General features: G+C 68.3%; 45 protein-coding genes, 1 tRNA gene and 1 pseudogene (1 of these 47 cut by a window edge). 19 read left to right on the forward strand and 28 right to left on the reverse strand.

The window, feature by feature from the left end:
- From ACWPXE_RS29770 to flgF, 11 genes and pseudogenes are all read right to left on the reverse strand, one after another.
- Positions 1-8617, reverse strand: a pseudogene (locus ACWPXE_RS29770) (nidogen-like domain-containing protein) (its annotated part extends 2603 nt beyond the left edge of the window); the annotation flags it as partial.
- 505 nt (positions 8618-9122) lie between these two features.
- A complete protein-coding gene (locus tag ACWPXE_RS29775; RefSeq protein WP_014200142.1) occupies positions 9123-9743 on the reverse strand; it encodes a NapC/NirT family cytochrome c in 621 nt (206 codons plus the stop codon).
- Positions 9740-10222: a nitrate reductase cytochrome c-type subunit gene (locus tag ACWPXE_RS29780; RefSeq protein ID WP_035682930.1), complete on the reverse strand. Its 483-nt coding sequence runs from the start codon at positions 10220-10222 to the stop codon at positions 9740-9742. The genes ACWPXE_RS29775 and ACWPXE_RS29780 overlap by 4 nt, the downstream gene beginning before the upstream one ends.
- An 11-nt stretch (positions 10223-10233) precedes the next feature.
- Positions 10234-12744, reverse strand: a complete 2511-nt coding sequence (gene napA, locus ACWPXE_RS29785; protein WP_454020715.1) for a nitrate reductase catalytic subunit NapA — start codon at positions 12742-12744, stop codon at positions 10234-10236.
- A 44-nt stretch (positions 12745-12788) separates the two neighbouring features.
- The gene (locus ACWPXE_RS29790) at positions 12789-13082 is read right to left on the reverse strand and encodes a chaperone NapD (protein WP_454020716.1); all 294 of its coding nucleotides are present in this window, start codon (positions 13080-13082) and stop codon (positions 12789-12791) included.
- Positions 13083-13089: 7 nt separating this feature from the next.
- Positions 13090-13266, reverse strand: coding sequence for a periplasmic nitrate reductase, NapE protein (locus ACWPXE_RS29795; protein WP_145703307.1), 177 nt, complete (start codon positions 13264-13266; stop codon positions 13090-13092).
- Positions 13267-13477: 211 nt separating this feature from the next.
- Positions 13478-13975 carry a hypothetical protein gene (locus tag ACWPXE_RS29800; protein WP_454020717.1) on the reverse strand — a complete coding sequence of 166 codons (498 nt, stop codon included), beginning with the start codon at positions 13973-13975 and terminating at the stop codon, positions 13478-13480.
- A 19-nt stretch (positions 13976-13994) separates the two neighbouring features.
- On the reverse strand, positions 13995-14738 hold the full coding sequence (flgH, locus tag ACWPXE_RS29805; RefSeq protein ID WP_454020718.1) for a flagellar basal body L-ring protein FlgH: 744 nt from the start codon (positions 14736-14738) through the stop codon (positions 13995-13997).
- A gap of 20 nt (positions 14739-14758) precedes the next feature.
- Positions 14759-15490 (reverse strand): flagellar basal body P-ring formation chaperone FlgA, encoded by a 732-nt coding sequence (flgA, locus tag ACWPXE_RS29810; RefSeq protein ID WP_454020719.1) that lies wholly within the window; start codon positions 15488-15490, stop codon positions 14759-14761.
- A 5-nt stretch (positions 15491-15495) separates the two neighbouring features.
- A complete protein-coding gene (gene flgG, locus ACWPXE_RS29815) occupies positions 15496-16281 on the reverse strand; it encodes a flagellar basal-body rod protein FlgG (RefSeq protein ID WP_094305780.1) in 786 nt (261 codons plus the stop codon).
- Positions 16282-16298: 17 nt separating this feature from the next.
- Positions 16299-17027, reverse strand: coding sequence for a flagellar basal-body rod protein FlgF (gene flgF / locus ACWPXE_RS29820; protein WP_454020720.1), 729 nt, complete (start codon positions 17025-17027; stop codon positions 16299-16301).
- A 143-nt stretch (positions 17028-17170) separates the two neighbouring features.
- On the opposite strand from flgF, the gene ACWPXE_RS29825 reads away from it, so the two are divergent.
- From ACWPXE_RS29825 to ACWPXE_RS29835, 3 genes are all read left to right on the forward strand, one after another.
- Positions 17171-19558: a hypothetical protein gene (locus ACWPXE_RS29825; protein WP_454020721.1), complete on the forward strand. Its 2388-nt coding sequence runs from the start codon at positions 17171-17173 to the stop codon at positions 19556-19558.
- Positions 19559-19628: 70 nt separating this feature from the next.
- Positions 19629-20516 carry a flagellar motor stator protein MotA gene (motA, locus tag ACWPXE_RS29830; protein WP_094305778.1) on the forward strand — a complete coding sequence of 296 codons (888 nt, stop codon included), beginning with the start codon at positions 19629-19631 and terminating at the stop codon, positions 20514-20516.
- 9 nt (positions 20517-20525) lie between these two features.
- On the forward strand, positions 20526-21476 hold the full coding sequence (locus ACWPXE_RS29835) for a flagellar motor protein MotB (protein ID WP_454020722.1): 951 nt from the start codon (positions 20526-20528) through the stop codon (positions 21474-21476).
- 6 nt (positions 21477-21482) lie between these two features.
- On the opposite strand, the gene ACWPXE_RS29840 is transcribed toward ACWPXE_RS29835, so the two are convergent.
- The 3 genes from ACWPXE_RS29840 to ACWPXE_RS29850 form a co-directional block, all read right to left on the reverse strand.
- Entirely contained in the window at positions 21483-22034 is a 552-nt protein-coding gene (locus ACWPXE_RS29840; RefSeq protein ID WP_454020978.1) for an MFS transporter, read from the reverse strand.
- A complete protein-coding gene (locus ACWPXE_RS29845; protein WP_454020723.1) occupies positions 21920-22690 on the reverse strand; it encodes an MFS transporter in 771 nt (256 codons plus the stop codon). Before ACWPXE_RS29845 ends, ACWPXE_RS29840 begins: the two co-directional genes overlap by 115 nt.
- A gap of 236 nt (positions 22691-22926) precedes the next feature.
- On the reverse strand, positions 22927-23559 hold the full coding sequence (locus tag ACWPXE_RS29850) for a DUF2239 family protein (RefSeq protein ID WP_014200156.1): 633 nt from the start codon (positions 23557-23559) through the stop codon (positions 22927-22929).
- Between the two features lie 171 nt (positions 23560-23730).
- On the opposite strand from ACWPXE_RS29850, the gene ACWPXE_RS29855 reads away from it, so the two are divergent.
- Positions 23731-24039: a GIY-YIG nuclease family protein gene (locus ACWPXE_RS29855; RefSeq protein ID WP_454020724.1), complete on the forward strand. Its 309-nt coding sequence runs from the start codon at positions 23731-23733 to the stop codon at positions 24037-24039.
- 114 nt (positions 24040-24153) lie between these two features.
- On the opposite strand, the gene ACWPXE_RS29860 is transcribed toward ACWPXE_RS29855, so the two are convergent.
- The gene (locus tag ACWPXE_RS29860) at positions 24154-24693 is read right to left on the reverse strand and encodes a YitT family protein (RefSeq protein ID WP_454020725.1); all 540 of its coding nucleotides are present in this window, start codon (positions 24691-24693) and stop codon (positions 24154-24156) included.
- Here ACWPXE_RS29860 and ACWPXE_RS29865 point away from each other — a divergent pair.
- The 11 genes from ACWPXE_RS29865 to ACWPXE_RS29915 all read left to right on the forward strand — a co-directional run bounded on the left by ACWPXE_RS29865 (position 24692) and on the right by ACWPXE_RS29915 (position 34947).
- Positions 24692-24883 carry a hypothetical protein gene (locus ACWPXE_RS29865; protein ID WP_454020726.1) on the forward strand — a complete coding sequence of 64 codons (192 nt, stop codon included), beginning with the start codon at positions 24692-24694 and terminating at the stop codon, positions 24881-24883. The genes ACWPXE_RS29860 and ACWPXE_RS29865 overlap by 2 nt on opposite strands.
- Positions 24884-25301: 418 nt before the next feature.
- Positions 25302-25592 carry a RebB family R body protein gene (locus ACWPXE_RS29870; RefSeq protein WP_014200159.1) on the forward strand — a complete coding sequence of 97 codons (291 nt, stop codon included), beginning with the start codon at positions 25302-25304 and terminating at the stop codon, positions 25590-25592.
- 100 nt (positions 25593-25692) lie between these two features.
- The gene (locus ACWPXE_RS29875; RefSeq protein WP_145626298.1) at positions 25693-25962 is read left to right on the forward strand and encodes a RebB family R body protein; all 270 of its coding nucleotides are present in this window, start codon (positions 25693-25695) and stop codon (positions 25960-25962) included.
- Between the two features lie 91 nt (positions 25963-26053).
- Positions 26054-26320, forward strand: a complete 267-nt coding sequence (locus ACWPXE_RS29880; protein WP_014200161.1) for a RebB family R body protein — start codon at positions 26054-26056, stop codon at positions 26318-26320.
- Between the two features lie 96 nt (positions 26321-26416).
- Positions 26417-26689 (forward strand): RebB family R body protein, encoded by a 273-nt coding sequence (locus ACWPXE_RS29885; RefSeq protein WP_014200162.1) that lies wholly within the window; start codon positions 26417-26419, stop codon positions 26687-26689.
- Positions 26690-26814: 125 nt separating this feature from the next.
- The gene (locus ACWPXE_RS29890) at positions 26815-27048 is read left to right on the forward strand and encodes a RebB family R body protein (protein WP_040138293.1); all 234 of its coding nucleotides are present in this window, start codon (positions 26815-26817) and stop codon (positions 27046-27048) included.
- Entirely contained in the window at positions 27045-27485 is a 441-nt protein-coding gene (locus tag ACWPXE_RS29895) for a RebB family R body protein (RefSeq protein WP_454020727.1), read from the forward strand. The genes ACWPXE_RS29890 and ACWPXE_RS29895 overlap by 4 nt, the downstream gene beginning before the upstream one ends.
- A 61-nt stretch (positions 27486-27546) precedes the next feature.
- The gene (locus tag ACWPXE_RS29900; RefSeq protein WP_014200165.1) at positions 27547-27897 is read left to right on the forward strand and encodes a hypothetical protein; all 351 of its coding nucleotides are present in this window, start codon (positions 27547-27549) and stop codon (positions 27895-27897) included.
- A gap of 22 nt (positions 27898-27919) precedes the next feature.
- Complete coding sequence (locus ACWPXE_RS29905; protein ID WP_454020728.1) at positions 27920-28999, forward strand: hypothetical protein; 1080 nt, start codon at positions 27920-27922, stop codon at positions 28997-28999.
- Between the two features lie 161 nt (positions 29000-29160).
- A complete protein-coding gene (locus tag ACWPXE_RS29910) occupies positions 29161-29700 on the forward strand; it encodes a hypothetical protein (protein ID WP_454020729.1) in 540 nt (179 codons plus the stop codon).
- 123 nt (positions 29701-29823) lie between these two features.
- Positions 29824-34947, forward strand: coding sequence for a hypothetical protein (locus tag ACWPXE_RS29915; protein WP_454020730.1), 5124 nt, complete (start codon positions 29824-29826; stop codon positions 34945-34947).
- Between the two features lie 157 nt (positions 34948-35104).
- On the opposite strand, the gene ACWPXE_RS29920 is transcribed toward ACWPXE_RS29915, so the two are convergent.
- A complete protein-coding gene (locus ACWPXE_RS29920; protein WP_454020731.1) occupies positions 35105-36766 on the reverse strand; it encodes a helix-turn-helix domain-containing protein in 1662 nt (553 codons plus the stop codon).
- Positions 36767-37058: 292 nt separating this feature from the next.
- Entirely contained in the window at positions 37059-39719 is a 2661-nt protein-coding gene (gene adhE, locus ACWPXE_RS29925) for a bifunctional acetaldehyde-CoA/alcohol dehydrogenase (RefSeq protein ID WP_454020732.1), read from the reverse strand.
- Between the two features lie 339 nt (positions 39720-40058).
- Here adhE and ACWPXE_RS29930 point away from each other — a divergent pair.
- Both ACWPXE_RS29930 and ACWPXE_RS29935 read left to right on the forward strand, forming a co-directional pair.
- Positions 40059-40134: transfer RNA gene (locus tag ACWPXE_RS29930), tRNA-Phe, on the forward strand.
- 591 nt (positions 40135-40725) lie between these two features.
- Positions 40726-41361, forward strand: coding sequence for a hypothetical protein (locus ACWPXE_RS29935; protein WP_454020733.1), 636 nt, complete (start codon positions 40726-40728; stop codon positions 41359-41361).
- Positions 41362-41527: 166 nt separating this feature from the next.
- Here ACWPXE_RS29935 and gcvA read toward each other — a convergent pair whose 3' ends face one another.
- Positions 41528-42442 (reverse strand): transcriptional regulator GcvA, encoded by a 915-nt coding sequence (gene gcvA, locus ACWPXE_RS29940; protein WP_454020734.1) that lies wholly within the window; start codon positions 42440-42442, stop codon positions 41528-41530.
- Positions 42443-42551: 109 nt separating this feature from the next.
- On the opposite strand from gcvA, the gene ACWPXE_RS29945 reads away from it, so the two are divergent.
- Positions 42552-44222 carry a thiamine pyrophosphate-binding protein gene (locus tag ACWPXE_RS29945; RefSeq protein ID WP_454020735.1) on the forward strand — a complete coding sequence of 557 codons (1671 nt, stop codon included), beginning with the start codon at positions 42552-42554 and terminating at the stop codon, positions 44220-44222.
- 199 nt (positions 44223-44421) lie between these two features.
- The gene (amaB, locus tag ACWPXE_RS29950) at positions 44422-45924 is read left to right on the forward strand and encodes an L-piperidine-6-carboxylate dehydrogenase (RefSeq protein ID WP_137142686.1); all 1503 of its coding nucleotides are present in this window, start codon (positions 44422-44424) and stop codon (positions 45922-45924) included.
- Positions 45925-46014: 90 nt separating this feature from the next.
- On the opposite strand, the gene ACWPXE_RS29955 is transcribed toward amaB, so the two are convergent.
- The 10 genes from ACWPXE_RS29955 to ACWPXE_RS30000 form a co-directional block, all read right to left on the reverse strand.
- On the reverse strand, positions 46015-46212 hold the full coding sequence (locus tag ACWPXE_RS29955; protein ID WP_454020736.1) for a hypothetical protein: 198 nt from the start codon (positions 46210-46212) through the stop codon (positions 46015-46017).
- 169 nt (positions 46213-46381) lie between these two features.
- Positions 46382-47296, reverse strand: a complete 915-nt coding sequence (locus ACWPXE_RS29960; protein ID WP_454020737.1) for a DMT family transporter — start codon at positions 47294-47296, stop codon at positions 46382-46384.
- A gap of 180 nt (positions 47297-47476) precedes the next feature.
- Positions 47477-47983 carry a copper chaperone PCu(A)C gene (locus ACWPXE_RS29965; protein ID WP_170295955.1) on the reverse strand — a complete coding sequence of 169 codons (507 nt, stop codon included), beginning with the start codon at positions 47981-47983 and terminating at the stop codon, positions 47477-47479.
- A gap of 37 nt (positions 47984-48020) precedes the next feature.
- On the reverse strand, positions 48021-48455 hold the full coding sequence (locus ACWPXE_RS29970; RefSeq protein WP_454020738.1) for a DUF2946 family protein: 435 nt from the start codon (positions 48453-48455) through the stop codon (positions 48021-48023).
- A 239-nt stretch (positions 48456-48694) separates the two neighbouring features.
- Entirely contained in the window at positions 48695-50365 is a 1671-nt protein-coding gene (locus ACWPXE_RS29975; RefSeq protein WP_454020739.1) for an ATP-binding protein, read from the reverse strand.
- 9 nt (positions 50366-50374) lie between these two features.
- Positions 50375-51868 carry an ATPase domain-containing protein gene (locus ACWPXE_RS29980; protein WP_454020740.1) on the reverse strand — a complete coding sequence of 498 codons (1494 nt, stop codon included), beginning with the start codon at positions 51866-51868 and terminating at the stop codon, positions 50375-50377.
- Positions 51869-52147: 279 nt separating this feature from the next.
- Positions 52148-52741 carry a hypothetical protein gene (locus ACWPXE_RS29985; protein WP_454020741.1) on the reverse strand — a complete coding sequence of 198 codons (594 nt, stop codon included), beginning with the start codon at positions 52739-52741 and terminating at the stop codon, positions 52148-52150.
- Positions 52742-52857: 116 nt separating this feature from the next.
- The gene (locus ACWPXE_RS29990) at positions 52858-55500 is read right to left on the reverse strand and encodes a PAS domain S-box protein (protein WP_454020742.1); all 2643 of its coding nucleotides are present in this window, start codon (positions 55498-55500) and stop codon (positions 52858-52860) included.
- 102 nt (positions 55501-55602) lie between these two features.
- Positions 55603-56523, reverse strand: coding sequence for a hypothetical protein (locus ACWPXE_RS29995; RefSeq protein WP_454020979.1), 921 nt, complete (start codon positions 56521-56523; stop codon positions 55603-55605).
- Positions 56417-57259 (reverse strand): hypothetical protein, encoded by an 843-nt coding sequence (locus tag ACWPXE_RS30000; RefSeq protein WP_454020743.1) that lies wholly within the window; start codon positions 57257-57259, stop codon positions 56417-56419. Before ACWPXE_RS30000 ends, ACWPXE_RS29995 begins: the two co-directional genes overlap by 107 nt.
- Between the last annotated feature and the right edge of the window lie 412 nt (positions 57260-57671).

The raw sequence follows: 57671 nt of genomic DNA on the forward strand, positions 1-57671 counted from the left end.
CGTCAAGCCGGTCGCGACCCGCTCCACCGGTCAGGCTGTCGTTGCCTTCCCAAGCAGTCAGCGTGTCGTCACCGGCCCCGCCGGTCAGGCTGTCAGGACCGTCGGTGCCCCCGATGCGCTGGCCGGTGGCACGGAACAGGATGCCAGACGCCTGCGGATCGACCTCGAGGACATGTTCCCCGGTGATCTCGATGCTGCGGTCGGTCTGCCCGTCGCCGTTCAGGTCGATCTCGAGCAGCGTGTTCCGGAAGCCCGGCTCGCCCACCGCCGACACACGGATCTGCGCGCTCCCCGTGCCGCTGAAGGCGGAGGTGCCGATGAAGGCGGCGTTCAACGCCGACAGGTCGATGCGGTCCCCGTCCGCGAAGTCGGTGATGCGGTCGCCCGCGATGTCGTCCGCGGCGAAGACGAAGGTGTCGTTGCCGGCCCCGCCGGTCAGGCGGTCGGTGCCCGCACCGCCGACCAGCGTATCGTCACCGGCATCGCCGGACAGCGTGTCGTTGCCGACACCGCCAGTCAGGCTGTCGTTGCCGCCGCCGCCGGACAGGCTGTCGCGCCCGGCGCCGCCCTCCATCGTCTCGCCCGCGTCGGTCCCGGTGAGGACGAGATCGTCCACGCGGACCAGGATGGCGGGGTCATTGGGCGTCGCGATCAGCGTGTGCGTGCCGGACAGTATGATCATCCGCTCGCCGATGCCATCGCCGTTCATGTCGAAGACGAGCCGGGTCTCGGCCAGCGGGCCGCTGCCGACGATCACGGCGTTGACCTGGGCCGGGCCGGGCTGAGCGACGCTGCCGGTGAAGGCGGCGGTGCCGATGAAGGTGACGTTCACGTCGCGCAGGTCGATGCGGTCGTTGGGTCCGAAATCGGTGATGCGGTCGCCGTCGATGTGGCCGGCCCGGTTGAAGCGGAAGCTGTCCCGCCCGGCTCCGCCGGTCATCAGGTCGCCGCCCGGGCCACCGTTCAGCGTGTCGTTGCCGTCGCCGCCCTCCAGCGTGTCGATGCCGTCGCCGCCGATCAGCGTGTCGTTGCCGGCCCCGCCGATGATCAGGTCGTTGCCGTAATCGCCGCTCAGCGTGTCGTTGCCGTCATCGCCGATCAGCGTGTCCGGACCGGAGGCGCCGGTCAGGCTGTCGTTGCCGGGCGTCCCCATCAGGGACTTGCCGTATTCGGTGATGAGGACGCCCGGCGCCCCCGCCATCTCGACCAGAGGGACCACGCCGTTGAGCCACATGCCGACGTCGGCCACGCCGTCGCCGTTGGAGTCGAGAACAACGGTCGTGGTGTCCGCGCTGTAGTAGACGCGCAGTTCGGCGCGGCCCGGATTGGACACGCTGCCGGTGAACGCCCCCTCCCCGAGGAAATGCGCGTTCAGCGCCGACAGGTCGAGGCGGTCGCCGGGGCCGAAATCGAGGATGCGGTCGTAATTCATCTCCGACGCCGAACCGAAGACGAAGCGGTCGTTGCCGGTGCCGCCTTCCAGTATGTCGGCCCCATCGCCACCGGTCAGCACGTCGTCGCCGGTGCCGCCTTCCAGCGTGTCGGCCCCATCGCCGCCGATCAGCGCGTCGTCGCCGGTGCCGCCCTGAAGCAGGTCGTTGCTGCCCAGGCCCTCCAGCGTGTCGTTGCCAGCACCACCCGACAGCGTGTCGCGGCTGGGACCGCCCGTCAGGCTGTCGTTGCCGTCGGTGCCGGTCACCGCCTGGGTCGGAATACGGACAAGCACGCCCGGCGCCTGCGGATCGACCTTGAGATCATGCTCGCCGGCGATCGTGAGGAAGGTGTTGAGCCAACCGAAGCCACTGCTGGACACCTCGATCCGGGTCACGCCGCCGGAAATGACCGAGCGCACCTGGACCGGACCGCCGCCGTTGGGATAGAGGGTGAAATCCGCCGAGCCGATGTAAACCGGATTCAGCGCCGACAGATCGATGCGGTCGCCATCCGCGAAATCGGCGATGCGGTCGCCGTAAATGTCGTTGGCGCTGGTGAAGCGGAAGGTGTCGTTGCCCTCGCCGCCGAAGAGCTGGTCGGACCCGGACCCGCCGTCCAGCGTGTCGTCGCCCGCTCCGCCGCGCAGCAGGTCCACCCCCGCCCCGCCGAGAAGCAGGTCGTTTCCGGTGCCCCCGTCCAGGCTGTCGGCACCGCCCAGGCCGGACAGCGTGTCGTCGCCGGCACCGCCGGACAGCGTGTCGCTGCCCGCTCCACCTTCCAACGTGTCGTTGCCGCCGGTCCCGGTCCGGACCGTTTCCGGCGCCCGGACCAGCACGCCCGGCGTGCCCGGATCGACGATCAGGGCGTGCGAGCCCGACAGGATGATCCGGCCGTCGACGGTACCGTCACCGGTCAGGTCGAAGTCGAGCTGCGTGTCGTCGCCCGACATGGTCAGGCGGACCTGCGGCGCTCCCTTCTGCTGGAAGGTGCCGGTGAAGGGCTGTTCGCCGATGTAGGTGACGTTCAGGGCGGACAGGTCGATGCGGTCGCCGGGGGAGAAGTCGGCGATGCGGTCACCGGCAAGCTGACTGGCCTCGGTGAAGCGGAAGGTGTCGTTGCCCTCGCCGCCGATCAGCAGATCGGCACCGTCGCCGCCGACCAGCGTATCGTCGCCGGCCCCGCCGTCCAGCACATCGCCACTGCCCAGGCCGTTCAGCAGGTCGTTGCCGCCGCCGCCCCACAGGCTGTCGAAGCCCGGACCGCCGGTCAGCGTGTCCGCCCCTTCGGTCCCGACGAGGGAGCGGTCGGCAACCCGCACCAGCACGCCCGGCGTGTTCGCAAGCTCCTCCAGCGCGTGGGCACCGGTCAGAATGATCCAGTGGTCGGCGACGCCGTCGCCGTTGCTGTCGAACTCCAGCGCCGTGCTGCCGACGTCCGTGCGGTAGCGCACCTGCGCCGGGCCATAGTTGGGATAGCTGCCGGTGAAGGCCCGTTCGCCGATGAACTGGACGTCCATCTCGGACAGGTCTATGCGGTCGCCCGGACCGAAGTCGGTGATGACGTCGCTGCCGACGTCGCCGATCCCATCGAACCGGAAGTCGTCGTTGCCTGCCCCGCCGGTCAGCATGTCACGCCCGGTACCACCGTCCAGCGTGTCGTCGCCGTCGCCGCCGTTCAGGCTGTCGGCGCCGCCCATGCCGCGCAGCAGGTCGTTGCCCGCCCCGCCGTTGATGGTGTCGAGCCCGGCGCCGCCGTTCAGTTCGTCATCGCCCGCCGTGCCGGTCTTCGTCTGGTCGGGCACGCGAACCAGGATGCCGGGCGCGTTCGCCAGTTCCTCCAGGGCATGGATGCCGGTCAGGGTGACGGTGCGGTCGGACAGGCCGTCGCCGTTGCTGTCGATCTCCAGCAGCGTGCCGTTGCTGAGATCCGTGCGGAGGCGGACCGCCGCGGTGCCGTTCCCCGGGAAGCCGTTCTCACCCACGAAGACAGCGTTCAGTGCCGACAGATCGATGCGGTCGCCCTGCGCGAAATCGCTGATGTAGGTGCCGGAATAGACGGAATAGCTGAAAGCGGTTCCGGCCGGTGCCGCGGCGATGCGGAAGGTGTCGTTGCCGGCGCCGCCGGACAGCGTGTCGAAGCCGATGCCGTCTTCCAGAAGGTCGTCGCCGGCGCCGCCGGACAGGCTGTCGTTGCCGGCGAAGCCACGCAGCGTGTCGTTGCCGCCCCCGCCGGACAGCGTATCGCGGCCCGCCGCACCGTCCAGGACGTCGTCGCCAACCGTGCCGGTCAGCGTCCGGTCGGGCACGCGAACCAGGATGCCAGGCGCGTTCGCCAGTTCCTCGAGCGCCGCCCCGTTGGGCAACTGGATGTTGCGGTCGACGCTGCCGTCGCCGTTGGCGTCGATCTCCAGCGTGGCGCTGCTGCTGTCCTGGCGCAGGCGCACCTGCGCCGGCCCTTTGTTGCTGTAACTGCCGGTGAAGGCGCCGTTGCCGATGTAGGTGGCGTTCAGACCGGTCAGATCGATGCGGTCGCCCACCGCGAAGTCGGTGATGACATCATAGCTGTAGGTGGTGAAGCCGTTGCTCACCGGCCCCGCGGCGAAGCGGAAGGTGTCTGTGCCGTTGCCGCCGGTCAGCGTGTCGTTGCCCTCGCCACCCTCCAGCGTGTCGTCGCCGTCGCCGCCGGACAGGCTGTCGTTGCCGGACAGACCCTGCAGCAGATCGTTGCCGGCGCCACCGCTGATGGTGTCCATGCCGGCACCGCCGTTCAGGATATCGGCATCCGCCGTGCCGGTCAGGGTCTGGTCGGGAACACGCTCCAGCACGCCGGGCGAACCGGCCACCTCCCGCAGCGCGTGCTGACCGGTCAGGGAAATGCTGCGGTCGGAATAACCGTCGCCGTTGCTGTCGATCTCCAGGACGGTGGTGCCGTAGTCCTGGCGGACCCGCACCTGCGCAGGTCCGTTGCCCATGCTGGTGCCGGTGAAGTTGCCTTCGCCGATGAAGACAGCATCCAACCCCATCAGGTCGATGCGGTCGCCGTTCGCGAAGTCGGTGATGATGTCCCCGCCGGCGTCGGTCGGGTTGGAGAAGCGGAAGATATCGTTGCCCGCCCCACCCGTCAGGCTGTCGCCGCCGGGCCCGCCGTCCAGCGTGTCGTCGCCGAAGCCGCCGGACAGGCTGTCGTTGCCGCCCAGGCCACGCAACAGGTCGTTGCCGTTGCCGCCGTTGATGGTGTCGCGCCCGATGCCTCCGGTCAGCGTGTCGGCCTCCTCCGTGCCGGTCAGCGTCTGGTCGGGAATGCGCTCGAAGACGCCGGGGGAACCGGCCACCGGCTGCAGTGCCGGCCCACCGCTCAGAGTGATGGTACGGTCGGAATAGCCGTCGCCGTTGCTGTCGATCTCCAGGACCGTCGCGGTGGCGTCGGCACGGACGCGGATCTGCGCCGGACCGTTGCTGGAATAGTTGCCGGTGAAGGGGGATTCGCCGATGAAGGTGGCGTTCAACCCGGTGATCTCCAACCGGTCGCCGAGGCCGAAGTCGGTGATGACGTCACCGTCGATGTCGGTGAGAGCGAACCGGTAAACGTCGTTGCCGAGCCCGCCGGTCAGCGTGTCGGCTCCGGCGCCGCCTTCGAGCGTGTCGTCGCCCTCGCCACCCGCCAGACTGTCGTTGCCGGACAGTCCCTGCAGCAGGTCGTTGCCGCCGCCGCCGTTGATGGTATCGCGCCCGGCGGCGCCCTCCAGCGTCTCGGCCTCAGCCGTTCCGGTCAGCGTCTGGTCGGGAATGCGCTCGAAGACGCCGGGCGAACCGGCCACCTGCTGCAGCGCAGGCGCGCCGTTCAGATAGATGTAGCGGTCGGCGTAGCCGTTGCCGTCGCTGTCGATTTCCAAAGACGTCTGCCCACCGTACATGCGGACGCGGATCTGCATCGGCCCGGCGTTCATCGGGGTGCCCGTGAAAGCCCCATCACCGATGAAGGTGGCGCCCAGGGCAGACAGGTCGAGACGGTCGCCCAGGGCGAAGTCTTCGATAACGTCGCCGTTGACGTCGCTCAGGCTGGCGAATCGGAAGGTGTCGTTGCCGACCCCGCCGGTCAGCGTGTCGCCGCCGGCCCCGCCTTCGAGCGTGTCGTCGCCCTCGCCACCGGACAGGTTGTCGTTGCCTCCCAGACCGCGCAGCAGGTCGTTGCCGCCGCCGCCGCTGATGGTGTCGCGACCTGCACCACCCTCCAGCGTCTCGGCTTCCGCCGTGCCGGCGAGCATCTGGTCGGGGATGCGCACCAGCACGCCCGAACCCGCTGTCTCCTCCTGCAGCGCTTGCCCGCCGGTCAGGTAAAGGTAGCGATCGGCCATACCGTCGCCGTTGCTGTCGATCTCCAGCACGGTGGAAGCGGAATCCGCGCGAACACGCATCTGCGGCGGCCCGTAGGAAGCGGTCGTCCCATCCCACTTGTAGGAGCCGGTGAAGGGTCCCTCGCCGATGAAGGCGGCGTTCAAGGCCGACAGGTCGATGCGGTCCCCTTGGCCGAAATCGGTGATCGTGTCTCCGTTGATCTCGGCCGCGCTGGCGAAGAGGAAAGTGTCGCTGCCGAGGCCGCCGGTCAGCGTGTCGCCGCCGGCTCCGCCATCCAGCGTGTCGTCGCCCGAACCGCCGATCAGGCTGTCGTTGCCTCCCAGACCGCGCAGCAGGTCGTTGCCGGCTCCGCCGTCGATGGTATCGCGCCCGACACCGCCCTCCAGCGTCTCGGCTTCCGCCGTGCCGGTCAGCGTCTGGTCGGGGATGCGCACCAGCACGCCCGAACCCGCCGTCTCTTCCTGCAGGGAAGGCGCGCCGGTCAGATAGATGTAGCGATCGGCCATGCCGTCGCCGTTGCTGTCAATCTCCAGCGCGGTGGAACCGTAATAGTTCTGGTTGAGACGGATCTCCGCCGCCCCTCCACCGACGATGGAGACTCCATTGAAGGACCTCTCGCCAATGAAGGCGGCGTTCAAGACCGACAGGTCGATACGGTCGCCCTGGGCGAAGTCGGTGATCGTGTCTCCGTTGATCTCGGCCGCGCTGGCGAAGAGGAAGGTGTCGCTGCCGAGGCCGCCGGTCAACGTATCGCCGCCGGCCCCGCCGTCCAGCGTGTCGTTGCCCGAACCGCCGGACAGGTTGTCGTTGCCTCCCAGACCCCGCAGCAGGTCGTTGCCGCCGCCGCCGCTGATGATGTCACGACCGCCGCCACCCTCCAGCGTCTCGGCTTCCGCCGTGCCGGTCAGCGTCTGGTCGGGGATGCGGACCAACACGCCCGAACCCGCCGTCTCCTCCTGCAGCATATGCGCGCCGGTCAGGTAAAGGTAGTTATTGGCCATGCCGTCGCCGTCGCTGTCGATCTCCAGCACGGTGGAAGTGGAATCCACGCGAACGCGCATCTGCGGCGGCCCGTAGGAAGCGGTCGTCCCATCCCACTTGTAGGAGCCGGTGAAGGGTCCCTCACCGATGAAGGCGGCGTTCCAGGCCGACAGGTCGATGCGGTCGCCCTGCGCGAAATCGATAATGCGCTTTTCGCTGTAACCCGTCGTGCTTGGCTTGGAGATCAGGAAGGTATCGTTGCCCGCCCCGCCGGCCAGCGTGTCGTTGCCGGAGCCGCCGGCCAGCGTGTCGTCGCCCGAACCGCCGATCAGGCTGTCGTTGCCGCCCAGGCCGCGCAGCAGATCGTTGCCGGCACCGCCGTCGATGGTGTCGCGCCCGGGGCCGCCCTCCAGCGTTTCGCCGTCCGCCGTGCCAGTGACCGCTTGGTCCGGCGCGCGCTCGAGCAGGCCGGACGAGCCGTCCACCGGCTGCAATCCGGGCGATCCGGCGATCCGGATGGAATAATCGTTCCAGCCGTCGCCGTTGCTGTCGATTTCCAGCGTGGTGTCGGACATGTCGGTGCGCACACGCACCTGCGCCGAACCACGGGCCGAATCTTTCCCGGTGAACGCCTCTTCGCCGATGAAAGTGGCGTTCCAGGCCGACAGGTCGATACGGTCGCCCTGGGCGAAGTCGGTGATGCGAGCTTCGCCGTAGCTCACGGTGGCCGGCTTGGAAATCACGAAGATGTCGTTGCCGGCCCCGCCGGTCAGCGTATCGTTGCCCGTGCCGCCCTCAAGCGTGTCGTCGCCGGCGCCGCCGGAGAGGCTGTCATGGCCGCCCAGACCGCGCAGCAGGTCGTTGCCGCCACCGCCGCTGATGGTGTCACGTCCTGCGCCGCCCTCCAGCGTCTCGCCCGCCGCGGTGCCGGTGATCGACTGGTCCCGGACCCGCTCGAACAGGCCGGGGGAACCGGCCACCGCCTGCAATTCGGGAGAACCGGCGATGTAGATGGAGCAATCGTTGTAGCCGTCACCGTTGCTGTCGATCTCCAACGTGGTGTTGGCCATGTCGGTGCGCACGCGCACCTGAGCCGGTCCATGGGCGGCGTTCGTCCCGGTAAAGGCCCCTCCGCCGATGAAGGTGGCGTTCCAGGCCGACAGATCGATGCGTTCCCCCGGCGCGAGGTCGGTGATCCGCACCTCGTTGTAGCCCATGGTGGCGGGCTTGGAGATCAGGAAGGTGTCGTTTCCCAGACCGCCGGTCAGCGTGTCATTTCCGGTGCCGCCGTCCAGCGTGTCGTCGCCGTCCCCACCGCTCAGGCTGTCGTTGCCGGCGAAACCGCGCAGCGTGTCGTTGCCGTCGCCGCCGCTGATGGTGTCCGGGCCGCCATCGCCTCCCAATATATCCGCCGCGCTCGTGCCGGTGAGCGACTGGCCGGGCGTGGCCTCCAGCACGCCGGGCACGCCGTCGACCTGCCGAAGGACGACAGAACCGCTGACGGTGATGAACCGATCGGGGAAACCGTCGCCGTCGCTGTCGATCTCCAAGATCGGGCCGGTGAAGTCGGTGCGCGTGCGGACCTGCGCCGGCCCTCTGTTCTGCGGGGCCCCTGTGAAAGCCCCGTCGCCGATGAAGGTCAGGTTGAACGCCGACAGGTCAATGCGGTCACCCGGCGCGAGATCGGTGATCCGGTCATAGCCGATGTCACTCAGGCTGGAGAAGCGGAAGGTATCGTTGCCCGCACCGCCGGTCAGGACGTCGTAGCCGCCGTATCCGTCCAGCGTGTCGTCGCCGTTACCGCCCGTCAGCGTGTCGCTTCCCGAAGTGCCAGTCAGCTCGGACATCGAATACCCCGTTGGAAAGAAATTTCTTCTACTTTTCTCCTACCTTTGTGCGAATGTCATATCAACTTCTAGTTTTTTCGATGATCCTTAAATCATCTTAAAATTAAAAATGTTTAATTCTGTGTATTTTTCAGATGTCATCTATGCTGCGAATTACGCGGCTAAGAAACATGGCATGCATCCGCCAAAATCGGGAACTGTGTTTAATCCCACTAAAACATCTTATGCGGCAACATGCCGCATGCAAATTCCCGTAAAAACAGGACCTTAGAGATAGCGTCACAATGCCATGAGAAAGGACCTCCCATGCCGATCATGGCACTTCTTCTTATGAGCAACCATCGACCAAGAAAAACAACTTTCAGAATACATTCTAACGCGGAGATTGCTCCCCAAGTCGAACATGAACTCAGAATATGTTATCAAAATAGATAATTTTCAAAACGCCTCCGGCCCCTCCGCCGCGAGACGGAGAGGCCGGAGCCAAAGATCAACCCTTAGTGGTTCACTTCGCCGATACGGTTCCGGTCCAGCCGGGCTCCACGCCCTTCATGTCGGGAAGCCGGTGGGCGATGCCCTTGTGGCAGTCGATGCAGGTCCGCTCGCCGGTGAACAGGTAGGTCTCGTGCATCTTGGCGGCCCGCGGGTTCTGGCGGGTGATGTCCATGGATTCCGCGCTGTGGCAGTTGCGGCATTCCAGGGAGTTGTTGGATTTCAGCCGGTCCCATTCGTGGGTGGCCAGCTCCAGCCGCTTGTCGAGAAACTTCTCGCGGGTGTCGATGGTGCCGAAGATCTTGCCCCAGACCTCCTTCGACGCCTGCATCTTGCGGCCGATCTTGTGCGTCCAGTCGTGCGGGACGTGGCAGTCCGGGCAGGTGGCGCGCACGCCGGAGCGGTTGGTGAAGTGGATGGTCTGCTTCAACTCCTCGTAGGGGTTGTTCTTCATCTCGTGGCAGGAGATGCAGAAGGCCTCCTTGTTGGTGACCTCCAGGGCGGTGTTGAATCCGCCCCAGAACATCACGCCGGCCAGGAAGCCGCCCAGGGTCAGGAAGCCCAGGCTGAAATGCACGCTGGGCCGCGAGAAGACACGCCAGAAGCGCCCGGCGAAGCTCAGAAGGCCCTTCATTTGGCGCCTTCCTTTCCACCGGCCAGAATGCTGTCGATGTCGCGGAAGCGGTTGCCGGTGATCGGCTGGGCGTCGGTTTGCGGCACGTGGCACTGGGTGCAGAAGTAGCGCCGCGGGCTGACCGCGCCCAGCGTCTGGCCGTCGCGGTCCTGGAAGTGAGTGACCGAGATCATCGGGGCCTGCGAGCCCTCGGTGTTCTTGCGGTCATGGCAGGTCATGCACTTGTTGATGTTCAGGTCGATCTGGTAGTCGCGGATCGCGTGCGGGATCAGCGGCGGCTGGTCGGCGTAGTTCCGCGCCCGCTTGTGATCGTCGGTGATCTCCTTCGCCATCGGGTCGGCGGGAATCTCCTGGGTGATCGGGTGCGGGCCGGAGGGAACCTTCGCGGGGGCGGCCCCGTCCGCGGCGAACACGCCGGACACCAGGAGCGGCATGGCCGCGGCCAGCGCGAGGGCGGCAAAGGTGATGCGGGTCTTCATGGACGGGCTCCTCACGCGACAGGAATGATCTTGACCGCGCATTTCTTGAAGTCGGTCTGCTTGCTCAGCGGGTCGGTGGCGTCCAGCGTCACCTTGTTGATGAGCACCGTGTGGTCGAAGAAGGGCACGAAGACGAGGCCCCGCGGCGGCTTGTTGCGGCCCCGCGTCTCGACCCGCACCCGCACCTCGCCGCGGCGGGAAGCGATGCGCACCTCCTGCCCGCGCCGCAGGTTCAGGTCCTTGGCGTCGTCGGGATGGATGAAGACGACGGCGTTGGGGAAGGCCTTGCGCAGCTCCGGAACGCGCAACGTCATGGAGCCGGAGTGCCAATGCTCGACCACGCGGCCGGTGCAGAGCCAGAACGGGTAGTCCTTGTCCGGCGATTCCGCCGCCGGCTCATAGGGCAGCGCGAAGATGTTCGCCTTGCCGTCCTTGTTGCCGTAGAAGCGCACGCCCTCGCCCGCCGGAACGTAGGGGTCGAAGCCCTCGCGGTAGCGCCACTTCGTCTCCTTGCCGTTCACCACCGGCCAGCGCAGGCCGCGCTCCTGGTGGTACATGTCGTAGGGGGCGAGGTCGTGGCCGTGGCCGCGCCCGAAGGTCGCGTATTCCTCGAACAGGCCCTTATGGACGTAGAAGCCGAAGGCCTGCGATTCGCGGTTCTCATAGGCCGGGTCGCAGTCCGACAGCGGGAAGGCGTTGACCTGACCGTTGCAGTACAGCACGTCGTACAGGGTCTTGCCGCGGACCTCCGGCTTCTTGGCGATCAGTTCCTCCGGCCACACCTCCTCGATCTTGAAGCGCTTGGAGAACTCGATGATCTGCCAGAGGTCGGAGCGCGCCTCGCCCGGCGCGCCGACGAGCTGGTGCCAGACCTGGGTGCGGCGTTCGGCGTTGCCGTAGCCGCCCTCCTTCTCCACCCACATGGCGGTCGGCAGGATCAGGTCGGCGGCCAGCGCCGTCACCGTCGGATAGGCGTCCGACACGACGATGAAGTTTTCCGGGTTGCGGTAGCCCTGGTAGGTCTCGTTCGCCGTGTTCGGCGCCGTCTGCATGTTGTTGTTGCACTGGACCCAGTAGGCGTTGAGCTTGCCGTCCTTCAGCATGCGGTCCTGCTGGACGGCGTGGTAGCCGACCTTGTCCGGGATCGTGCCTTCGGGCAGCTTCCAGATCTCCTCGGCGTGCTTGCGGTGTTCCGGGTTGGTGACCACCATGTCGGCGGGCAGCCGGTGCGAGAAGGTGCCGACCTCGCGCGCCGTGCCGCAGGCCGAGGGCTGGCCGGTCAGCGAGAAGGGGCCGCAGCCCGGCTGGCTGATCTTCCCGGTCAGCAGATGGATGTTGTAGACGAGGTTGTTGGCCCAGACGCCGCGGGTGTGCTGGTTGAAGCCCATGGTCCAGAAGGACATGACCTTCACCTTCGGGTCGGCGTACAGCTCGGCCAGCGCCTCCAGCCGGTTCTTCGGCACGCCCGACAGCTCGTGCGCCTTCTCCAGCGTGTAGGGCTCGACGAACTTCGCGAACTCCTCGAAGGAGATCGGGTCGGACTCGTTGGCCTTGGCGACGTTCTTCGCCTTCTGCTCCAGCGGATGCTCGGGCCGCAGGCCGTAGCCGATGTCGTCGCGGCCGCGCTTGAAGTTGACGTGCTTGGCGATGAACTCCTGGTTCACCCGGCCCGTCTTGATGATGTGGTTGGCGATGTAGTTGAGGATCGCCAGATCGGACTGCGGCGTGAAGACCAGGCCGATGTCGGCGAGGTCGAAGCTGCGGTGTTCATAGGTGGACAGGACGGCGACCTTGCAGCCCTCATGGGTCAGCCGGCGGTCGGTGACGCGGGTCCACAGGATGGGGTGCATCTCCGCCATGTTGGAGCCCCACAGCACGAAGGCGTCGGCCTGCTCCATGTCGTCGTAGCAGCCCATCGGCTCGTCCATGCCGAAGGTGCGCATGAAGCCGACCACCGCCGACGCCATGCAATGGCGGGCGTTGGGGTCCAGATTGTTGGAGCGCAGGCCCGCCTTCATGAACTTGGAGGCGGCGTAGCCTTCCATGATCGTCCACTGGCCGGAGCCGAACATGCCCACCGCGGTCGGACCCTTCTTCTTCAGGGTCTCCTTCCACTTGGTGGCCATGATGTCGAAGGCCTGATCCCAACTGATCGGGGTGAATTCGCCTTCCTTGTGGAACTGCCCGTCCTTCATGCGCAGCAGCGGCTGGGTCAGCCGGTCCTCGCCGTACATGATCTTGGACAGGAAATAGCCCTTCACGCAGTTCAGGCCGCGGTTGACCTCGGCCTTCACGTCGCCGTGGGTGGCGACGATGCGCCCCTCCTTCACACCGACCATGACACCGCAGCCGGTGCCGCAGAAGCGGCAGGGGGCCTTCGACCAGGTGAGCTTGGCGTCGGCGCCGGCCGTCAGGGTGCCGGCCTCGGCGGGCTGGATGACGGACGGCAGGCTCACACCGGCCGCCGCCGCCGCTGTCACGGCGGCTTGGACCTTCAGATAATCACGGCGGGTCAGGGACATAGGGGGGTGCCTCCTGGGGCGGGTCGTCTTTTCTTGGACGGACGTCAATGGGCGTGGGGGACGAGAGCGGTGTCGGCGGGCATCGGCTCCGCGCAGCGCTCGGCATCCTCGTAGTGGTGGTAGACCAGCGTGGTGGTGTGGACGCCCGCCATGGCGTTGATGTCGGCGATGCGGTCCAGGACCTCGGCTTCCGTCGCGGTTTCCAGCGTGACGATGGTCTTGCCGTTCTCCGACGCGTGCCAGTCGGCGCCGTCGAGCGCGCAGACGACCTCCTTCAAGGCGGCGGTGCGGTCGGGCGCGTGCTGGATGACGAGGCTGGAAATGTGCAGTTCGGGCATGGCCGCCTCACATCCCGCTGGAGAGGGACAGGATCTGGTACATCCAGACGGAGAAGCCGTAGGCCCCGACCAGCCCGATCGCCAGGAACGGCCAGATCAGGATGGAAAGAGCGAAGAAGACCAGCCCCTCGAAGCGGCGGGTCGGGGCGGCGGTATCGGCGGTGCGGGCGGGCGGCGCGTTCATGGCGATCCCATGGATTGATCGAACGGTATCGCCGCGGAGCTTCATCCTTTCGCATCATGAGTGGCTTGACCGAGGTCAAGTGCCGGCACCGACTCAATCCCTAAGTACCGGTACTTTCGTTGCTTTGGACGTTTTGCCGCACGTCAACGCAAAGTCCCTCCCCCGCTGGACGCGAGGGAGGGGCTGACGGAGCGAACCGGGATCGGGCGGGTTACAGCCGGGTGTTTTCCTGGCGCATCAGGCGGTCGATCAGCACGCCGCGCACCAGATCGGGACCGAGCTGTTCGGCGGCGGCCTGCTTCAGGGATTTGGCGACGGCGGCGGGATCGACCGACGGGCCGTCGAAGGCGCCCGCCCCCGCCATACCGAACAGGGCCTGCAGCAGGGCATTGCGCGCGTGGGGAAGATGGCGGCGCAGCAGGTTGGATTGCTCGACGCTGCCGGTCTGCAAAGTGATCTGGGTCAGGATGAAGGCGTTGGTGCGGCCCTCCACCAGCACCGGGACCATCAATTGCCCGACCTCCACGTAGAAGGGGCCGGGACCGTCGCTGGGCAGGTCCGGCCCCGCGCCGGCCTGCTGCTCCGCCGCGGCTTTCTCGTCGGCGCCGAGCGTCAGCTGCAGGCGTCCGATGCCGTAGCCGACCGCGGCCGCCAGCGCGGCGCAGAGCACGAAGACCGAGTATCGGCTGGGTCCGGTACGGTCCGCCATGGTCGCGTTTCCCCGCCGCTCAGAAGGGCATGATGATGTCGAAGACCTGCTGGCCGTAGCGCGGCTGCTGGACGTCGGTGATCTGGCCGCGCCCGCCGTAGGTGATCCGCGCCTCGGCGATCTTGTCGTAGTCGATGGTGTTCACGTTGGTGATGTCCTCGGGCCGGATGACCCCGGCGATGCGCATCTCGCGCAGCTCGTAGTTCACCCGCACCTCCTGCCGGCCGGCGATCACGAAGTTGCCGTTGGGCAGCACCTCGGTCACCACCGCCGCGGCGCGCATGGCGATGCGCTCGTTGCGCTGGATGGTCCCAGTGCCGGAGGAGGAGGAGGAGCTGTCCATGTCGACGAGGCTGGACGGGTTGACCGCGTCGGGCAGCACCGCCGGCAGCCGCGACTCCAGCCCGAAGAAGTTCGGCACGGCCGCCGATTCGGCGTTGGAGCGCTGGCGCTGCGTCTGGTTCTGCAACTGCGCCTGATCGGCGATGTTGATGATGACGGTCAGAAGGTCACCCACCTGCTTGGCCCGCGGGTCGCGGAAGAAGTCGCGGGACCCGGTGCGCCACAGTGAACTCGGCACCTGCTCGTTGGTGTTGGGGCGCGGCATCGGCATGGAGATGACGCGCGCCTCCGGCGCCATGGCGGGGTTTGAGATTTCCGACAGACGCGGTGCCTGCCCCACGTCGGCCAGCCGCCCACAGCCGGCGAGCGCCACCGTCAGGGCGAGGAACGGAACCAGGGTGCGGGGCGGCAGGGTGCGCATGGGCGTGTCCTTGATTGGACTCAGAATTTCGCGGAAGCCGCGTTGGGCGGCATGGCGTCCGGAGGCCCGGCGACGGTGACGGTCTGCGGGCCGGTGATGGTGCCGGTGACGACGATGTTGCTGGCGATGTTCATCACCCGCACCAGCTCCCCCACCCCGCCGTCCTGCAGGGCGCGGCCCCGCGCCATCAGCTGCAGCGGCCCGTCCTCGTAGACGAGGCTGACCGGCTTGTTGCGCTGGACCACCAGCGGGGCGCCGACCGCCGAGGTCTGGATCAGCCGCCCGGCGGAAAGCTGGCGGCGGCTGGCCAGCCCGGCGAGGCTGTCGCGGGAGGTGACGACGGCGCCGTTCAGCCGCTCAAGCGGCATCGGGATGGTGGTCAGGTCGCTGTCGGCGATCACCTCGCCGGGCAGGATGCGGCGCGTCGGCACCGGCACCTCCACCATGATGTCGGCCTTGGCCTTCACCTCGACGACGCGCCCGTTGCTGCTGACCAGCGCGCGGACCAACCCGCCGCGCGGGTCGTAGGACAGGTCGCGCACCGCCTCCACCGGGCCGGAGAAGGGCGCGGTCAGCACCAGCGAGACCCGCGCATCCGGCGGCACCGCCGGGCCGAGCGAGGCCGCCAGCTCCTGCGCCAGCAATGCCTCCACGGCTCCCTCGCCATCGGAGAGATAGGCCGCTTGGGCGGGCGCGCCGAGCAGTTGCAGGGCGACCGCGAGTCCGGCCAGATGACGAACGGAACGCCGCATGGCGGTCACCGCATGTTGGAGAGGGTGGAGGCCATCTGGTCGCCGGCCTCGACCACCTTCGCGTTCATCTCGTAGGCGCGCTGGGCGGAGATGAGTTCGGTGATCTCTTGGACGACGTTGACGTTGGAGGATTCCAGATACTTCTGCCGGATGGTGCCGAAGCCCGCCTGCCCGCCGGTGCCGTCCTGCGGCTCGCCCGAGGCGGGGGTGGCGCGGTAGAGGTTGTCGCCCATCGCCTCCAGCCCGGATTCGTTGACGAACACGGTCATCACCAGCTGGCCCAGCACGCGCGGGCGGGTCTGCCCGTCGACGAAGGCCTGCACCTCGCCCGACGCGTTCACGGCGATCTCGCGCGTGCCCTGCGGCACGGTGACCTCGGGCAGCACCGGGTGGCCGTCGCTGGTCACGATGGTGCCCTCCGGCGACAGCTTGAAGCCGCCGGCGCGGGTGTAGGCGGTCTCGCCTGCCGGCATGCGGATGTTGAAGTAGCCGCGCCCCTCGATGGCGAGGTCCAGCTCGTTCCCGGTCGAGGTCAGGTTGCCGGTCGTGTTGATGCGGTTGACCGCCCCCGGACGCACGCCGAGGCCGACCTCGATGCCGGTCGGGATGATGGTTCCGGCGTCGGTGGACTGGCTGCCCTGGCGCCGTTCCGACTGGTACATCAGGTCCTGGAACTCGGCGCGCCCGCGCTTGAAGGCGGTGGTGTTGATGTTGGCGATGTTGTTGGAGATGACCTCGACGTTCAACTGCTGGGCCATCATGCCGGTCGAAGCGATGCTGAGCACGCGCATGGACGCAATCTCCTGAATTAAGCGGATTTGCCGAGGCGGTTGATGGCGGAGCGCAGCAGGTCCTGCCCGTCGTCCATCATGCGGGTGACCGACTGGTAGTCGCGCGTCAGCTCCATCATCCGCGACATCTCGGCGATGGACTGGACGTTGGACTGCTCCAGCTTGCCCTGGACGAGGCGGGTGTCGGGGGCCGGCAGCGGCTGGGCGTCCACAGCGTCGAACAGCACATCGCCGGTCTGGGCCAGCGCCTGCGGGCTCTCGAAGCGGACGACGCGCAGCCGGGCGATCATCTCGTTGTCGGCGGAGACCAGCCCATCGGTGCCGATCTCCATCCGGCTGCGGTCGGCCGGGATGACGATGGGCTGCTGGTTGTCGTCCAGATAGGGGAAGCCGCCGGCGTTCACGAGCTGCCCGTCCACGTCGCGCCGCATCCGCCCGTCGCGGGTGTAGCGCGGGCCGTCCGGCGTCTGCACCTGGAGCCAGCCGTCGCCGTCCAGCGCCACGTCATAGGGGTTGTCGGTCGGCTTCAGGCTGCCGGCGGTGAAGTCGGTGTAGGTGGCGCGGTCGATGGTGAAGGCGATCTTGTCGGACGGCTTCATGCCGCCGCGCTCCATCGCCGCTTCGAACAGCATGCGCTCGCCGCGGAATCCCGCAGTGTTCATGTTGGCGATGTTGTTCGCCACGACATCGAGCTGCCGACGCAACGCCACTTGCCGCGACAATCCAATGTAAAGGGGATTCTCCATCGCCGGACACCTTCGGTTTGAACGCCGCCTTAACCTAGGTGATGCAGTTTAAAGCCGGGTTTCAACCTGGGACGCCGCGACGGGAACTGACCGGTGTCTTGGGGGATTTGATTCCGATTTAGATAAAATTTGGGGCAGTCGCGATGCATCCCTGCCGGACCCTGTCCATCTCCCTGGCCCTTCTGTCGGTCACCACCGCCCTGACGGCGCCTCCCGCCGCGGCGGAGGCATCGGCACCGATTACCGTGCAGACGGGCGACCACGCCGACTTCTCGCGTCTGGCGCTGGTCAACGCGCAGGGCGCCCCGGCGGTCGATGTGGGAAGCTGCGGCGGGCGCGTTGCCTTTTCGCAGCCGGTCCCCTGGCCGCTGGAGGCGCTGAACGGCACCTATTCGCGGCGGCTGACCGGCTTCCAGACGGCCGAGGACGGGCGCAGCCTGACCATGGACTGGCCCTGCGGCGCCCGCGTCACCGTGCGCCGGGAGCGGCGGATCACCTTCATCGACGTGGCCGACCCGCCGCGCCCGGCGCGCAAGCCCGGCGCCCCGGTCCCGGCGTCCGAAGGCGCCCTGCTGGCCGAGGCGCCCGGCGCGTCGGTCTTTCCGATGATCGCGCCGCCACCGGTTCCCGAACCGGCGCCTGCCCCAACAGCGCCCATCAGCCTCGCCGAGCGGCTGAGCCCGGTCGCCAGCGCCCAGGCGCAGCCAGTCGTACAAGCCCCGCCCGTGGCACAGGCGCCGCCACCGGTTCAACCGCAACCGGTCGCCAAGGCCCCGCCGCCGAAGCCGGAACCCGCCCGGACGGTGGCCGCCGTGCCGCCGTCAGCCATGCCGCCGGTCGTGGCCCCCACCCCCCCCGTTCAGACCGACCCGCCGATCCGCGCCTTCGGCCTGGACGCCTGGGCCGGCGACGACTACCCGGCGCGCAAGCAGCATCTGGAGCAGCGCATCGCCGAGAGCCAAGGCCGCACGCGGGTGGACGCGCTGCTCGCCATGGCCCGCTTCACGCTGGCCCGCGCCTTGCCGGAGGAGGGCCGCGCCGCGCTGGACGCCGCGGAGAGCCTGACGCCGGGGCCGGACCAGCGCTACGAGCTGCGCCTGCTGCGCGACGCCTTCCGCGCGCTGGACGGCACCGCCGATCCCGACGACAGCCAGTTCGTCCGCGCCCAGCCCACCCCCGCCGCCGCCGACCACCATGTCTGGCGCAGCGCCACCCTGGCCCCCAGCCGCTGGACCGCGGCGAAATCGAGCCTGCCCATCGCGTTGAAGCGGCTGCTGTCCTACCCCGTCGACCTGCGCGGCCGTCTGCTGACCCTGCTCGCCGAATCGGCGAGCGAGGCGGCGGACGGCCCGTCGCTGAACCTGATCGTGCTGGAGATGATCACGCTGGACGGCATCGGCTCCACCGACGGGCGGCTCGACTTCTTCCGCGGCCGTCTGGCGGAGCTGCATAACGAGACGGCGGAGGCGCTGGCCCATTACAAGCGCGCCGCCGCCCTGCCCAACCTCTATGGCCACCGCGCCCAGGTGCGCTCCATTGAGCTGCGGCTGGCCAGCGGCGCTTTGGACGATCCCGGCGCCATCGCGGAGCTGGAAAGCCTGCGCTACGCTTGGCGCGGCGGCGACGTCGAGACGGACGCGCTGGCCGCGCTGGGCGCCGCCTACACCCGCGCCGGGCGGATCGACGCGGCGCTCGACATCTTCGGCCTTCTGGGCCGCCGCTTCGGCGCGACGGCGCGCGGCCGCGCGGCGCTGACCACCGGGCGCGGGCTCCTCGACGCGGTGATCGGCCATCTGGAAACGACCCCAGGCAGCGCGCTCGACGCGTTGTCCCTCCAGGTGCGCTACGGCCGCACGGTGGCGCTGACCGACGACGATGCCGGAACGCAGCAGCGCCGGCTCGCCCGGCTGCTGGCCCGCGGCGGCTTCACGCTTGAGGCCGCGCGCCTGCTCCACACCGTCGCCGAGGCCACACGCGGCGCCGAACGCGCGGCGGTCGGTCTGGAGCTGGCCCGCGTGCTGCTGGACGCCGGGCGCGGGACGGAGGCGCTGGCCGTGCTGGACCACACCGCCAGCCCCGCGCCGGACGCCACCGCCGCCGAGCGCCGCGCCCTGCTGCGCGCCGAGGCCTTCGCCAGCGAGGGCGAGGCGATGCGCGCCTTCGACGCGCTGCGCGGCCTGACCGGACCCGAGGCGGCGCGCATCCGGGCGGACAGCCTGTTCCGCGCCGGCGAATGGCCGGCGGCCCGTGCCGCCTACGCCGAGCTGCTGGGCGGGCAGGACGCGCCTCTGCCGGACGACATCGCCTTCCACACGCTGGCCGCCTTCCGGGCGGGCGACGACGCGGCGGTGACCGCCGCCGCGGAGCGCCACGGCAAGGCGCTGGCCGGGACCCGCTGGGCCGGTCTGCTCGACGCCCTGGCCGTCCCGCCCGACCCGGCGGGTAAGCCGCTGTCCAGCGCCACCGTCGGCGGCCAGCTCGCCGCCGCCGACGCGCTGGCCGGCGTGCTGCGCCGGTGGAAAGCGCCCTGACGGCCCCTGCCCCATACGACGGCTCCCTGAGCCCGATCCCCTTTTTCGGCCGAGCCGGAGGACTCACATCATGCGTTTGCTGTTCGGAATCGTCGCGGTCTTCCTGAGCGTGCTCGGCGGCTTCGCCGCCATGGGCGGGCGGATGGGCGTGCTGTGGCAGCCCGTGGAAATCGTCATCATCGTCGGCGCCGGCATCGGCGGCTACGTCATCGCCAACTCGATGGCGGTGCTGCGCGCCACCGTGCGCACCATCGGGGCGGTGGCCCGCGGTCGGCACACCAGCAAGGACGAGTATCTGGACCTGATCTCGCTGCTCTACGCCCTGCTGCGGCAGGCGAAGTCCAAGGGCGTGTCGAACATCGAGAGCGACATCGACAAGCCGGACGACAGCCCGATCTTCGCCCAGTACCCCTCGGTCTTCCGCCAGCCGCGCTGCGTCACCTTCCTGTGCGACTACATGCGCCTGATCGCGCTGGGCCAGGACAACCCGCACGATCTGGAAGCCCTGATGAACGAGGAGATCGAGACCATCGGGCGCGAGCTGAACCAGGTGCCGAAGGCGCTGCAAAATCTGGCCGACGCGCTGCCGGCGCTGGGCATCGTCGCCGCCGTGCTGGGCGTCATCAACGCCATGAGCGCGATCAGCGAGCCGCCGGAGGTGCTGGGCCACATGATCGGCGGGGCGCTGACCGGCACCTTCCTCGGCGTGCTGCTGTCCTACGGCCTCGTCGGTCCGATCGCCGCCGCCGCCCGCCATCGCCGCGAGGCGGAGCTGACGCTGTTCATCTGCGTGCGCGCGGGGCTCGGCGCCTATCTGCGCGGCAGCCCCCCGCAGGTCTGCGCGGAATTCGCCCGCAAGGTGCTGTTCGCCGATACGCAGCCGAGTCTCGCCGAGGTCGAGGTCGCCACCACGCTCTCCTCGCAGGCGAAGGCCCGCGAGGCGAGCCAGCCCGCCTGAGGCCCCGCCATGCCCCGCAAGCGCATCGAGCCGACGATCATCATCAAGCGCCGCTACGGCGAGGAGGAGGAGGAGCACAACAGCGCCTGGAAGCTGGCCTACGCCGACTTCGTGACGGCGATGATGACCTTCTTCCTGATCATGTGGCTGATGAACATCACCACGGTGGAGCAGCGCAAGGGCATCGCCGACTATTTCAACCCGGTGGCCCTGTCCCAGTCCAATTCGGGCGCCGACGGCATGCTCGCCGGGCGGGCGGTGGACAAGACGGGGGCTTTGTCCACCCCCAACGCGCCGGGGGAGCACAGCGTGCCGGTGGCTGCCCCGCCCGTCGTCGCCTCGCTGGGCGAGAGCGACCGCGAGCCTGCCGGCCGCAAGGACCCCATGCCCAACCCGCCCGGCGGTCGGAGCCAGACGGACCGCGACGCGCGGGCGGAACTGGAGGCCCTGCTCGACCGCCAGACCGCGGCGCTGAGCGAACAGCAGGGGCTTGAGAAGGCCGAGCGCGACCTGCGCACGGCGCTGGAAACGATGCCGGAGCTGGGGGCGCTCGCCGGCAGCGTGGTCATCGAGCAGACGTCCGTCGGCCTTCGCGTGCAGCTCACCGATCAGGCGAAGGTGTCGATGTACAACGTCGGCTCCGCCCAGATGAACGAGCAGGGGCGGCGCCTGATGCGGCTGGTCGCCGGCGCCGTGGCGTCGTCGCCCAACCGCCTCAGCATCACCGGCCACACCGACGCGCTGGGCTATGCGGACGGGGCGAAGTACGGCAACTGGGAACTGTCCAGCGACCGCGCCAACGCCGCCCGCCGTGAGCTGATCGCCGCCGGCGTGCCGGCCCGGCGGATCGTCCGGGTGGAGGGCCGCGCCGACCTCGACCATCTCGACGCCGCCAACCCGCTGGCCCCGCAGAACCGGCGGATCAGCATCACCCTCCTGAAGGCCGCGGCGGGGGAATAGGCCCCCTCAGGTCGGGCTGGTCTTCACCACCGGCCGTGCGCGGAGGAGCTGGACGGTGGTCAGGAGGCCCAGCGCCGCGGCGGCGCTCCCCAGCAGGAAGACGCCGCCGTAGCCCACCCGGTCGGCGAGCAGCCCGGCCAGCGGCCCGGTCAGGCCGTAGGCGACGTCCTGGAACGCCGCGAAGGCGCCGAGCGCGGTGCCCCGAAGCTGCGGCTCGACGAGATGGACGACCTCCCGCCCCATGGCGGGAAAGACCAGCGAGCAGCCGAGCCCGGTCAGGAAGGCGCCGACCAGCGCCGTGACGGGGTCGCCCGCGGTCCACAGCAGCGCCTGCCCGACCGCCTCCACCGCCAGCGACCCCATCGCCACGCGCAGCCCGCCGAAGCGGTCGGGCAGATGGCCCAGCGCAAAGCGGACGAGCACGAAGCCGAGGCCGAAGGCGGTCAGGCCGAGCCCGGCGTGGGGCCAGCCCTCGCGGACGAAGTGCAGCGAGAAGAAGGCGCCGATGGCGGCGAAGCCGATGCCCTGGAGGCTGACGATGGCACCCTGCCGCCAGATCCGCCCCAGCACGCTGCGGAAGGGCGGGCGCGCGGCGTCGGGGTGGGCCGGGTCCCTTCCATGCGCCGGATCGCCAGAAGCCCGACGGCGGGCAGCAGCGCGCTGACCGCCATGACGCCAGAGAAGCCGAACCGCTCGAGCAGCGCCAGCCCCAACGGTCCGCCCGCCGCGAAGGCGCCGTAGAGCGCCGCCCCGATCAGCGCCAGCACCCGGCCCGATCGCTGCGGCCCGACGATGCCGATCCCCCAAGCGACCACCCCGACCCCGACGAGGCTTTCGCCGACGCCGATGAGCAGGCGGCCCGCCACCAGCACGGAAAAAGCCGCCCATGGCGGGAACGACAGGGGACCGGCGGCCATAGAGACCAGCCCGCCGGCCACATAGAAGGCCAGCCCCCACCCGACCGCGCGCTTGGCGCCGCGTCGGTCGGAGACGGTTCCGGCGAAGCCGCGGCTGAGGATGGTGGCGAGGAAGGCGCTCCCCACGCCCAGCCCGGCCCAGACATTGCCCATCCCGAGATCCCCGGCCACGAACAGCGGCACGACGGGAAGGGACAGGGCGACACAGAGATAGGAGACGAAGAGGACGGCGGTCAGGACGATCAGGCGGCCCTGCGCCGGATCGCGCGCCGACGCCGGCCTTTGGTGGGGACCCATGGTGTGCTCCACACTGGTCCCCGCCGATGGCCGTCCGTCCGAACACGCGAACGCACTCCGATCGGCGAGGATCGTTGAGTGCGTTGGTTGACGTTGAACGCTTACGGCCAGCGTGGCTGGCGATGCGGAACAGGGTACCAAGCCCGCGGAGAATTGCAACAGGCCGCGTCGGCCGAGACTGTCGCCTTTGACGTTCCCTCTTCCCCGAGGGGGGGGCCCTGTTCCGATGCGGAATGTCAGGTGCCGGAATCCCGCACATTCTCAACACTTGTCATAAAGGCCGGCGCCGCCAATCGGCGTGCATGGTTTCGCAGGTCCACAGGCCAGGATTCCGTCAGCTCCTGGAAGCGTTTCCCATCGCCGGCATAAAGTGACCGTGAGGCTTCCTCCCACCCCTGCTGATCGCCCAGCATGGACATCATGAAACGGTCCGCTGCAGCTTGGGCCTGACGCGCGCGCTCGACACCGCTTCTTTGGTTGCGGGCGGCATCGATCAACCGGCGGATCACCGCTGACGCGCCCTCCGGTTGCGCGGCGAGCCACTCCCAGTGGCGCGGGAGCAAGGTCACCTCCCGCGCGACGACTCCGAGCTTGGGCCGGCCGCGCGTCGGCGCACCCATGCTCTGCCTTTGCGGCGACACGTCGTCCTTCGTGGTGCGAAGACGTTCGGCGACCTCTTCCTCACTGCCGCTCAGATCGAAGTCGATTTGGCGCCCGGTCTGGTCGTCGAAGACAAGGATGACGGCATCGTTGCCGGACGTGGCGGCCCGCTTGATGGCAAGCGCCACATCCTTCGGTGTTCCGGCAGCAAACAGCCCGTCACCAATGAAGGCGGTGCAGGACGGTCCCTCGGTCGGGGCATCGTTCACGGTGGCTCTCCGATGACCTGTGTGTGGGCAAGCGTGAGCAATTTATACCCGGATAAAAAGCTTGAAGGCAATATTACCCGGGTGTAAATGACAAAGCCAGGATGTTGAGGTTCAGACCGCGCAACCGGAGTGAGCGGAGCAATGACAACTGGTCAGGACAGAAAGGCGGCCGTGACCGCCTACAAGGAGCGGAAGGTGTCCGCCGGTGTCTACGCGCTGCGGTGCGTGGCAGCCGGCAAGGTCTGGGTGGGTGCTGCGCCCGATCTGAGCACCATCCAGAACCGCTTGTGGTTTCAGCTCAAACAGAACTCCAGCCCCAACCGTGACCTCCAGGCCATCTGGAACGAGCATGGAGCGGACAGCCTGAGTTTCGAGATCCTCGAGCGTCTGGAGGAGGAAACGCTGGTTTATGTCCAGAGAGCGGCTTTGAAGAAGCGCGTTCAGCATTGGCGCGAAGCGCTGGATGCGGCCGTGCTTTGACCTTGGCTTTCCCTGACCGGGTGAAGCGCCAGGAGCGGCAAGTGCACCCGACAAAACGGTGATGAAGGTGCCGGGAGGTGCGGGGCCGCACCTCTCCTATCCGATGCACGGCCTTCAGCGGGCCACGTACCAGTCCGTCCGGTGGTTGAAGGCGACGAAGGCGTTCAGCACCGCCGCCCCCAGCATCGAGGCCAGCACCGCCTTCCCATCGATCACGAAGACCGCCATGGAGAAGATCACCACGTCGAACAGGGCCTGGAGCCAGCCGGCGCGGAAGCCCGTCTTCTCCTGGATGTAGAAGGCGAGAATGCCCACCCCACCGCCGCTGGAGCCGTGGCGGAACAGGCCGATCACCCCGATGCCGATGCAGAAGCCCGCCAGAACCGCCGCCACATAGGGGTGCAGCGCGTCGTAGCGGATCGCGTGGGGCGCCAGAGTGGTCAGCACCGAGATGCTGGTGACCGCCAGAAGCGACTTCGCGGTGAAGCGCCAGCCGATGCGCGCCAGCGCCAGCGCGTAGAAGGGCAGGTTCACCACGAAGAACACCGGGCCGAAATCCAGCCCCGTGGCATAGGCGATGACGAAGGACAGCCCCGCCGCCTGCCCGGTGATCAATCCGGCGGCATGCAGTATGGAAATCCCGAACGCGGTCATGATGATGCCGAACAGCTGCCCCTGCGCATTATCAAATGCGCTGTGCGCCGCCCGTTTGGTTTCATTTGTTGCAACGGCAGTGTTGGCGGCTACGGATACTGCACTTTTCTTGAGCACGCTCGGCACCTTCCAGACTTCATCCCATATCGACAGTATCATCAAAGACCAGACCAAGAATAGAGCGGCGTAAGGTCGTTCGTCGCCCCCGCAATCCGTGGCACGACGCCGCTTCGCGTTCCCGTCGCCCCTCCCCTCGCCGTCGATTCCTCCGGATGGCGCCGGTTTTCCGCGCGGAGGCGCGGGCGGGGGGACGCGGAATTGCACGGCCTTGCGTCCATCGTTGCGCCCACCGCGCAAGAATCGGTCGCGCCAACACCGCACGCTTTCCCCGCATCGCTCGCCAAAGCGCAACCCAAGCGCAACCCAAGCGCACAAAGATCCCGCGGTCCGCCGGATTCTTTCGCCGGATAGACCAATCGCGCGACAATGCACCTCGCTACAGTCGCATCGTCCGCTGTTCACGCACTCCATGGTCGCATGGGGCTGCGCGAATGATCGACGCCACCAGCGGCCGCCTTTGAAACCGGCCCCACCAGTGAGGAAAGACAATGGCATTTCCGACCGCCGTGAACGACCAGATCACCGATTCCGTCACCCAGGCCAACACCAAGGTCCTGGGCGACGCTCCGGCGATCGCCATGGGCAATCTGTTCCAGGCCACGGCTCAGGCGCTGGCCAACGCGGCCCACAACGCCACCAACGCCCAGCAGCAGTCCTACGTGACCGCGCAGGCCGCCACCACCCAGGGCGTGGCCACGCTCTACTCGATCGACACCGCCTCCACCGGCGTCGCCACGAAGAGCATCCTCAGCACCGGCGTCAAGGGCCTCGGCTCGTAAGCCGGACCCGCGCCGCCATCGACGTTTCAAACCACCTGCGCCACCCCGCCCTCCATGAGGGACGGCGGGCGGGCGGCAGGCAATCGAAGAGGACGAACAAATGGCTTTCCCGACCGCCGTGAACGACCAGATCACCGATTCCGTCACCCAGGCCAACACCAAGGTCCTGGGCGACGCTCCGGCGATCGCCATGGGCAACCTGTTCCAGGCCACGGCCCAGGCGCTGGCCAACGCGGCCCACAACGCCACCAACAACCAGCAGCAGTCCTACGTGACCATGCAGGCCGCCACGACCATGGGCGTCGCCACGCTCTACTCGATCGACACCGCCTCCACCGGCGTCGCCACGAAGAGCATCCTGGGCGCCTGATGAGCCGACCGGCCCGGACCGGGGGCCGGCAGGCGCCCGGAACAGGCCGCCGGCCGTCCAACCCGAACCATTCGCCAAGGAATAACGTCAGATGGCTTTCCCGACGGCAGTCAACAGCCAGATCACTGATTCCGTAGCCCAGAGCAACGTCCAGGTCGTTGGCAGCTCGCCGGCGATCGCCATGGGCAACCTGTACCAGGCCACCGCCCAGGCGCTGGCCAACGCGGCCCACAACGCGACCCTGGCGCAGCAGCAGATGTACGTCACGGCGCAGGCCGCCACGACGACGGGCGTCGCGATGCTCTACTCCATCGACACCGCGACCACCGGCGCCGCCACGTCGAAGCTCCTCGGCTGACCGGACGGCGGACGCGGCACCCGCCGCCGTCCGCCGGACCGCCGCCGGCGCTTTGGCCTCAAACCAACGCAACATCCGATGTAAGGAGCAAACACGATGGCTTTCCCGACCGCCCTGAACAACCAGATCACGGACTCGGTCTCCCAGGTCAACACCAAGGTCCTGGGCGACGCCCCGGCCGTCGCGATGGGCAACCTGTTCGTCGCCACCAGCCAGGCGCTGTCGAACGCGGCCCACAACGCCACGAACAACCAGCAGCAGTCCTACGTGGTGATGCAGGCGGCCACCACGCAGGGCCTGTCAACTCTGTATTCCGTCGACACGGCCTCGACCGGCGTCGTCACCACCCAGATCCTGGGCCTCTCCTAAGGAGAGCCGGAAGGCCGCCCTCGGAGCACCGGGGGCGGCCTCCGCCGCAGGTTGAAGCGCCCGGTCGCGCATAAGCCCGTGTCCGCAGAAGCCAGTGGCAGGAGCCTGAAGGCAGGAGTGCGTGAATGCCGGACGGAAGCTCCGCCAGCCTTGCCGGATCGGTCGCGGCGAACACGGCGATACCGCTTGGCCTGACCCCATCCCTGGCGATGGACATGACCTACGTCGCCATGGCCGACAGCCTCGGCCTGGCCATGCAGAACGCCGTCGCCAACCAGCAGCGCGCCCAGGTCATCACCGAGGCCGCGCTCGCCCAGGTCCTTACGCTGATCATCACCAAGGGAACCGCAAAATCATGAGCGACGAAGGCACCGTGAACACCCAGGTGATCGACGCGACGTCGGACATCGTCACGCTTCTGACGGGACAGTCCCCCGCGCAGTCGTTCGCCATGCTCGACGCCGTGATGGTCGAGACGCTCGGCATGGCGATGCACAACGCCGTGCACCGCCAGCAGAACGCCGGCATGGTCAACTCCGCCGCGGTCACCGCCGCCTGCGCCAAGATGCTGTCCGTGCCCTTCCCCACCACGCCCCCGCCGCCGCCCTCGGGCTCGTCCACCTCCGGGGGCAACGCGTCCCCCCTGCAGCCGCTGACTCCGCTGCTGACGACCTCGCTCACCACCCTGCCCTCCACGGTCGCCGGCGGCTCTGGAAACAGCACCGTCGCTGGTGGCACCGGGAACAGCACCGTCAGCGGTGGAACCGGAAACAGCACCGTCAGCGGCGGGTCGTGATTGACCCCGCGCCCATCCCCCAGCGGCCGGCCGTCCAGGCCACAACGAGCAAGGAGCCTTCATGTCGGAGCCCACGAAGGTCAATGCGCAGATCATTGACGTCATAAACCAGACGCAGACGGCGACCATGAGCCAGCAGGTCGTCACCACCAGCGGCGCGGGGAAAGCCTATCAGGCGGTCGCCCAGTCCACGGCCATGGCCGTGCAGGACGCGACGGACACTCTGCGCAACGTCTCGACCATCGCCACCACGGCGATCGGTGTCGCGATGGCGCAGCTCCTGGCGACGGGCGACCCGAAATACGTCACCGCCCTGACCCAGGCCCAGGGGATGATGACGAGCGCCGCCAACGACTTCACCAGCATCGGTACCGCGGCCTCCACGGTCCTGAATAGCTTCCCGTCGAGCTGACCCTTACGCAGGTGTCCCCACCATGACCGTCTCTGTCGCCAACAAGATGATCCAGAACCGCGCCGGGCTCACCGACCTGGGGCGGCTTGCGCTCGCCTTCATCGATGGCGGGTCGGAGTGGCTCGACTGGGCCATCAGCAACGCCGGTCCGCGCTACGATTTCCCGGACGAGAGCACGCTCGTGGAGCAGGTCCAGCAGGGTCTTCACGCGACGCGGCTGGCCCTGCTGCCCACCATGAAGCTGGTGGTCAGCCCGGTGAAGCTGATGACGCTGGGGGTGGACAGCCTGCGCACGCTGGCCGACGCCGAATCCGGCGACGCCAGCGCCACGGTGTCGGCCCAGGTCAAACGCATCCTCGCCGACCACAATCTCCTGACCCAGGACGACTTCGCCGCCAGCGCGTCCTTCCTCGCCGGGCTGGGGGTCTCCGGGGCTCCGGTCTTCCAGTTCATGGGCTTCGACGAGCAGCTGGCGGTGCAGGAGCTGCTCTACCGCAAGGAAAGCCAGGGGACGGCCAACCCCGAGCTTCAGAGGGAGGCGGCCGCCTTCGCGGTGGACCAGGCGCGCACCGTGCAGGAGTTCGCCGACTATTATCAATTCTATCTGATCTACGTGAACCGGCTGGGCTCCCTGACCGCGACGCCGGACGACCGGAAGAAGCGGGCCGGCGGCGCGCTGGAAACCATCCTTCCACAGTTGTTCGGCTTTCTGGAATGCCCGCAGGTCGCTCCGCTGGCCGCCCCGGCGGACGTGGCGCGGGCCGTCTCCAACTGGCAGAAGCGCGGCCGGCCGGTCGGCTTCGCCCGCCTGTCGGACGGTGCCCTGCAGATCGTCCGCGACACGGCCTTCCGGGACGAGACCGGCGACGCGGTGCGGGTGCTGGTGGCCGGCTATCTCGCCGGGGCGCAGACCCTGCTGTCGGCGACGCCGCCGCAACGCGGCATCATGGGCCAGGACGGCGCGTCCTGTCTCTTCCCCGTCTTCGGCAAGGGCGTTCAGGCGGAAATCCAGATGGGGGCCGCGGGGGTGATCTCGCTGCGCTGCTTTCGCCCCGATCCCCCCGCCACCACCACGGCCGTCACCACCGCCACCGCCGCCTGAGCCGCCCCTGCCGGCCGTGACCGGGGCGGCGCCTTCTGCACCGCCTTTCGCGCCAGCCTCTGCGCCATCCACGCCGACCGCATCAGCGGCGGAGACGCCGGCGCCGACGGAGACGCCGGCCAGCGCCCCGCAAAACCGAACCGGACGAAGGAGATCGAAGGATGGGCGTTTCCCAGCCCCCCAGCAGCCCGAACCCTGAACCGCCGGCCGCTCCGGCGCCGCCGGACACGCCGCCTCCCGCCGCTCCGCCATCGCCACCGTCGCCACCGTCATTGACGACACCGGCGACCGATGCGACGCCCGATGCGTCGCCCTTCGAAACCGGCGCCAAGACGCCCGCCGAAATCGCCAGCGCGCTGCTCGACCATGCGGTGAAGAGTGTGAACGCCGCCGCCGAGCAGGCCCTGTCCGCGGTCGAGCAGGCCATCCAGCTCGCCGGCCACGCCGTGGAGGCGATCCCCGGCCTGACCGCGCACCCCGGCGGCCATGCCGACGAGCAGGGCGCCATGTCGCAGGCGCAGGAGGCGATGTCTCAGGCCCTCCGGGCCAGCAGCGGCGCCGGCGGTCAGGCGATGCAGCAGGCCAGCGAGCAGCAGCAGAAGGCTGTCACCGCAGCCAACGAGGCGGCGCAGCAGGCCATGGCCGCGGCCAGCGCTCAGATCGCGCGGGCGATGAACAGCAAGGGCAACCCGGCCCTGTAAAGCCCGGACGATCCGCCGCCCCGGTGGGACCGCGACGCCGCGCGGCCCCACCGGGGCGCGCGGGGCGGGCGCGTTTCCGCCCATTCCCGAACACGCCCGCAACCGAGCCGAAGGACATCCCGCATGCCGTCCCGCACGCGCCGGAGATTGATCGTTGTCGCGTCCGAATCCCCGTACTCCACCCCGCCCTCCACCCCGGTGGAGGCGAGCATGGACGCGGTGGCCGCCGCCGCGACGGCGCTGGGCCTGCCGGTGACGGCGGCGTCCCAACGCGACGCCATGCGCGGCTGGACCGCCGCCGCCGTCCACCCGCTCCAACCATTGCAGACCGCCTGGCTGCGGATGGTCCGGGAGTCCTCCCTGGGGATCGAAGCACCCGGCGAGCGGGCCACCGCCCAGACCGTCGCCATGGACCGGCTGTTCGTGGCGGACGACGGAAACGCGGCACTGTTGGGCGTGGCGCCGGGAGCGATCTATGAAGGCGAGCGCTTTCCCCTTCCCGACGACCGGCTGAACGCCGCCCTCGATCTGTTGAAGCAGGCGTTGCGCGTCGTCGGAGAGGCGAAGGACGGCAAGCCCATCGGGGACGACGCCATTTCGCGCCGGCTGCGCGACGCACGCGACGTTCTGATGCCGCTGATCGACGCGTTCGCCGGACCGGAGGAGGCTGGCGGCACCGCCCCCTTTGCGGAGGAGCGGCGACAACTGCTCGGCCTCGACCAGGACATTGCGGCGGCGCAAAGCTGGGACGCGGTGACGGCCATCGTGGCGGGCCTTGCCCGGATCACCGACGCGCTGGGCGACGCGACGCAGGCCGCCGGGGGCGTTCATCTGTCCTACGCCGCCGAAGCGGCCTGCCGCCTGCGGCTCGCCATCCGGTTCAAGGTCCGGCATGACCTTCCACTGCCCGCGGACCGGCTGGCCGCCGCCGACCGCGCGATGACCCGTCTCCTCAACGGCGGCTATCCGCAACTGGCGGGGTGGCTGCGCAGCCGCTTGCGGACGTTGGCGCAGCGGATGGCGGAAACCGATCCGTCCGGGAACAGCCGGTTCATCGTCCTGGAGGACGGCAGCGAAGGCGCGAACGGCTGGACCGCCCAGCTGCTCGTCAACCCCAGCCTGTCGGCACCGTCCTGGTTCGCCCTGTTCCAGCGTCTGCACAACATCCTTGTCATGGCGCTGTTCTCGCTCAAGCTGGAGCTGTACGGGCTGCTGCACCGGCTCGCCGGCGCGACGCCCACGGAACTCCCAACGGACGACGCAGGCAGCGGGGTGACGGAGGACGGGGTGACGGGCATCGGAAGCCGGGGTGCCTCGGACTACGGGCGCAACGGCTGCGCCGCCGTGCTGGTCGATGTGACCATCCCGCGTCACGGCACGCTGGCCGTTCAGCAGCAGTGGCGGCGCTTCACCGGAGACGTGCGGCTTGAGGACGGCCTGCCCCGCCCTGGAGAGGCCTATCGGATCACCTCGGCCCTGCAGGCGATCAATGCGCTGTGCCAATCCTCGCTCCCGCCGGGGAACGCCGCTCCGGCGCTGATCACGCGGCTTCACGGCCTGCTGGCCAGCCAGGATCGGGCGACGGCGGACGGCATCGCGGCGATCCGCGCCCGCATCCGCGAGGGCATCGTCCCCCTGTCGCTGAAGGCCATCGACGGACTCGACGACGCCACGGTCCAGCGGCTGCTCGTCGTGATGCTGGAACAAGCCTGCCAGGGCTACGGTCTTGCCACGGACAAGGCGCTGGCGGCGGCCTTCGACGGCTGGTTCGCCGCCCGGCTTCCCGATTACGCGGAGCTGGCCACCCTGCCTGAGACGGTCTCGGAGGCGATCAGGGCGGCCAAGAGCGAAGGAGCCTGGAGCGACGGGGCCGCGGCCACAGCGAGCGCCGTGGGCTTCGGCCTGTGGGTGTCGACGGTCATGGAGGACCATATCGAGAAACGCGCGTCCTTCCTGCGCGCCCGCTTCGACGCCCCCGACACGCTGGCCACCCTGGCAGCGACGCTGAAAAGCCTGGGGGTCCAACCGGTGATCGAAGGTCCCTGGGCGGCGGTTCTGCATCTGGAGCATTCCGGGCCACGGCGGGAAAAAGCCGCGACGGCGGCCCCCCTCGCCATCCTGCTCCAGGACAGCGGGACCGGGCGCCAACCGGACGAACTGCTCACCGCCACCGCTCCGCTGATCGAGGATTGGCTGGTCACTCACGGTAGCAACCTCGCGCTGAAGCGCGACGGCGGGCGGCTGGTCATCGTCTGGAACGCCGAGGTGGATCTCGGCCCCTTCCGCTACGCCCCGGTTGGGGCCACACTCTCCGTGACGGCCGCCGCGGAAGGCGGGCCACCCCTCTCGCTGCTCGCCGGAGTGCCCGTCGCCGCTCTGTCCGACACGATCCGGTCAGTCTGCGAAAGCGTGGTGCTGACGGACGATGTCGCCGTGCACAACCGGCTGGCCGGCACGCTGAACGCCTTGATCGACGCAAGCCTGCGCACCGGAACGCCGGAAGGCGCCGACCCGTCGCTGGAGGCTCTGCGCCTGGGCCGTTGCCGCCATCTGATGCTGAGCAGCGCGGAGCTGGCGCAGGGCGCCGACGCCGATTACCCGCGGAGCTATTATCCCGACGACGCCGCAAGGATCACGCTGGGCGCCAATCCGGCGGAGGTCACGCTCCAGCTTTCCGACCTCGCCAAGGGGTCCGCCGGCCGGACCCTCAGGCTGCTGGTCGTCAACCAGGGAAGCGGCGGCGGCGACCGCCTGTCGCCGGGGCCGTGGACGACGGAGGAGATGGTCCGCAGCATCGTGAAGCCGCTGACGCAGTCGGGGCTGGATGTCCGGACGATCATTCTGGACTATCCGATTTCGGTGGCGGCGATGCCGGCCTTCGCACCGCTGTGCGCCCCGGCCGGCCGGATCATCGGCATCATCTACGGCGGCATCGAACCCGTCATGGACCGCGGCCTGTGGGAGTCGGTCCGCCCGGCGCTCGCCGACAACGACGCGAAGGCCGCCGACACGGTCATTGACGAGGCCATCGAGAGACGGATCGGGTGGCTGACCACGGGCATGACGGGCCAAGTCCATCTGAAGAGCTTCCTCACCGCCACGGACGCGGAGATCAACACCTATCTGACCGGTGATCCCGACGGGCGGGACGCGGTGTCGCTCCTGCGCTGTCTCAAGCCGCTCGGCGAGACGCTCGGCAATCCCGACGCGCCGCTCGACCGCATCGAGACCATGCTGCGGACCCTGCGGACCACGCCCCTTCCCTGGAACGACTTCGCCGACGCGGACAAGGCTGTTCTGAAGGATTTCCCGACGGAGGTCGGGGCGATGACGACGGATGCCCTGGAGCAACTGCGCACCCGGCTGCGCAGCCGGGTGGTGGAGGTTCTCATTGATCCCGTCTGGGGCATCGGCCTGGACCCGAAGGTTCTGGCCGACCTGCCCCTGTTCAGATCGAAAATGTCCGGATCGGAATCGGATGATCTGTGGAGCCGGCTCGACCTCCGCTGGGCCCATCTGCTGGCCCTTGACCCCGGCCTGTCGCGCTGCCCGTCCCGGATCGCGCTCTACGGCGCCCGGACCGGCGAGCTTTGCCTCGACGCCGCCTTCGAAACCTTCGACGGCAAGTTGGAAGGGATGCTCCGACGCGCGGCGCCGTCCGCCGACCGGCAAGCCACCGAAGCCCTGGCCGAACTGCGGCGCGGGCCGGGCAATGCGACGCTTCGGTGGGTCGAGAACCTCGCCCAGAGTCCCGGCTCGGGCCGGGCGTGGGAGGGGTTCATGCACAGCGCCACCCAGGCCCAGGAGGAATTCGGGTTCTCAAAGCTGGAGGCGAAACGCCGCCAAATGATCAAACCGGGCAGGTACCGCCCGCCGGCGCTGTTGCCGAACCGTCCGCCGACCAAAACGACCGAGGCGAAGGAAGCGGCGCAGGCCCTGAACGAGCGCCTCGCGCATGACCCATCCTACGAGGAAAATCTGGCGCTTCTGCGCTCCGACACGGGCATGACGTTCTACGTGATGGGTTTCAGCGCCATGGGTCAGGGCGATACCGCCTTCATCGTGCGCACGGTCGGTCTGCTCCAGGGACTCGGTTTGAAAGCGACGGGAGTGAAGGAGGAAAACAGCGCCTTCTCCCCCGGCACCTCCTTCAACGCTAGCCGGTTCATGACTTCGGAAGCCATGCTGGAGAATATCAAGCCTGGGGATTTCGTGATCGAGGGGCCGTTGTCCGATCCGGTCATGTTCAAAGACACATCACTGCCCACGCAGGTGGATGTGATGCGCAAAACCAATCTCAAGTTGGAAGAGGTCCGCAATCTGCGGCTCTATGAATACGGCACCCTCGATTACCGGGGAGGCCAATTGGTGCAATCGGAAAGGCAGAATGGGACAACTCCGGCTTCAAAGATGAACGTGGTCAACTTCGCCAACGATCCGCATCACGCCTTCATGGGCATGGGGCATGGTGAAATCGGCGCCTTCTACAATTCGAGAAGCCGGTCCGGTCCGGTCGATCTGCCCGCCGTGCTGAAGGCGTTTGCCGAGACCAGCCGGACCACCTCTGAAATTCTCCGGCTCATTGACGGCAACCCCGCCATCTACATCGGTTACGCCAACACGGTGCCCAGCGTTCAGGGCTGGGTCAACGCGGTCAGCGCGCATGTGGCCAGGACCGGCGGCCCGGCGCTGATCATCGGGCTCTATGGCGCGACCAAGATCGCCAAGCCGTTCCAGATGGACCGAAGCGACACGCTCTTCGTCAATGACCGCATTCCCAATTCCGAAGGGAAGACCGGTCAATTGACGACGTTGACGGCCAAAGTCAAATCCAGCTCCACGGTCATCATCTCGGACAGCGTGCCGGCCCCGGTCATGAACGCGCTGCAAAGGAAGGCCAGGCCGCTCACGCTGGCGACCGGCAATTACTCTCTGTCCGAGGCGATCGAGAACGGGCATTTCGCGATCTACGAACGTTTGATCTTCAATGCCGGGGTCGAGATCGCCTTCGAAGGCCAAGTCGACCATGCCCTGAAAGAGTTGAATTTGAAGGAAACGGACTTCGGAGGCGCGATCAAACAGCTCGTCGGCGTCCAACCGGAATCGCTGAACAGGTCCAAGGTCGACGCCATTGGCATTGTTCTGGACCACCCCGATGACCTGAGGATGCTCATGGCCGTGATCGAGGCCAACACGGACATCACGCCCGGTCTGGTGGCGCGCCTGGCCAATCTGATGCGGATCTGACGGCTGGCCGCCCGACAACGTGCCTGAAGCCTGTCGGCTCCTTCCGACGCCCGGCACACGATCCGCTCACCGCCGCGGTCCCGCCAACCGACGCATGAATGAAACAGGCCCGCCGGGCGAAAACCCGGCGGGCCTCTCTTTTCCACGATTCCCCCGATCAGCCGCGCACGGCGGTTCCCGGCAGGTTGCGCCGGTATTCCCGAGGGCTCTGCCCGACGATGCGGCGGAAGCTTTTCTCGAAATGGCTGAGGTCGCCGTAGCCGACGTTCATCGCCACTTCGGTGATGGGGAGGCGGCGATCCGCGGCCAGGATCTCCTGCGCCTTGTGGATGCGGATGCGGCCGAGCAGACCTTTGAAGGAGATCTGAAGCTCCGTCCGGAACAGGTAGCTGAGGTGGGACGGGCTGACATGGGCTTGCCGGGACAGCTCGTCCAGCGTGATCGGATCGGCGAAGCGCTCACCCAGGAACACCAGCGCCTTGCGCAAGCCGCCGTGCAGCCGGGCCAGCGCCGCCGGGTCCCGGGTCAGCGCGCAATGCACCCAGTGGTCGGCGGGCGCCGGGGCCGGCGGAGGAACCGGCGCGGTCTCCGATTGGCCAACCGATTGGTCAGCCGGTTGGATGGTGGACTCCGCGTAGGCCGGCATGGCGCCGCCGACCATCCAGGGGGCGTGGCGGCGCACGTCGCCATGGCGGATCGGCTTGCCTCCGGTCATCACCGCCAGCCGGGCGATCACCCGCTCCAGCTCGAACAGGTTCTCCGGCCAGTTGTGGGCCTTGCACAGGGCGATCAGTTCGTCAGTCCGCGTCTCGTCGGCGCGTCCGCCGTGGCGATCCAGGGCGGCGAGGACCAGCGGCTCGATGTCCGCCGGCCGGTCGCGCAGCGGCGGCACGGTGGCGCACAGGAAATCCAGCTCGGCCAGCAGCGGGCGGGAGAAGCGTCCCTCCTCCGCCAGCTTCCGCAGGTCGGCGGTCGTCGAAGCGATGACCCGCGGACTCCCCATTCCGTTGGCCATCCCGCTTGTCATCCCGTTGCCCGCCCCATTGCCGGAGTGCGTCCAGCCGCCCGGCGCGTCGAGCCATTGACCGAGCTGGGACGGCATGTGCTGGACGATCTGCCCCTGAAGGGCCGGCGTCATCTCGTCCACGCCGCTGAGGAACAGGGTGCCCCCGGCGGCCCGCGCGAACCAGTCGGCGGGAGTCCCCGCCGGGTCCGCCCCGTTGATCTGGACGAAGGGGCCGTCGCGCCGCGGTCCGCAGCCGTGGATCGCCGCAGCGAGCTGCGCCTTCTCCGTTCCGAACTCCCCGGTCAGCAGGACGGGCAGCGCGCTGTGGGCGGCCTGCTCCAGGAAAGCGTCCAGCTCGCGCAGCGCCTGGCTCATGCCGACCATCATCAGGGGCCGCCCGAACCGCCGCTCCGCCCAGCGCCGCACCTCGTAGCGCTTGGCCAGATAGCCGCACTGGCGGGCGACGTCCTGCAGGATGGGCGCTTCGGGCGCGGCGCCGTCCGGCGCATGGTCGAGAACCAGCCGCATCTCGCCGACCGGCGCGTCAGCGTAGGTGATGGGCACCACCACCGCCTCCGGGTCGGCCGCGGCGTCGTTGGGGTCGCCGCCCGCCGTCCAGCAGAGGCGCCCGCCCGCCCGGTCCTGGGCGAGCACCAGCGTGCCCATGTCCTGGAGCCACAGCGCTCCGCCGCGCAGCGGCGCGCGGCCGGCCAGCCGGTCCATCAGACCGCCGATCAGGTCCGGCAGGCTGCGAAAATCGGCCGAGGCCGGGTGCAGGATCTCGTCCAGCGTGCCACAGACCGACACAGTCATCGCACCGCCTCCTTGGTAAAGCCGTGCCGCATCTTCCGCGTGCGCCGGACCGTGAAGACGAATGCATGCATCGCGGAGCCGCGATGGCGGTAATCGGATTGATAAGATCGAATCATGACCGGAATCACCTGCCGCCGTTTCAGACAATGGGTTCACAGCCAATCGACGCTTCATGGCGTCAGGGCGTGAAGTCTTCGGCAAACCGGCTTTTTTCCGGACAAACAAATGGGCCGCCCGGCGTCCGGTGTCCCGGCGCCGGGCGGCCCGTCAGGCCTAAATCAACGTGAAGGCATCACCGCGAACGGACCAGCGCCACCGGCTTGCGCTCCGCCCCGGCGTCCGGCGCACGCTCCGCCCCCTCGGCGTAGGCGCGGCCGTAGTAGCTGTCGAGCAGGAGCTGCCGGATCTCCGCGACCAGCGGGAAGCGCGGGTTGGCGCCGGTGCACTGGTCGTCGAAGGCGGCCTCGGCGATGGCGTCCAACCGGGCCAGAAACTCCGCCTCCGGCACCCCGGCGGCCTGGATCGAGGCCGGGATGTCCAGCGTCCGCTTCAGCTCCTCCACCCAGTCGACCAGCTTTTCCACCCGCTCATGGTCACGGCTGCCGCCGAGGCCGAGGTGGCGGGCGATCTCGGCGTAGCGGGCCACGCCTTTGGGCCGGTCGTACTGGCTGAAGGCGGTCTGCTTGGTCGGAATGTCGGCGGCGTTGTAGCGGATGACGTTGGCGATCAGCAGCGCGTTGGCGACGCCGTGCGGCAGGTGGAACTCCGCCCCCAGCTTGTGCGCCATCGAATGGCAGACGCCGAGGAAGGCGTTGGCAAAGGCGATGCCGGCCAGCGTGGCGGCGCTGTGCACCTGCTCGCGCGCCTTGGGGTCCTTGGCGCCGTTGGCGTAGGCGGAGGGCAGATGCTCCTTCAGCAGCTTCAGCGCTTGGAGCGCCTGCCCGTCGGTGTACTCGTTTGCCAGGACGGAGACGTAGGCCTCCAGCGCGTGGGTGACCGCGTCGATGCCGCCGGCGGCGGTCAGACCCTTCGGCATGTCCATCACCAGATTGGCGTCGATGATCGCCATGGTCGGCGTCAGTTCATAATCGGCGATCGGGTACTTGATGCCGGTGCGCTCGTCGGTCACCACGGCGAAGGGCGTGACCTCCGACCCGGTGCCGGAGGTGGTCGGGACCGCGACGAACTGCGCCTTCACCCCCAGCTTGGGGAAGGTGTAGATGCGCTTGCGGATGTCCATGAAGCGCAGGGCCAGATCCTCGAAGGCGACGTCCGGGGCCTCGTACATCACCCACATGATCTTGGCCGCGTCCATCGGCGAGCCGCCGCCCAGCGCCAGGATAACGTCCGGATGGAAGGCGTTGGCGAGCGCCAGCCCACGCCGCACCACCGCCAGGGTGGGGTCGGCGGCGACTTCGAAGAAGGTCTCCACCGCGAGGCCCAGCCCCTTGAGGATGCGCACGGTCTCGTCGACGTGGCCGTTCTCGAACAGGAAGCGGTCGGTGACGATCAGGCAGCGCTTCTTCCCGCGCAGTTCCTCCAGAGCGAAGGGCAGGCAGCCGCGGCGGAAGTAGATGGATTTCGGCAGCTTGTGCCACAGCATGTTCTCGGCCCGCTTCGCCACGGTCTTGCGGTTGATGAGGTGCTGCGGCCCGACATTCTCGGAGATCGAGTTGCCGCCCCAGGAACCGCAGCCGAGCGTCAGCGACGGCGCCAGCCGGAAATTGTAGAGGTCGCCGATGCCGCCCTGCGACGATGGCGTGTTGATCAGGATGCGCGCCGTCTTCATCGCCTGCCCGAAATGGCGGATGCGCTCCGGCTGCTGGTCCTGGTCGGTGTAGAGGGCGGAGGTGTGGCCGATGCCACCCAGCGCGACCAGCGCCGCCGCCTTGTCGCAGGCGTCCATGAAGTCGCGGGCGCGGTAGAGCGCCAGGGTCGGCGACAGCTTCTCATGGGCGAAGGGCTCGTCCTCGGTCACCGCCTCGACCTCGGCGATCAGCACCTTGGTGTTTGCGGGAACGCTCACCCCGGCCATGGCGGCGATGGCGCCGGCCGACTGGCCGACGATGTCGGCGTTCAGCGCGCCGTTCTTCAGCAGCACCTTGCGCACCGCATCGGCGTCCGTCCCTGACAGGATGTGGCCGCCATGGTGGGCGAAGCGGTCGCGCACCGCGTCATAGACGGCGTCCACGACGATGGCCGACTGCTCGGACGCGCAGACCACGCCGTTGTCGAAGGTCTTGGACATCAGGATGGAGGCGACGGCCCGCTTGATGTCGGCGAATTCGTCGATCACCGCCGGGGTGTTGCCGGCGCCGACGCCGATGGCCGGCTTGCCCGAGGAATAGGCCGCCTTGACCATGCCCGGCCCGCCGGTCGCCAGGATCAGGTTGATGTCGGGGTGGTGCATCACCGCGTTCGACAGCTCCACCGAGGGCTCGTCGATCCAGCCGATGATATCCGGCGGCGCGCCGGCCTCCACCGCCGCCTGGAGCACGATCCGAGCGGCCTCGCAGGTCGCCTTGCGGGCGCGGGGGTGCGGCGAGAACACGATGCCGTTGCGCGTCTTCAGGCTGATCAGCGCCTTGAAGATGGCGGTCGAGGTCGGGTTGGTCGTCGGCACGATGGCGCAGATCAGGCCCACCGGCTCGGCGATCGTCATGATGCCGTATTCCGGGTCCTCCTCGAGGATGCCGCAGGTCTTCTCGTCCTTGTACTTGTTGTAGATGTATTCGGAGGCGAAGTGGTTCTTGACGACCTTGTCCTCCATCACGCCCATGCGCGTCTCGGCAACCGCCAGCTTCGCCAGCGGGATGCGCGCGTTGGCGGCGGCCAGGGCGGCGTTGCGGAAGATGCGGTCCACGGTCTCCTGCGGGAAGCCGGCGTAAACTTTCTGCGCCTCCCGGACGCGAAGGACGAGGTCGTTGAGGTCTGCAAGCGTGGTGACGGGCATATCGTGTCGCCTCTGCGGTTGGCGCGCCGCCGGCCCCTTCGGGCCGGACAGGGAAACCGGATGCGGGCGGGCTATGGCCCTTCAGGAACGGCATCCGGGGCACGCACGGAAAATCGGTCATGGCCGGGCGGCGCTTCTTTCCGGTCCGCGCGGCAGGGAAACTATCCCCCACCGCGGAGGGAAGGACCATGACTCAGGTCAAAACTGGTATGACCACTTTCGGGGTAGCGCCAACCCTGCCCCACCCGGCCGCCTTGGAAAATCTCTTTCGAACGGGTGACGAATTGCCCTGGACAAGCGCCCCGGTTCTTCTTATAAGACGCCCCCGCACGCAGCGGCGCCCAGGTAGCTCAGTTGGTAGAGCAGGGGACTGAAAATCCCCGTGTCGGCGGTTCGACTCCGTCCCTGGGCACCATTTTTCTTTTGCCGATCAAACCATCGGCGGCGGATCGGGTAAAGCCGACTCGCCCAGCCCAAACTTGGCCCAGTCGCGGAGGAAATCATTCCTCGCCTGCCAAGCCATTGAAATCTCTTTTTTTATGATGCCGATTTTTCGCTGTGCCAGCACAATCGTGGCACAGTCAAAGCGGCAGTGTGAGCCCCTGCGGGCGGCGCATCCCACGCGGCATCCTGCAATCCATTGCCGATGCACAGGACATCATTGCCCCCTCGTTCGCGCCCGCAACAAGGACGCCAAGCCTTTGGCGCGGCCCAAGCCCATCGACACCATCTTGCCAGAAATCGATCGATTGTCTGCGCTGTCTGAATAACCCGCTGCGAAGAAACAAACGGGGCTCCATTCACAAAAACGCGATTCAGGCGTCATTTTTGAAGGCAATGCTTAGGGCGCTCCCAGCAAAGCCGCGGACCCACCGCTAATGCAAGCTTTCGTTCGCTTCAGGCCGCCCGCTTTCCTGTGAGAATGAGGGACACCATTACGGACACCGCATCAAGCGCCTGGGTCCGGAGAAGCCCACGATGCGACTTCGGAAAGGAATGACGGATCATGAAGAGGTTCCTGTTTTTTATCATCCTGGCTTTGCTGCCCAACATCGCCGCAGCCGACACCATGACCGCCAGCGATATCATCAACACCTTGAAAAGAAACAACATGGATGTTCTCATCCCAATGTATGAAAAAGGCATTCTGATTCTCGATAGTAAGAACACCACCGTCAACGCCATGAAATTGGTTAGGAACTACGCAGCCTTCGCGGATGCTGAAGCCGAAAAAGCAAAATTCTGGTACCGCGGCATGCCGACCCAACAGGCAAATGACTTTATCAACAGCAATTACTCAAGACTTGGATTGCCGGAGAAATCCTTTGTTGGGATTGCCCCACGTTTTTCCTACGTGATGCAATATGTCACCAACTCGGATCCCGGTGTCGTTTTCGAATTTGGCACGGACAGCGAAGGATGGCTTTACAAGCAGTGGTCTGTTGACCATCCCTGTCAAATCAAAGCAGAAGGTGGCGGCACTTACGGCCTTGGCCCCAGCGGTACCTATGCTTCCTGCAACAACGGCCCCAACGCCTATAAGCCGAAGATCGACAACTTGGGCGGCATGTTCAATAAATGGCTGGCTGACAACACGATAACAGCCAAAGTCGCCTACGTCCTGGCCAACCGCAAATTGTAATATGTTCGCGAAGACAAGAGAGGGGCACTCCCCTGCGCCGCGATGGCCAAGAGTGAGGCCGGCACGCCAAAGCGCCCATTTTTCTCCCAACGATGCGAATCGGATCGGGGGAGCACCACCGAACGAACCCGCCCGGCGGACAAGCCGCCGATCCTGAAATGGGCCTTCAGCGGCCGCGACCGGCGGAAGCCGACGCGCAGGCCCCCAGCAACCACTCCCGGAACGCCATCAGTGGCGGGTGATGCGCCCGTGACGAGGGGTGGACGAGGTGATAGGCCCGGTCCGGGTTTCGGTAGGGCCGGTCCAGCGCCGGGACCAGCGCCCCGTCCCGCAACTCGGCCTGCACCAGCAGGGTTGGCAGCAGCGCCACCCCCAACCCGGTGATCGCCGCCTGAGCGGTGGTGGAGAACTGTTCGAAGAACATGCCGGCGCCCTCGTGCCGCTCGATGCCCTGGGCGGCGAACCAGTCCCGCCATGCCTCCGGACGGCTGGTGGTGTGCAGAAGCGGCAGCGCCACGAGGTCCGACGCCGTGCGGATCGGGTGGGCCGCCAGGAAGGACGGGGCGCAGAGCGGCAGGACCTCCTCCTCCATCAGCCGCTCGCACACCGCGCCGGGCCAGTCGGCGGCGCCGAAATGGATGGCGGCGTCCAGATCCTCCGACCGGAAGTCGAAGGGCTCCATCTTCGTCATGAAATGGATGATGATCTGCGGGTGCGCCGCCTGGAAGGCGGGCAGGCGCGGCACCAGCCAGCGCGTGCCGAAGGTCGGCAGAACGGCCAGCTTCAGCACGCCCCCCTGCGGCGCGGTCATGACCCGCAGCGTCGCCGCCCCCACGCGGTGCAGCGCCTCCCGCACCTCCGCCGCATAGGATTCGCCGGCCGGGGTCAGGGTCACGCGCTGGTCGCGGCGCACGAACAGCGGAACGCCGAGCTGGTCCTCCAGCGCCTTGATCTGGCGGCTGACGGCGCCCTGGGTCAGCGCCAGCTCCTGCGCCGCGGCGGTGAAGCTGCCGGTGCGCGCCGCCGCCTCGAAGGCGGAGAGCGCGCTCATGGACGGGAGAAGACGGCGTTGCAGACCCATGGGTCATGACTATAGCTCATGACCTGGGGAAAGAAAGTCGGTTGCGCGGGGCGGGGCCTGCCGCCAGATTGAGGAGGATTTGAACGCCCAGCCGAGGAACGAGCGCGCCATGCAGACCAATGGCAAGACCGGAGGCCAGTTGATCGTCGATGCGCTGGAAGCGCAGGGCGTCGAGCGCGTGTTCTGCGTGCCGGGCGAAAGCTACCTCGCCGTGCTGGACGCGCTGCACGATTCCCCGATCCGCACGATCAACGCCCGCCATGAGAGCGGCGCCGCCATGATGGCGGAGGCCGAGGGCAAGCTGACCGGGCGTCCGGGCATCTGTTTCGTCACCCGCGGCCCCGGCGCCACCAACGCCGCGCCGGGCGTCCATGTGGCGCAGCAGGACTCCACCCCGATGATCCTGTTCATCGGCCAGATCGAGCGCGGCATGCGCGGGCGCGACGCCTTCCAGGAGGTCGACTACACGCTCATGTTCGGCGGCATGGCCAAGTGGGTGGCCGAGATCGACAGCGCCGACCGCGTGCCGGAGATGGTCAGCCGCGCCTTCCACACCGCGCTCGCCGGTCGCCCCGGCCCAGTCGTGCTGGTGCTTCCGGAAGACATGCTGGTGGAGACGGCGGATGTCGCCGTCGCCCGCCTGGCCCAGCCGGTGGACAGCGCCCCCACCCCCGCCCAGGTCGCCGAGGTCGGGCGGCTGCTCGCCGGGGCGAAGCGCCCGCTGGTAATCGCCGGAGGGTCTCGCTGGACCGAGGACGCGGTGGCCTCGCTGCACGTCTTCGCCGAGACCTTCGCGCTGCCGGTGGCCGTCACCTTCCGCCGCCAGATGCTGTTCGACCACACGCATCCGAACTACGCGGGCGACATCGGGCTGGGCATCAACCCGAAGCTGACCGCCCTGGTGAAGGACGCCGACGTGATTCTGCTGCTCGGCGGCCGCTTCTCGGAGGTGCCGTCGCAGAGCTACGGGCTGCTCGGCATCCCAGAAACCGGCAAGACGCTGATCCACGTCCATCCGGGGGCGGAGGAGCTGGGCCGCGTCTACAGCCCCGACCTCGCCATCAACGCCACGCCGGGGGGCTTCCTCGACGCCGTGGCCGGGCTGGAGGCGCCGGCCTCCCCCGCCTGGGCCGGTCGGGCCGAGGCCGCGCACGCCGCCTACACCGCCTGGAGCGAGCCACCGGCCACCATCCCCGGCGACGTCCAGATGGGCGCCGTCATGTCCTGGCTGCGCGACACCCTGCCCGACGACGCCATCCTGACCAACGGCGCCGGCAATTACGCCACCTGGATCCACCGTTTCTGGCGCTTCCGCCGCTTCGGCACGCAGGCGGCGCCGGTCTGCGGCTCAATGGGCTACGGCCTGCCCGCCGCCGTCGCGGCCAAGCTGCTCCACCCGGAGCGGGACGTGGTCTGCTTCGCCGGCGACGGCTGCTTCCAGATGACCGGGCTGGAGTTCGGCACCGCCGTGCAGGAGGGCGCCAACCTCATCGTGCTGGTCATCGACAACGGCATGTACGGCACCATCCGCATGCATCAGGAGCGCGAGTATCCGGGCCGCGTGTCCGGCACCGCCCTGACCAACCCGGACTTCGCCGCGCTCGCCCGCGCCTATGGCGGCCATGGCGAGACGGTGGAGCGGACGGAGGAGTTCGCCCCGGCCTTCGAGCGCGCCCGCGCCTCCGGCCGGCCGGCCATTCTGCACGTCAGGCTCGACCCCGAAGCCCTGACGCCGAACCGCAGCCTGTCCGACATCCGCGCCACCGGGCGCCAGCGCTGACGACTTGAAGTCCCCTCTCCCCTCCGGGGAGAGGGTTAGGGTGAGGGGGTTGCGCTTTTGCCGGACATTCCGTTACGCACATTCCCCTCACCGGCCTGCGGGCCACCCTCTCCCCAGAGGGGAGAGGGTTATGATGACGAACCGCGACAGCACCGCGCGCCACCCCTCCACCGGTTGCCTTACACCGAGGACCTTTTCCATGCAGCACCGCGACCTTCTCTCCCGCCTCGGCCTTGAGCTTCCCGCCGACGGGGCCGGCCTGTCCGTCCGCTCGCCCATCGACGGCGCTGCGCTGGGCGTGGCGCCGGTCACCCCGGCGTCGGAGATTCCGGAGGTGGCCGCCCGCGCCCAGCGCGCTTTCGAGGCGTGGCGCTCCGTCCCGGCGCCGCGCCGCGGCGAGCTGGTCCGCCTGCTGGGCGAGGAACTGCGCGACGCCAAGGAGGATCTCGGCCGTCTCGTCACGCTGGAGATGGGCAAGATCTTCCAGGAGGGCCTGGGCGAGGTCCAGGAGATGATCGACATCTGCGACTTCGCAGTCGGCCTGTCCCGCCAGCTCTACGGCCTGACCATCGCGTCGGAGCGTCCAGGCCACGCGATGCGCGAGACCTGGCACCCGATGGGTCCCTGCGCGGTGATCTCCGCCTTCAACTTCCCGGTCGCGGTCTGGGCCTGGAACGCCGCCCTGGCGCTGGTCTGCGGCGATCCGGTGATCTGGAAGCCGTCGGAGAAGACCCCGCTGACCGCGCTCGCCTGCCAGCGCATCTTCGAGCGCGCGGTGGCCCGCTTCGGCGACGCCCCGGCGGACCTGCTGCAGGTCGTCAACGGCGGGCGCGACGTCGGCGAGGCTCTGGTCGCCAGCCCGCTGGTTCCCATCGTGTCGGCCACCGGTTCGACCCGCATGGGCCGCGAGGTCGCGCTGAAGGTGGCGGAGCGCTTCGCCCGCCCGATCCTGGAACTGGGCGGCAACAACGCCATGATCGTGGCACCGTCGGCCGACCTCGACATGGCGGTGCGCGCCATCGTCTTCTCGGCGGTTGGCACCTGCGGCCAGCGCTGCACCACGCTGCGCCGCCTGATCGTCCACAAGGACGTGCGCGACACGCTGCTGCCGCGCCTCAAGGCCGCCTACGCCTCCGTTCCCATCGGCAACCCGCTGGAGTCTGGCGTGCTGGTCGGCCCGCTGAACGACAAGGGCGCCTATGAGGGCATGCAGCGCGCGTTGGAGCAGGCCAAGGCCGACGGCGGCGTGGTGACCGGCGGCGGCCGTGCCCTGGCGGATCAGTATCCGGACGCCTGGTACGTGCAGCCGGCCATCGTCGAGATGCCGGGCCAGACCGACATCGTCCGCCACGAGACCTTCGCCCCGATCCTCTACGTCCTGACCTACGAGACGCTGGAGGAGGCCATCGCGCTTCAGAACGCGGTGCCGCAGGGACTCTCCTCCTGCATCTTCACCACCGACATCCGCGAGGCCGAAAGCTTCCTGTCGGCAGCGGGCAGCGACTGCGGCATCGCCAACGTCAACATCGGCCCGTCGGGCGCGGAAATCGGCGGCGCCTTCGGCGGCGAGAAGGAGACGGGCGGCGGGCGCGAGTCCGGCTCCGACGCCTGGAAGGGCTACATGCGCCGCCAGACGGCCACGGTGAACTACTCGCGCGCCCTGCCGCTGGCCCAGGGGATCAAGTTCGAGATCGCCGGCTGATCCGCAACCGGCTTGCAAGAAATCGCCCCGCAAGAAGAAGGCCGCCCGTTTCACCGGGCGGCCTTTTCTCATTGGAAGGTCGTTGAAAGGTCAGAAGGCTTCGCGCGGAAGCCGCCTTGCGGGTCGATCGGGGGGAGTGTTGCGGCGCAGGTGCTCGGCAATGGGGGTGAGCTGTGCCAGAACCTGCTCGTGGGTCAGGCGGTCCCGCCGCAACACGGCCTGGACCACGGGGTCGTTCAACAGTTCGGCAACGCGGCAGCGCCACGTCTGCTTGGGCAGTCCGTTCATTGCTGTTCTCGTTGCTTGTGGGTTGAAAAAACGCCGGCCCTCACCGGCAGGCGTACGGTACGCGGAGCATGTTACAGTTCGACGCGTACGGCCCGTGATATTTCGGGTACCTGAACGTCCTGTGTACGTGCCTCCGGCATAGGGAATCAGCGGGAGAATCGGGGGCCGTTCAGGCCCCGTTCGCCGCTTCCTTGGCCGCCTCGCGCGCCCGCACCTGCTCGCGGTGGAAGATGTAGATGCCGCTGGCGACGATCACCAGACCGCCGGCGAGGGTCGAGGCGCTGGGCGACTCCCCGAAGACCAGCAGGCCATAGAGCACCGCCCAGATCAGCGTCGTGTAGCCGAAGGGCGCCACCGTCGCCGCGTCCGCCACCGTGTAGGCGCGGATCAGGCAGTAATGGCTGCACGCCCCCAGCACGCCGAGCATGATCATCAGCGCCGCCCCCGTCAGGTCCGGCGTCACCCAGCCGAAGGGCAGCAGCAGCCCGCAGATCACCGTACCGGCCATGCTGGTGTAGAAGAAGGTCGTCAGGGTAGAATCGCCGCCGCGCAGCAGCCGGGTGACGATCTGGTAGAGCGCGTTGCACAGCGCGGCGGCCAACGGCAGCAGGATCGCCCATTGGAAGACGATGCTGGCCGGGCCGATGATGATCATCGCCCCGATGAAGCAGCCCAGCACCCCCAGACCGCGCCGCCAGCCCACTTTCTCCTTGAGCAGCGGAACGGAGAGGACGGTGACCAGGACCGGCGCCACGTTGGCGATGGCCGCCACGTCCACGAAGGGCAGCGTCTTGTAGGACACCGCCACCAGCAGCGTCAGCACCGCCAGCAGGGCGGAGCGAAGGATCTGGATCCCCGGACGCTTGGCGATCAAATGGCTGGGGGAGCGCACCGCAACCACGGCGAAGGCGATGGCCAGATGCACCGCGAAGCGCGCCCAGGCGACCTCGGCAAACGGATAGGTCTGCACCAGAACGCGCAGGGTCGCGTCCTGCGTCACGAACAGAAGCGTGGTCAGCAGCATCCAGGCGATGCCGGCCCGCCCGGAGGAAGAGGAGGACAGGGCCTTTTCGGTGGTGGTCATCGGGCGGCGCTCATGGGCGGGGCGGTCCTTCCTGTGGCGCGCCGGTCCTTATGCCGGACCGGCGCGCCACACCCTGCGCCCCTGGGGCCGGACGGTCAAATGCGATGCTGGTATATCAGTACGGACCTGCAGTTGCGGCCACGCCGGCCATTGGAAAGGGGCCGGCGTGGCGCATGCCCGTCAGTGCTTGTGCTGCGTGCCGCCGGCCTGCGGCCCGCCGGCACCGCCATGGGACGGGGCGGCGGACCCGGCGCTCTGCACGTCCACCTGGACGGTCACCGGCCCGGCCTTCTCGAAGGTCAGGGTCAGCGGGAACGCCTTCCCCGGAGCGAGCGGCTGCTTCAGGCCGAACAGCATGACGTGCAGGCCGCCGGGCTGCAGCGCGGTCGGCGAGCCGGGCGACACCTCGATGGCGTCGACCTGGCGCATCTTCATGACGCCGTTGTCCATCAGGTGGGTGTGCAGTTCCGCCTTGTCGGCGACGGGCGTGCTGGCCGACAGCAGGCGGTCGCTGTCCGGGCCGTGGGTGCTCAGCACCATGTAGGCCGAGCCGTTCGGGGCCGAGGGTGCGGTCGCGCGCGCCCAGGGATGTTCGATGTCAACCGGTCCGGCCTTGAAACCATGGGCCAGGGCGGTGCCGGCGGTCAGGGCGATCAGCGCGGCGAGCGCCAGGGCGTGCTTCTTCATGATGACGGAGTCCTGCAAGAAAGGATGTGTCGGAGGATCAGTTGGTCGGGGCAGGACACTTCATCGGCGGAGCACGGGCGTTCGGACGGAAAATGCTCCGGCGGCGGAGCTTGCAGGTTCGGAGGTGAAGCGCGCGCAGCGCCCCGAACAGTCGGGGCGGCGGAACGGTGACGTCCGCCGGGGTCAGCATCGCCGGATGCGCGCAGCCGAGCTGGCAGCCCAGGCAATGCTCCAGATCGTGCTTGGGCTGATCGGGCGCGGCGGGCATCCGGTCCGACGCCCCGTCCGGTCCGCACATCGACGCCGCCCAGAAGGACTGCGCCAGACCGGCGGAGAGCATGGCGACCGCTTGCCCCGGCACCTGGGCCAGCATCAGCAGAAGAACGGCGGCCAGCGCCGCGGCCAGCCCGGATCGCCCGCGGAGCGCAAGCGCCGCAAGCGCGGCGCCGCCCTTCTCGCGATGCCCGCTCACCCCGCCCCGCTCCCCAGAACGGAGAGGGGAGGCCGATGGCCGTGCTGACGTTGCACCGTTCAAACCGGTTTCCATTCCACCCACAGGACGGATGACCGGTTGTAGGCGATGTGCGTGGAGCTTGTCGAGTTGCCGCCGTCCACCCGCCAGAGCAATCGCGTTTTGCCTTCATAGCCCTCTCCTCTCCGGGGAGAGGGAATGTCAGATGCAATCGCCCTGGTTTGCCTGCCTCCGCAACGTCAGGCCTCATCCCCATCCAGCAAGGCGCGGACGGTGATCTGCAAGGTGTCCACGCCGACCGGCTTGCTGAGCATCCGCGTGCCCGCTCCCAAGCTGTCCGCTTCGAGAGCGGCGTAATGCGCGTAGCCGGTCACGAACAGCACTCTCAACCCGGGGCGAAGCTCCCGCGCGACATCGGCCAGATCCCGCCCGGTCATTCCAGGCAGCCCGACGTCGGTGATCAGAAGGTCGATCGCCGTGTCCGACTCCAGGACCCGGATCGCCGCCTCGGGTTCGGCGGCCTGCACGACGTGGTATCCCTGCCCTTCCAGCGCCTCGACCCACAGCATCAGGACCAGGGCCTCGTCCTCGACCACCAGGATGGTTTCATCGTTGCGGGACGGGTCCGGCGACGGCGCGTCCGCTACGGGGACCGAGCTGTCGGCGCCGTCCACACCGTCATGCTGCGGCAGATACAGGCTGACGGTGGTGCCCTGGCCGGGCTGCGACCGCATCGCCGCGTGCCCGCCAGATTGACGCGCGAAGCCATAGAGCTGGCTCAGCCCGAGGCCGGTGCCCTGGCCGATCGGCTTCGTCGTGAAGAAGGGTTCGAACGCCCGCTCCAGCACGTCCGGCGGCATGCCGCTTCCGGTATCGGTGATGCGGAGCAGGACGTAGCGGCCGGGAAGGATATCCCCCTGCGCGTCCGAGATGGTCTCGTCCAGAACGGTGTTGCTCGTCTCGACGCGCAGGAGCCCGCCGTCCGGCATGGCGTCGCGGGCGTTGATGGCGAGGTTGAGCAGGGCGCTTTCGACTTGGTTGGCATCCGCCCAGGTCCGCCAAAGCCCGTCGGCCACCACCGTTTCCACCCGGATCGACTCGCCAACGGATTGCTGGATCAGGCCGCTCATGGCGGCGACAAGGGCGTTCAAATCCAGGCTGCGCGGCGTCAGCGGCTGGCGCCGGGCAAAGGCCAGAAGATGCCGGGTGAGCGCCGCGGCTCGGTCGCCCGCCGTGACGGCCATGGCGACGTGCCGCAGCAGCGGATCGTCGGCACGCAGCGTGCTCTGCAACATGTGCAGGTTGCCGAGCATGACCTGAAGCAGGTTGTTGAAGTCGTGGGCGATCCCGCCGGTGAGCTGGCCGACCGCCTCCATCTTCTGGGCCTGCTGCAACGCCTCCTCGGCCTTGCGGCGCTCCTGCATCTCCGTCTGCAGGGACCGGGTGCGCTCCGCCACCCGGTCTTCCAACTCCTCATTGACCCGCTCGATGTCGGCCAGAAGCGTCCGCATGCGGTATTGGCGCAGGCGGGTCCGCGCCGCGGACTGCGCAGCACTTTGCAGCGCTTCGGCGTGCAGGGGCGGATCCAGCAGCGTGACATTGCCGAGCCGCTGGAACTGTGCCCAGCGCGCCTTGCTGGCCGACCGGTTGCCGCGCGCGGTCAGCACCAGAACCGGCAAGTCCGACCAGGGCGGCTGGGCCTCCAAGCAGGCGACCAGCGGCTCCATCGCCGCCCCCAGCAACGCGCCTTCGGAGAGGATCAGGGCCGTGACGTCGTCCCTCGTCAGGCCATCGCACAGGGCCGGCAGATCGGCGCAGAGCCGCGTGGTCATGCCGACCTCGTCCAGCACGAGGCGGATGACCTCCGCGTCCCGGCCATGAGGGGCGAGCACGAGGATCGGGGCGTCCATGCGCCGCGGTCAGCCCGTCTCGCTCCGCCCGCGCAACAACGGGTCCGCCGACCCGTCGTAGCTGGGCACGCCAGTGAGCACCCCCTGGAACTCCAGGAGCTGCGGGCCGACCTGCATGCCGTCGGGAAACAGACGGAACTCGCGGATCGCCAGCTCATGGACGCCGGTGCGCTTCTTGACCACCGAGATCGCCTTGCGCACCTGCCCCGCCGCCTCGAAGAAGCGCAGCAGGACCACGGTGTCGCTCATGAAGGACAGGTCCACGGGATTCTGGATGTCCCCGACGATGCCCTGCTGGGCCAGGATCAGAATGGTCACGACACCCTGGTTGTTCAGATAGGTCAGCAGCTCGTGCATCTGCAGGATGAGCGCCTTTTCCTCCGGCATGGTGCTGAGGTACGAATTGAGGCTGTCGATCACCACGACGCGCGCCTTCTGGTCCTCCACCTGGCGGCGGACCTGCCAGACGAACTGGCCCGGCGACAGGCGCGACGGGTTCGCGCGCTGCCAGCCCAGTTCGCCCTTGCGCACCGCCTCCTCGATGTCGATGCCGAGCGCGGTGCTGCGCAGCGACAGCGTTTCGAAGGATTCGTCGAAGGAGAAATAGGCGGCGTGCTCACCACGGCGCACCGCCGCCGCGACATATTGCAGGGCGATGGACGACTTGCCGACGCCCGACGGGCCGACGAGCATGGTCGTCGTGCCGCGCGTCAACCCGCCGCCCATCAGCTCGTCCAGTCCGCTCAGGCTGCTCGACACGGCGGTCGGCTCGAACTCCGCCTTGTGCTCGTCGGCGATCAGGCTCGGGAAGATCAGCACGTTGCCCGGCGTGATGGCGAAATCGTGCCAGCCGCTCTGGTATTCGGAGCCGCGCATCTTGGCGATCCGCAGGCGCCGCCGCGCCGCGCCGTAGGAACGCTCGATCTGCTCCAGGCTGACCACGCCGTGCATCAGACTGTGCAGTTCCATGGAGCCGGTCTGGCTGGTCAGGTCGTCCAGCGCCAGCGTGGTGCACTGGCGCCCTTGCAGGAACTGCTTCAACGCCAGGATCTGCCGCCGGTAGCGGAGCTGGTCCTGGGCGAGCAGGCGCAGCTCCGACAGGGAATCGATCACCACGAGGTCCGGCTTGTCGGCCTCGATCCGCTCGGTGATCAGGCGCATGGTTTCGCCCAGCTCCACCTCGGACGGATAGAGCACGCTCTGCTGGCGGTTGAGCTGCGCCTCCAGCGGGACGAGTTCGAAGATGCCGATGCCGTCCAGCGACCAGCCGTGGCTTTTGGCCGAGGCGCGCAACTCCGTCTCGGTTTCCGACAGGGTCACGTACAGGCCCCGCTTGCCGTCGCGCAGGCCCTTCAGCAGGAATTGAAGCGCGATGGTCGTCTTGCCGGTTCCCGGAGCGCCCTCCAGAAGATGCAGCCGCGCGCGCGGCAGGCCCCCCCTCAGGACCAGATCGAATTCTGGAATTCCGGTCAGGATCTTGTCCGTCTTGGTCGGCTTCGACACCCAGGTCTCCTCTTGGTCTGGCCCGCTGGCAGCGCCTTGCGCCACACGCCGCCGTGATGTGGTGAACGGCCCGAACGCCTGGACGGACGGACAAACGCACAGCCTCGGAGAACATCCACGCCCCGCGGGCGCGGCTCCGCCACCATCAACCCAATGCCGGGGTTCCTGTTCCTTTGTGCCTTCGGGATGCCGACCGTCGGGGATGCTTGGACGTCACCGCGGGTTACCGCGATGTTGGGCGGCGGTGCGAACGACGCCTGGGTTCGACTGGCGCGACCTTTACCGGCCCGACCCCAGCACGCGGCGGCGCTTGGGATCCGGTCCCAGCGAGCGGATAAAGGGCGGCAATCCGCCGGCCGACCGCGTGTTGAAGACCGCCTTCGGCGCATCCTCCTCCGCTTTCTCCGGCACCGCCGCCTCTTCCATGGCCGCCTCCGGGGCAGCGTTCGCCCTGCCGAAGCCGCGGGCGATCCACAGGACGAGCGCGCCGGACAGCAAAAGCAGCAGCGGCGGCACGGCGGCGCGCAGGCCCCAGGGCCACAGAACCTCCGCCCGGCGCGTCCAGCGCTCCGCCCAGAAACGCTCGGCGATCTGCCGCACGCGCTCCTCGCCGAGGCCCGGCGGGGCGGCAAGGCTGGTGCCGTCGGGGAAGTCCGTCCGTGCCACGACGCCCCGCCTCACCCCATCCTCCACCACCGCCTCGTCGGCGGCGTAGTGCTGCGGCAGAAAGGCGTCCCTTGCGTCCGAATAGGCGTAGAGACCGGCGAAAGGATGGCGCCCCTGCAGATCGGCGGCGGCGAAGGCGGCGACCACCGCCCCCCACAGCAGGGCGGCGGCCAGCCAGCCCCGCCACAGGCCCTTGCTCCAATTCATGTCCCGTCTCCCTCTTGCCCAAGGAGGCTCTTCCCCAAGGAGGCGGAAAAACTAAAGACCCGGCCGGCGGGCAGCCAGGGTCAAAAACCGGCCTTTCGCAACCGGACATTTCAAAATCAGGCTGCGGGCTTCAGCAATTCGCGCAGGATGTGCGGGGTGATCGGCTTGTGGACGAGGCGGAAGCCGGCGCCGCGGATTTCGGTGATGCGTTCGGGCGCGGTGTCGCCGGTCAGCACGACGGCGGGGATGCGCACGCCGCAGACGCCGTGGATGTCGCGGATCGCCTCCACGCCCGTCCGCCCCTCGCGCAGGCGGTAATCGGCGATGATGAGGTCTGGCAGCCGGCCCAGCCCGTGCAGGACGTCAACCGCCTCCTCCGCCGACACGGCGGCCACCACCTCGTAGCCCCACTGTTCCAGCAGGGTGCGCAGGCTGAGCAGCACGATGGCCTCGTCGTCGATGACCACCACCAGTCCCTGCCCGTCGTCGTTGGCCCGGTCCGGCCCGTTGCGGCGCAGGATGGCGCGGGCGCGCACGGAGGGAAGCTCCACCGAGAAGACGCTGCCCCGTCCGGGCCGCGAGCGCAGGGCGATCGTGTGGCCGAGCAGCCCGGCCAGCCGTTTCACGATGGCGAGGCCGAGACCCAGCCCCTTGGCGCGGTCGCGCTCCTGGTTGCCGATCTGGAAGAACTCTTCGAAGACGACCTGCTGCAACTCCTCCGGCACGCCGACGCCGCTGTCGGCCACCTCGATGCGCAATGCACCGTTGCCGCGCCGGCAGCCAACCACGACGCCGCCCCGCTCGGTGTAGCGCAGCGCGTTCTCGATCAGGTTGCGCAGGATGCGTTCCAGCAGCATCGGGTCGGTGCGCGCCCACAGCGAGGTCGGCACGATCCGCAGCCGCAGCCCCTGCCCCTCCGCCTGCGGTCCGTATTCCGCGGCCAGCCGGTCGAGCAGCGGCCCGACCGCGCATTCGGTGACGCTGGGCTCCACCGCCCCGGCGTCGAGCCGCGACACGTCGAGAAGTCCGTCGAGCAGGAGTTTCAGCGCGTCCAGCGAATGGCCCATGCTGGCCACCAGCTCGTGACCGGGCTGGCCGTGCAGCTTGTCGCCCAGCACCTGCGCGAAGAAGTAGAGCGACTGCACGGGCTGGCGCAGGTCGTGGCTGGCCGCCGCCAGGAACTGGGTCTTCGCCCGTTCCGCCTTCTCGGCGCGGTTCTTCTCCCGCCGGGCCTCGTCCGCCGCGGTCAGGGCGCGCTCCATCGCCTGCTCCGCCGCCTCCTTGGCGGCGAACAACGCCTCCTCCGCCGTCTTGCGGGCGGTGATGTCGCGCACGATGCCCGTAAAACGCACCTCGCCGTCGGCCTTCCATTCGGCGACCGACAGCTCCAGAGGGAACACCGACCCGTCCTTGCGCTGGCCCGTCACCTCGCGCCCGATGCCGATGATCTGGCGCTCCCCCGTGCGGTGATAGCGCTTCAAATAGCCGTCGTGCGCGCTGCGGTCGGGATCGGGCATCAGCATGCTGACGTTGCGGCCCATCACCTCCTCCGCGGCGTAGCCGAAGATACGTTCGGCGGCGCGGTTGAAGCTGTGCAGGACGCCGGCCCGGTCGATGACCACGATGGCGTCAACCGCCGTGTCGACGATGGCGCGGTAGCGCGCCTCCGCATGGGCGGCGGATTCACTGGCGCCGACCAGCGCGGCGCTGGCCTCGGCCAGGACGCGGTGCAACTCGTCGATCTCGCGCACCGGAACGCCGCCGTCATAGCGGATAGCCCGCCCCTCCATCAGGCTGCCGCCATGGGCGGCCAGTTCGCGGACGGGGTGGGCGAGCCGACGCGCGAAGACCGCCGCCGACGCCAGAGACACGGCCAGCAGGACCAGTCCGAGCCCCAACGCCAGCACCACCGTGCGGTTCAGCGGGTTGAGTACGGCCTCCGTCGGCGTCGCGGCCGCGAGGGTCCAGTCGGCGCGCTGCGTGCGGTGGAAGGCGCCGATGATCTCCACCCCGTCCAGCGTGGCGCCGCGGTAGTTGCCGGTGTCGGCCGTGCCGCGCGCCGCCAGAAACCAGTCGGGCACCGCTCGTCCCAGATACTCCGCATGTTCGCGCGAGCGGGCGGCGATCCGGTCCTGGCCGTCGATGATCACGGCGATCAGGCCGGACCGGGTCTCGAAACCCTCCAGCAGATTGCTCCAGGTCTGCGGATCGACCACCGCCGACAGGATATAGCGCAGGCTGCCGTCGCGCAGCACCGGCACCATGACGGCGATCGTCGGGCGCTCCGCCGCCGTCGCAGTGACCAGATCGGACACCGCCGGCTGGCGGGTCGCGGTCAGCCGTTGCAGCGCGTCGCGCTGGGGCACATCCGGCAGCGGAGCGCCGAGCCGGACCGCCGTGTTGACGATCTGTCGCCCCGACGGGTCGATCAGCGCGATGTTGGTCCAGGAGGGGTGCTGAGTCAGCGCCAGCGTCGCCCGCTCGTAGAAACCGGCGGGATCGTCGGCCGCCAGAGCGTCCGTGCGGGACAGCGCCCGCAGCGCCTCGATGGTCGCTTCCAACTCCCGGTCGACGATCAGGGCCAGCGCCTCCGCCGTGTCGGCCATATTGTCGTTGACGGCGTCCCGCTGCTGCTGCACCAGCCAGCCGATGAGCATGCCGCCGAGCAGGAGCATCGGCACCAGCGTCACGAGCACAAGCCTCAGCAGGTACCCGTGCAGAGTCATCGGTTGCTGACGGGACACCGTCTTCAGCGGCATGGATGGACAATCCGAAAGGTTCGGCGCACGAACAGATTATCACATCTTGCTCCGCCCTTTCGTGCTTCGCCACCGGAATCTGAATCGATGGGATGAGCCTGTTTATACAGGCGTTACCCTGTTGGAATAATGAAGGGTCTGCCAAGCCTTCGCTCCAGCTTTTCGTCGCGATCCACAGTCATTGGTATACTTGGCTTCTCGAACTGAACTTTTCATGCGCGTCTGCTTACTGAAAGATACGTGGTCATGTCCTTGACATACCGTGGTATGAAGATCGTTGGCCGACCGATCCCTTATCAAAACCTTAGGAACGACAAGCCTCATCTGAGACCGAGGCTGTGCGGAAGCCAGGACCACTTGCGCATCGTCCGGCGTGACGGAGACCGGAGTGGAAACCGGTGCCGGGCGCGTTGTTGCCGTCGGCGTCGCCGGGGCGACCGGAGGGGCGGCCAGGGCGGCAGCCTGCTGACGGCGGGCGGTTTCCGCCTCCTTCTCTTTCTGATGGCGGCGATGAGCAATCTCACGGGCACGGAGTTGCTGTTCCTGGCGCAGGGCCATGGCCAGCCGGCGCAGGGCCGCCGTTCCGCTGGTCACCGATGCCTGACCGGAGGCAGCCCGGAAATCGCCGACCGTGGGGAAGCGCCGGTAACCAGACCGGAAGGAGGACCAGACGCCGCGGAAACCGGCGATCCATTCCTCGGCGGGCCAGCCGGCCATCTCGAGAATATCGGCCTCCAGCACATCGGCGTCCGGAAGCTCCAGGCCGAAGCGCGCCGCCAGCTTCTCGATGCCGGTCAGCACATTCTCCACACCAATCAATGGGCAGATGCCCTCAAGGGCGGCCTCCACCCGCTCGGCCAGCGCGCCGATCTCCTCCGGCGCGCAGTCGGCGATCTCGAAGCGCAGGTCGGCGCGCTCAAGCCGGGCGAGCGAGGCGATCGCGCAGGGCAGAGAGGACGCCGGCGTTGCGGGCAGCCACGCCATGTCCGGCGTCTGCGGGTCGCCGCCAACGGGAAGGCTCACGGGAAGGCTCGGCAGGTTGGCGGTCATTCTGGTCGCTCCGGTTGGAGGGGCGGCGGGAGGCGGTTGCAAAGGGGACGACGGTGCCTTCGGGCGTTTCACTGGCTGGTGCCACGGCAGGGGCGACCAACTCGCGGGCCACCCATTTGCGCCAAGCCCCAGACGGGTCGGCCGGGCTGTAGCCGTTGCGGGCGTTGGCTTTGCGGCACCAGGACACGAACTTTCGGGTCACCGTGGCCGGATCGACCTCCGGGCGGGTCTCCGCAGCCCAGGCCAGATCCGCGGCGTCCGGTTGCCAGTCTTCGGCGAGGGCGTCCCGGTTCTTGATGCCCGGAGACCCAGCCGATCCCCCCGCCCGGAAGGAGGAGGAGTTTTGAGAGTCAGGATTCAGGGGATTCCCAGTTCTTAGGAGTCCGTCAGCCGGCTGACCGGTGGTGTCGACGGGCCGACCGGAAGAGTCGGTGTCCTGCGCGCCCACCAGGGCATAGACCATCCCGCGGAAGCCGCGTTCGCGGCGGGCTTCCACCAGGGACAGGTCCGGCGCCTGCAGCTTCGTCAGCACGGCGGACAGCCAGGGACGGCTCTTGCCGAGTTCGGCGGCCAACTCGTCCTGGACCAGACCGGCGCAGACACCGGCGGCGTCCGCCCGCGCGTAGAGGCCGGAGAGCACAGCGATCTCCGCGGCTCCCACGCCGGGCGCAGCGATCCATCGCCGGTACAAGGTCGTGTACGGGGTCATTGTCTTCCCATGATCCAGCGCTTCAATCCCGGCGGAAGACAAAGCGGGAGCGTCAGTGGAATCCGCGATTCCACTTGGTTTTCCGGACCTACCCTGGCATCATGAAGTCGCCAAACCGCTGATGCGGGGTCCGGTTTTCCCGGTCTTCCATCGGTTTTCGACACTTCGGTGTGCACGAGGGCACAGGTCGCCAAACCTGTGCCCTTTGTGTTTCCGGAGGTCGTGTCCTCCGTTACGTCATCGTCGCCTCCTTCGGCGTGTCGCGGCTGTTCGAAGCCGCCAGCTGAAAATCCTGGCCCAAAATACTGGTCCAAAAGCTATCGGTTCGGGCTTTGGTGAGCCCGTTACGCAAGATGTTGTCGTGGCCCCAACAGGCTGTCCACGATTCAAATGCGTGCGTCGGAATCGCTCC

It is taken from the genome of Azospirillum sp. Marseille-Q6669 (genome assembly GCF_965111635.1).

What these genes read in the sequence shown, in the direction of transcription:
- ACWPXE_RS29955 (WP_454020736.1), bottom strand. Translation starts at nt 46,212, where the DNA reads ATGAACGGACTGCCCAAGCAGACGTGGCGCTGCCGCGTTGCCGAACTG.
- motA (WP_094305778.1), top strand. Translation starts at nt 19,629, where the DNA reads ATGCGTTTGCTGTTCGGAATCGTCGCGGTCTTCCTGAGCGTGCTCGGC.
- ACWPXE_RS29790 (WP_454020716.1), bottom strand. Translation starts at nt 13,082, where the DNA reads ATGCCCGAACTGCACATTTCCAGCCTCGTCATCCAGCACGCGCCCGAC.
- napA (WP_454020715.1), bottom strand. Translation starts at nt 12,744, where the DNA reads ATGTCCCTGACCCGCCGTGATTATCTGAAGGTCCAAGCCGCCGTGACA.
- ACWPXE_RS29975 (WP_454020739.1), bottom strand. Translation starts at nt 50,365, where the DNA reads ATGGACGCCCCGATCCTCGTGCTCGCCCCTCATGGCCGGGACGCGGAG.
- ACWPXE_RS29890 (WP_040138293.1), top strand. Translation starts at nt 26,815, where the DNA reads ATGCCGGACGGAAGCTCCGCCAGCCTTGCCGGATCGGTCGCGGCGAAC.
- ACWPXE_RS29985 (WP_454020741.1), bottom strand. Translation starts at nt 52,741, where the DNA reads ATGAATTGGAGCAAGGGCCTGTGGCGGGGCTGGCTGGCCGCCGCCCTG.
- ACWPXE_RS29825 (WP_454020721.1), top strand. Translation starts at nt 17,171, where the DNA reads ATGCATCCCTGCCGGACCCTGTCCATCTCCCTGGCCCTTCTGTCGGTC.
- ACWPXE_RS29775 (WP_014200142.1), bottom strand. Translation starts at nt 9,743, where the DNA reads ATGAAGGGCCTTCTGAGCTTCGCCGGGCGCTTCTGGCGTGTCTTCTCG.
- ACWPXE_RS29910 (WP_454020729.1), top strand. Translation starts at nt 29,161, where the DNA reads ATGGGCGTTTCCCAGCCCCCCAGCAGCCCGAACCCTGAACCGCCGGCC.
- ACWPXE_RS29800 (WP_454020717.1), bottom strand. Translation starts at nt 13,975, where the DNA reads ATGGCGGACCGTACCGGACCCAGCCGATACTCGGTCTTCGTGCTCTGC.
- ACWPXE_RS30000 (WP_454020743.1), bottom strand. Translation starts at nt 57,259, where the DNA reads ATGACCCCGTACACGACCTTGTACCGGCGATGGATCGCTGCGCCCGGC.
- ACWPXE_RS29915 (WP_454020730.1), top strand. Translation starts at nt 29,824, where the DNA reads ATGCCGTCCCGCACGCGCCGGAGATTGATCGTTGTCGCGTCCGAATCC.
- ACWPXE_RS29795 (WP_145703307.1), bottom strand. Translation starts at nt 13,266, where the DNA reads ATGAACGCGCCGCCCGCCCGCACCGCCGATACCGCCGCCCCGACCCGC.
- ACWPXE_RS29920 (WP_454020731.1), bottom strand. Translation starts at nt 36,766, where the DNA reads ATGACTGTGTCGGTCTGTGGCACGCTGGACGAGATCCTGCACCCGGCC.
- ACWPXE_RS29945 (WP_454020735.1), top strand. Translation starts at nt 42,552, where the DNA reads ATGCAGACCAATGGCAAGACCGGAGGCCAGTTGATCGTCGATGCGCTG.
- adhE (WP_454020732.1), bottom strand. Translation starts at nt 39,719, where the DNA reads ATGCCCGTCACCACGCTTGCAGACCTCAACGACCTCGTCCTTCGCGTC.
- ACWPXE_RS29865 (WP_454020726.1), top strand. Translation starts at nt 24,692, where the DNA reads ATGATGATGCCGAACAGCTGCCCCTGCGCATTATCAAATGCGCTGTGC.
- flgH (WP_454020718.1), bottom strand. Translation starts at nt 14,738, where the DNA reads ATGCGCACCCTGCCGCCCCGCACCCTGGTTCCGTTCCTCGCCCTGACG.
- ACWPXE_RS29780 (WP_035682930.1), bottom strand. Translation starts at nt 10,222, where the DNA reads ATGAAGACCCGCATCACCTTTGCCGCCCTCGCGCTGGCCGCGGCCATG.
- ACWPXE_RS29875 (WP_145626298.1), top strand. Translation starts at nt 25,693, where the DNA reads ATGGCTTTCCCGACCGCCGTGAACGACCAGATCACCGATTCCGTCACC.
- amaB (WP_137142686.1), top strand. Translation starts at nt 44,422, where the DNA reads ATGCAGCACCGCGACCTTCTCTCCCGCCTCGGCCTTGAGCTTCCCGCC.
- flgF (WP_454020720.1), bottom strand. Translation starts at nt 17,027, where the DNA reads ATGGAGAATCCCCTTTACATTGGATTGTCGCGGCAAGTGGCGTTGCGT.
- flgG (WP_094305780.1), bottom strand. Translation starts at nt 16,281, where the DNA reads ATGCGCGTGCTCAGCATCGCTTCGACCGGCATGATGGCCCAGCAGTTG.
- ACWPXE_RS29990 (WP_454020742.1), bottom strand. Translation starts at nt 55,500, where the DNA reads ATGCCGCTGAAGACGGTGTCCCGTCAGCAACCGATGACTCTGCACGGG.
- ACWPXE_RS29900 (WP_014200165.1), top strand. Translation starts at nt 27,547, where the DNA reads ATGTCGGAGCCCACGAAGGTCAATGCGCAGATCATTGACGTCATAAAC.
- ACWPXE_RS29905 (WP_454020728.1), top strand. Translation starts at nt 27,920, where the DNA reads ATGACCGTCTCTGTCGCCAACAAGATGATCCAGAACCGCGCCGGGCTC.
- ACWPXE_RS29965 (WP_170295955.1), bottom strand. Translation starts at nt 47,983, where the DNA reads ATGAAGAAGCACGCCCTGGCGCTCGCCGCGCTGATCGCCCTGACCGCC.
- ACWPXE_RS29870 (WP_014200159.1), top strand. Translation starts at nt 25,302, where the DNA reads ATGGCATTTCCGACCGCCGTGAACGACCAGATCACCGATTCCGTCACC.
- ACWPXE_RS29880 (WP_014200161.1), top strand. Translation starts at nt 26,054, where the DNA reads ATGGCTTTCCCGACGGCAGTCAACAGCCAGATCACTGATTCCGTAGCC.
- ACWPXE_RS29895 (WP_454020727.1), top strand. Translation starts at nt 27,045, where the DNA reads ATGAGCGACGAAGGCACCGTGAACACCCAGGTGATCGACGCGACGTCG.
- ACWPXE_RS29935 (WP_454020733.1), top strand. Translation starts at nt 40,726, where the DNA reads ATGAAGAGGTTCCTGTTTTTTATCATCCTGGCTTTGCTGCCCAACATC.
- ACWPXE_RS29885 (WP_014200162.1), top strand. Translation starts at nt 26,417, where the DNA reads ATGGCTTTCCCGACCGCCCTGAACAACCAGATCACGGACTCGGTCTCC.
- flgA (WP_454020719.1), bottom strand. Translation starts at nt 15,490, where the DNA reads ATGCGGCGTTCCGTTCGTCATCTGGCCGGACTCGCGGTCGCCCTGCAA.
- ACWPXE_RS29860 (WP_454020725.1), bottom strand. Translation starts at nt 24,693, where the DNA reads ATGACCGCGTTCGGGATTTCCATACTGCATGCCGCCGGATTGATCACC.
- ACWPXE_RS29845 (WP_454020723.1), bottom strand. Translation starts at nt 22,690, where the DNA reads ATGGGTCCCCACCAAAGGCCGGCGTCGGCGCGCGATCCGGCGCAGGGC.
- ACWPXE_RS29835 (WP_454020722.1), top strand. Translation starts at nt 20,526, where the DNA reads ATGCCCCGCAAGCGCATCGAGCCGACGATCATCATCAAGCGCCGCTAC.
- ACWPXE_RS29960 (WP_454020737.1), bottom strand. Translation starts at nt 47,296, where the DNA reads ATGACCACCACCGAAAAGGCCCTGTCCTCCTCTTCCTCCGGGCGGGCC.
- gcvA (WP_454020734.1), bottom strand. Translation starts at nt 42,442, where the DNA reads ATGGGTCTGCAACGCCGTCTTCTCCCGTCCATGAGCGCGCTCTCCGCC.